The organism is Natronorubrum halobium, assembly GCF_051351675.1.
Taxonomy (GTDB): domain Archaea; phylum Halobacteriota; class Halobacteria; order Halobacteriales; family Natrialbaceae; genus Natronorubrum.
In genome coordinates, this window is the sequence record NZ_CP195595.1 from 4,501,057 (window position 1) to 4,556,504 (window position 55,448).

Consider the following 55,448-nt stretch of genomic DNA (forward strand, 5'->3'; position numbering starts at 1 on the left):
GATGGCCGTGATCGCCGGTGCGTGCTCGAGGATGCCCGCGAGGAACGAGTGAGCGGTGTCGCTCAGGTCGAACTCGTCGTCACCGTCGTGGAACGCGTTCTCGCCGTCCTCGGTGAACAGCGAGAGGTGCGTGTGCATCCCCGAGCCGTTGATCTTCGGGATCGGCTTGGGCATGAACGTCGCGTGCTGGTCGTGCTGTGCGGCGATGGCACGAACGACGGTGCGGAACGTGGCGACGTTGTCGGCCGTCGTCAGCGCGTCGTCGTACTCGAAGTTGATCTCGTGTTGTCCCTGTGCGACCTCGTGGTGGCTGGCTTCGATCTCGAAGCCCATGCTCTCGAGGCCGTAGATGATGTCGCGGCGGACGTCGCTCGCGAGGTCTTTCGGGGCGAGGTCGAAGTAGCCGCCCTGGTCGCCGGTTTTGGTCGTCGCGCGACCCTCTTCGTCCTCCTCGAAGAGGAAAAACTCCGGTTCCGGCGCGGCGTTGACCTCGTAGCCCATCTCGTCGGCGCGGTCGAGCGCGTTCTTGAGAACGCGTCGCGGGTCGCCCTCGAAGGGTTCGCCCGTCGACGTGTTGTAAACGTCACAGATCATTCGGGCTGCGGCACTCTCGTCCTTCTGGCGCCACGGCAGGATTGCGAACGTCTCCGGATCGGGAACCAGACGCATGTCCGATTCCTGAATGCGCACGAAGCCCTCGATCGAAGAGCCATCGAAGTAGATACCGTCGCTAAAGGCTTTCTCGGCCTGTCGAGCCGGAACAGAAACGTTTTTTACAGTTCCAAGAATATCGGTAAATTGGAGTCGAAGGAAGTCAACGTCGTTCTCCTCGATTTCGTCAAGTACGGCCCGTTCGGCCTCAGTAATGTTTCCGCTTGTCATCTTTCTCGTCGTGGTATCCAAGTAACTCTGCTACTAAAACCCTGCTGTTCCAAGCAAATCTTCGGTCCTCCCTCTGAAACTGCATATTCGTAAAGTTCTAAAGGCTTCAGTGAGAGGGTGGACGTGATGACGTACGAAAATCTCGATGCAAAACTAGTGAATGCACTCCTCGGCGATGGCCGGGCGAGCCTCCGGAGTCTCGCCGAGGAGCTCGACGTCTCCGTCACTACCGTTTCGAATCACCTCTCCGATCTCGAGGACGAAGGAGTAATCGAGGGCTACACACCCCGGGTGGATTACGATGCGGTCGGCTACGACGTCACGGCCGTCATCCAGTTGCAGGTCGAAGGGAACGCGCTGCCGGACGTCACCGACACGCTGCGCGACCACCGCCAGATGATCAGCGTCTACGAGGTCACCGGCGACTACGACGTGATCGCCATCGGGAAGTTCGAAGACACCGACGGCATGAACGACCAGATCAAGTCCCTGCTCACCGATCCGGATATCAAGGCCTCGAACACGAGCGTCGTCCTGAACTCGGTCAGCGAGAACGCACAGTTCGAACTCGACGTCAGGGAGTCCTGAGCGGATTGGTTAGCTGCCGGAACGCCGTATTCTGCGCGTCAGCATCATCATTTCGACCGACTTGAGTGCCACAGTTTGGCTCCGATCAGTAGTCCCCGTCGACCAGCGCTTCGGCAGCCGTTTCGCGATCCCCGGCCTGTACGTTCCACAGCGTCGCATATCGTCCGTCCATCTCCAGCAGATCCTCGTGTGTCCCCCGCTCGACGATCCGGCCGTCCTCGAGGACGAGAATCGTATCGGCGTCTTTGACCGTCGAGAGCCGGTGTGCGATCGCCAGCGTGGTTCGGTCCTCGGTGAGCCGATCGATCGAGCGCTGGATCTGCAGTTCCGTCTTCGTGTCGACGGCGCTGGTCGCCTCGTCCAGGATGAGAATTTCGGGGTCCGCGAGCACCGCTCGAGCGAGCGCGATCCGCTGGCGCTGGCCGCCCGAGAGTTTGACGCCCCGCTCGCCGACGCGAGTGTCGTACCCGTCCGGAAGCTCACTGGTGAACTCGTGGGCCTGCGCGGCCTCGGCGGCGTCGCGAATGGCCGCGTCGTCGGCATCGAAGTGACCGTAGCGGACGTTCTCGGCGATGGTGCCGTCGAAGAGGAACGTGTCCTGGCTGACGTAGCCGACGGCCGATCGGAGGTCCGCGAGTGCGACGTCTCGGACGTCGTGGCCGTCGATCCGCACGGCGCCATCCTGAGCGTCGTAGAGTCGAAGCAGTAGTTTCAGCACCGTCGACTTGCCCGCCCCGGTCGGGCCGACGAACGCGACCGTGTCGCCCGGTGCGGCCTCGAACGAGACGTCTTCGATGACGGCCTCCTCGAACGCCGTCTCCGCCGCCTCCGCGGTGCGACGGCCCGGCGTGTCGGCGTAGCTGAACGAGACGTCCTCGTAGGTGACGCGACCGTCGACCGACTCGAGAGCGACGGGGTCGTCGGGATCGTCGATGTGGACGGGGATGTCCATCAGGCCGAAAACGCGCTCGCTCGAGGCCTTGGCGTTCTCGTACTGGTCGACGATGTTCGAAACCTCCGCGAGCGGGTCGACGATTCGCTGGGTGAGCATCAGGAAGACGACGAAGTCGCCGACCGAGAGGGTGCCGGTGAGCGGTCCCGGCGCGGCGTCGGTCGTGAGCCAGAGGCCGCCGACGAGGAAGGTCGCGGCGAAGGCGATCCCGGCGAGCAGTTCCATCCCCGGCCGGTAGAGGTAGCTCAGTTTCAGGACGTCCATCGTCCGGTCGAAGAGGTTTCGCGAGGAGTCCCGAACGCGCTCGGTTTCGTAGGTCTCGCTCGAGGTCGACTTGGTCAGGCCCATCCCCGCGATGGCGTTCTCGAGGCGGGTGTTCATCCGTCCCACGGCGGAGCGCTGGCGGACGTAGCGGGGTTCGACGACCCGCATGAACCAGACGGTGAACGCGACCATCGCCGGCACCGCAAAGAGCGTCACGAACGCCAGTTGCCAGTTGAGGTAGAACAGCACGGCCGCGATGCCGCCGACCATCACCAGCAGGCGCGCGGAGTTCATCAGCGCGTTGTCGAGGAACATCTCGAGGTTCTGCGTGTCGTTGTTGAGGACGGCCATGACCTCGCCGGTCTGTTTCTCGTCGAAGAAGGCCGTGTCCAGCCGTTGCATCTTCCGGAAGCAGTCGACCCGCACCGCGTGCATCACGCCGTGAGCGAACAGGTTGGCGGTGACGCCGTAGATCCAGGTGAAGACGGCGACGACGAGGAACGAGACGGCGATCGCCGCGATCGTGAACCAGAACTGTTCGAGACCCCCCGTCGGCAGCCACGCGTCGGGGATCGCCGGCAGTTCGAACGCTCCCGCATCGAGGAAGATCGCGTCGATCGCAACACCGAGCAACAGCGGCGGCACGAGACTCGCCATCCGGGCGACGAAGTTCGCGACCATCCCCGCCGAAAACCAGCCTAACCGGCCGGGTGCGTACTCGCGGAAGAGCCTCGAGAGCGGGCGGTCGACATCCTCGCGGTAGACGTCGAAGGGAGTCTCGTCGTCGTGGGAACTCACTGCTGGGTGGGTTTCGGTTCGAAACGGAAATCTGCCTCGGTTTCGGCGAGCGGAGTACGAGCCGCTCCGCGCCTGCTGGCCGACGCGTTCAGGATTCGACTCCCGGCGAGAAGCAATCGACGCTCGACTATCGGCCCGCAGTTGCGTCGACGACCTCGGCCGGGACCGTCGTGTCGACGGGGTCGTCGAACGCGACGAACTCGACGTCGAAGGTGATCTCGCCGTCGCCGCTCATGTCGTCATCGAACTGCAGTCCGTCGACGTCGTAGGTCGCGGACATGTAGTCGATGCGCGCGGTCGAGAGATCGATTCCGAGTTCGACGGTGACCCGCTCGAGGGCTTCTTCCATCTCGTCCGACTCCTCGTCCTGCTCGCCCGGCGTCACGTCATCGTCGTCGAGGAGCGCCTCAAGCCGGTCGAAATCCTCGATCATCGCCTCGTAGACGACCGTCCCGTTGCTCACCTCGACGGGGTCGTCCTCGACTGCCGCCAGCGGGAACGCGTAGTCGACGGCGACGTCGTCGAACGTCGTGGATTCCGTCTCGTACTCGTACTCGGTGTCGGATCGGTCCCGCTCTCTCGTGTAGCGCGTCCCGTCCTCGTACCACTCCTCTTCGAGCGTGTTGAACTCGAACCCGAGGTACTCCGTGTCGGTCTCGCGGTCGAGGGAGGCCGTCTCGGCCGTCAGATCGTACCGTCCTGTCGCCGTTCCGTCCATCAGTAACTCGGCGTCCTGTCCGTACTCCGATTGCGTCGTCAGATCCATCGCCGTCCGCTCGCGGGTCTCGTACGTCTCGAGGTCTGCCATCGCCTCGGCGACAGCCGACAGCGGACTCTCGAGGACGGTCACGGATGTCTCGGCCTCGCCGACCGACACCTCGTACTCGCCGGACTCCTCGAACGCGTGCTCGAAGGTGACGGACTCCGTCTCGTCGGGCTCGAGACTCACGTTCTCCGTCGCGATCGTCTCGCCGTCTACCACGAAATCGACGGAGTGCGCACCCGCCTCGCCACCGTCGTTGGAGACGGTCGCCGTCGCCTCGTAGGACGTGTTTACGAGCGTTTCGTCGGCACTGTCGTCGACCGCCACGGAGAACTCGGCCGTCTCTTCGGACGCCGCACACCCCCCGAGTAGCACGATCGTCACGACCAGCGCAACCCCGATCCAGATCCGTTTCATACTCGAGAGTCATATCGCTGTCTAAAGAATGTTCGTGTTACTGACTGGTTGGAGAATCGGCGTTCCCGCGAGTGAGTTCGGTAGCCTCGAACGGAACCGCTTCGCACGACACCTACCGAATGTACAGAATCATCGCACCGAGCGCGAGGAGCAGGAGCCCCCACCAGAGCGAATCGCCGGGCATGAGCTTCAGGATGAGCGTGACGATGCCGGAGGAGAACAGCGACCAGCCGATAGTCGTTTGATAGGTCATGGAAGTCGTACGAGAGCGAGCACAAAAGATCACCGGCTTGCCAGAAATTAGGAGTGAGTCCGACGCCGAATCTGTGGAATTTTCCACAGAGCGCAACGGTACCTGAGTGACGTTCAATAGCTTCTATCGGCGAACGAGCGATTCGGAGAACCCGAGGGGTGCGCGGTTCGGAGCGAACGAAGTGAACGAGAACCGCGAAATTGCGAACGGGAACGGAGTGACCGTGAGTGACGCCGTTCACCGAGCGAAGCGCGGTTCGGAGCCCGAAGGGCGAGAACCGCGGAACGCGAACGGGCGGAACCCGTGAGCGCTCCGCGCTCGGGCCGACGAGCGACCGGGGCGCGGCGCGTAGCGCCGCGGAAAGACGAACGGCGGTAGCCGTGAGTCAGGGAGCGAGGAGTGCTTTTATACTAAATTTTGCCGAGGGCCGGCGTCGCCGGCCCGTAGAGCAAAATTTAGTTCTACATCATGCCGCCCATACCGCCGCCCATGCCGCCCATGCCGCCGGCACCGCCGGGGGCGCCTTCCTCGTCGCCGCCCTTGTCGGTCGACAGGTCGCCGGCGGAGATGATGTCGTCGATCTTGAGCACGAGGTTAGCCGCTTCGGAGGCGGAGGTGACGGCCTGCTCCTTGGCGTGAGCCGGTTCGACGACCCCTGCCTCGAAGGTGTCCTCGACGTCGCCCGAGAAGACGTTCAGTCCGGCCGTGACGTCGCCCTCGTCGTGGGCTGCACGCAGGTCGACGAGCGTGTCGATGGAGTCGAGGCCGGCGTTCTCGGCGAGCACGCGCGGGACGAGCTCGAGCGAGTCGGCGAAGGCCTCGACGGCGAGCTGTTCGCGGCCGGAGACGCTGTCGGCGTAGTCGCGCAGACGCGAGGCGAGTTCGACTTCGGTCGCACCGCCGCCGGCCAGCACGCGGCCGTCGGAGACGGTCTGTGCGACGACGTCGAGTGCGTCGTTGACGCCGCGCTCGAGTTCGTCGACGACGTGGTCGGTCGAGCCGCGCAGCAGGAGGGTGACGCCGTGTGCGTCGTCGCCCTCGACGTAGAACAGTTCGTCCTCGTCGTCGCGGGTGACGTCACCGAAGCCGAGGTCGTCCTCGGTTACGCTCTCGAGGTCGGAGACGACGTTCGCGTTGACGACTTCCGAGAGGAACTCGAGGTCGGACTTCTTGGCGCGGCGGACGGCCAGAATGTCCTCCTTGGCGAGGTAGTGCTGGGCGAGGTCGTCGATGCCCTTCTGGCAGAAGACGACGTCGGCGCCGGTGTCGACGATGCGCTGGACCTTGTCCTTGAGCTGTTTCTCCTCGCGGTCGAGGAACTTCTGGAGCTGGTCCGGGTCGGTGACGGAGACTTCGGTGTCGACGTCGGTCTCCTCGACCTCGATGGCCTCGTTCAGCAGCAGGATGTCGGCGTCCGTCGCCTCGGTAGGCATGTTGTCGTGGACGGGGTCCTTGTCGATGATGCCACCGACGAGGAGGTCGGATTCGCCGACGGCGCGGCCGGTCTGCGTCTCGATGTTGAGGAACTCGAGGTCGACGACCCTGTCGCCGTCCTCGGTTTCGACGGTGACCTGACGGACGGCGTCGACGATAAGCTGCGCGAGGTGTTCCTTGTTGACCTCGGTGCCCTTACCGGTCATCGAGGTTTCGGCGGTCTTCCGGAGGAGTTCCTCGTCCGTCGTGTCGATCTCGGTCGCGATGTCGTCGATCTCGTCGCGAGCCTGCTCCGCGGCCATGTGGAAGCCCTTGATGATCGCCGTCGGGTGGATGTCCTGCTCGAGGAGGTCCTCGGCGTTTTTCAACAACTCGCCGGCGATCGCGACGGCCGTCGTGGTGCCGTCGCCAGCCTCGTCCTCCTGGGTCTCGGCGACTTCGATGATCATCTCGGCCGTCGGGTTGTCGATGTCCATCTCCTGGAGGATGGTGACGCCGTCGTTGGTGATCGTTACCGATCCCATCGAATCGACGAGCATCTTGTCCATCCCTTTCGGGCCGAGTGTCGAGCGGACGGCCTCGGCGACTGCACGGGCCGCGCTGATGTTGTAATCCTGCGCGTCCTTGTCCTTGACGCGCTGGGAATCCTCGCTCATCACGATCATCGGCTGTCCCTGCTGCATTCGCTGGCTCATAGTCAGCTGATTCATTGTTTGTCCTTCTATATAAACTCTTCGCTTTACAGTATCCGTGATGATTAGCCATCGCCGAAAATACATCGAGAAAACCGCCGGAGGGGAAGGAATTATCCAGCAATACTTGGTGCATGGTAACAACCGTCTTGTCGGAACAGACGGCGGCCGTATCCGACACATTTAAACGATATTGTGTTGCGGTCGCGGCTCGAGTACGGTTGCAGCCGTTTCGAGAACCTCCAGTTACGACTCCACCGATTCGATCAGCGACGGTTCGTCGGTCGACGGGTCGTTGACCGCACGCGAGACCGGATACGCGCGCAGTTCGTCGGCGGGAGAGGGCTCGAGGAGCGATTTCGGATCGTCGGCCGTCAGCCACTCGCGTTCGCTCTCCGGGTCGAGAATGACCGCCATTCGGTGATGGAGGTCCGAGACGAGGTCGTTCGGCTCCGTCGTGACGATCGTGAACGTCTCGAGCGGTCCGTCCTCACCGTCCTCGTCAGCGACGCCGCCGCCGAAGGCGTCGAGGCCGGCCTGGCTCGTCTCGTCGTCGGGTTCCCAGCGCTCCCAGAGACCCGCCAGCGCGAAGACGCGGTCGTCCTCGAAGGCGACCCGGTACGGCTGCTTTCCTTCGTCCGTCTCGACCCACTCGTAGAAGCCGTCCGCGGGGACGATGCACCGGCGTTGTTCGTACGCCGCCCGGAAACTCGGCTTCTCGTCGATCGTCTCCGCACGCGCGTTGATGAGTCCGTTGCTATCGTCGTCGGCCCACGACGGCACCAGCCCCCACTCGAGGCGCTGGATCGTCTCGGACGCATCGTTCGTGATCACCGGAAGCTGCTGGCCCGGCGCCATATTGTACCGTGGCGTGAACTCCTCGCTCGAGTCCGCGAATCGGGCGTCGAATCGGTCCTCGAGTGCCGCCCGCTCGACCATCAGTGTGTAGCGACCGCACATACTCGGCTAGTCGACTGCCGCGGATATATGGTTGCTCGTTGGGTCCTCGCTCGAGTACTCGAGCGGTATAGAGGGCATACCCGGTACGGACGTCACGGTAGGCGGCGTGTTACCATAGTCGGTCCCGTCGGATCTCTCGACGAGAGCACGATGACCGATCAATACGAAATGCTGGTGTGCGAAAACGGCCTGTTAGAAATTCGCAACCCGGACGATGAAGATCGGTGGATCACGACCGATTCGCCGACAGAGATCAGGCGGTAGCCGATTCGACTCCGTGATACTGCGTGATCGCTCTTTGTCAGTAGATACATTCCCACGTGTCGGTCACTACGTTCACTAGTGATTTGATTTAGAGCTTCCTCGCAAAGCACCAGAACAGGGATATCAACTGCTCCATCGACCAGATGGTGCTTGTCAGTGACCTCGACCTCGATCCCGAACCGGGAGTAGCGTATCGTGCTAGCTCGGTGTCCTCGATCCTGACTTGAGGGCGTATTGACTGACACCCCTCCGCCGTGACGGCTGTTGGCCACGACGGAGATACTGTTCGGCAACGTTCTTGGCTGCGTTGTAATCCGCGTGATTTTGGTTTCCACAGGCCTGACACTCGAATTCGTGTTTCGTACGATTCGAATCTGCTGTGAATCCACATTTGGCGCAACGTCTCGACGTGTTCCGTGGGTTCACCGTGTCCACGAATATGTTCTCGATGTCGGCTTTATATTCGACGTAGCTCTTCAACGTCCGGAACGCCCACTCTGAATGCCAATCAGCCTCGGGCAACTGTGTCCGAATCTCTTCGAGGTCCTCGAGAATGATGCCATCACAATCGTACTCCAGTGCTTCCTCAACGATTCCGTTTACAACTGTATGGAGTACGTGACGTACGTGCCGGCGCTCACATCCGCTTCGCTCTTCGAGCGTTCGATGAGCGGATTGCGTTCCCGTTCGCTGTAAGCCGTTGCGTGTTTTCTCGAATTCGCGGCGGGCATGATTGAGTTTACTCGCGCTGAAAAACTGAGCGGTACTGGTAACGGCGATCTGGTTCACACCAAGATCGACACCAAGAACCGTCCCGTTCGTGGTCGTCGATCCAGTATCGTCCGCTTTCGGTTTGCGGAATCCGAGATGGAGGTACCAGTCACCTTCACGGTAGTGGAGTGTACTCTCCGTGTAGTCCCACTCCTCACTGTCCAGGAATTCGTACTGGTACCCCTCATCCGCTTCTGGAAGGCACAGATCGGCATGGACTCGAGAGTGGTCGCCGAGCGTGGTCAGGGAGACCGTTTCGCGCTCGGAGAATACGTTCATCGAACGCGTGTCGTACGTAATCGACCGTGACGTGAATCGTGGTTTGCTCGCTTTTTTCCCGTTCTGGAGTCTCTCCATACAGGATTTGATAGCCCGTGCAGTTTCGTGGCAGGCAAGTACTGCGTGTTGGCTGCCGAGTGCAGTTTCGTCGCGGATCTGCTCGTATGCGAGCTTTTGTACAGCAGATTTCGTTTGACACGATTGCCACGCGAGATCCGCTGCGAGATTACAACCGTCGCGCCACTCATCGAGAGTCTCGAGCAGTATTCATTCGTCTTCTCGGGTGAGCCCTGTTAATCGCGTGATCGCGGTGCGACGATAGTACGCATCGTTCGACGACACTGTAGTTAACTCTTTGACACTCGAGCATAATTATTATTTTGATTTCCAACCACCAATAAGAATAATATAAAACATTCCGAAGAAGCAAAATCAAGAATTTCGGCCGCTTACCGTGTTGAAACGCCAGGACTGGGATTTGAACCCAGAATCCCAAAGGGAACACGCTTTCCAGGCGTGCGCCTTACCGTTCGGCCATCCTGGCTCGAGTCAACGTTACGTGGTCCGTCGTTTAACTCTTACTTTTACCGTCGCCGCCGTGTGACTCGGTTTCACCCGTCACGCGACGGGCGGACCACGCGGCGATTCGATACTCGAGCAGATACGCACTAACTGCCGTTCCGGCCCCGACGACCACTGCCACGAGTGCAGCCTGGGTGATCGACACGAGCGACTCGACGAACAGCGCGTAACCCTGCACGAGCACCAGGAAGGCCATGAAGCCGACGGCACCCCAGAGCAGGGCAGACGTCACCCGCGGGTCGAGTCCGAACACGCCTCGAGTCACCTCACTCGAGGCTCGCCACGGCTTCGATTTCGACGCCGACGCCCTTGGGCAGGGCGGCGACCTCGACGGCGCTGCGGGCCGGTGGCTCGTCGTCGAAGTAGTTGGCGTAGGTCTCGTTCATCGCCTCGAAGTCGTCGATGTCGTCGAGGAAGACGGTGACCTTGAGCACGTCCGCCGACGTCGCACCGGCTTCGTCGAGGACGCCGTCGAGGTTGTAGAGGGCCTGTTCGGTCTGGACGTCGATGGGTTCGTCCGCGAGCAACTCCCCCTCGGTCGTCAGCGGAATCTGGCCGGCGGTGAACAACAGCGAGCCGTTGCTGGTCGCCTGGCTGTACGCTCCGACCGCGGCGGGCGCGTCGTCGGTCTCGATGATGCGTTTCACGGTAGCTACCTCACCTCGAGGCCGCTTAAAAACGGGGGAACCCCGGGCGAATAGCTATGTCGCTGCTGTGCGTACCAGTACCATGGTTCTGAAAACCGCCGAGTCACCGCTCGACGACGTCGAGTTCCTTGCGCGGTCGGAACACCGCGTCGTCGCGCTCGACGCACTGGCCGAGCAGCCGCAGCGCCGGGCCGACCTTCAGGCACTGACCGACGCGTCGTCGTCTACGATCGGACGGACGCTCCGCGCGTTCGACGAACGCAACTGGATCGGCAGGGACGGCGATCGATACGAGGCGACACAGCTGGGGGCGTTCGTCGCCCGAGGAATGCGAGAGTTGATCGAACGGATCGAAGTCGAACAGCAGCTACGCGACGTCTGGCAGTGGTTCCCCGGCGAAGCGGACGGGTTCTCCATCGAAATGGTTTCCGACGCGACCGTAACGGTCGCCGAGGCCGATGATCCCTACTGTCCGGTGAATCGGTTCGCGTCGCTGCTCCGGGAGACGGACCGGTTCCGGTTCGTCGGCTTCGACATCGCTTTGCTCGAGCCGTGTAAGGACGAGCTTCGTCGGCGAATCGTCGACGGCATGTACACGGAGATCATCGATCCGCCGAGCGTCGCCAGGTATATCATCTCGACCTACCCCGAGCACTGCTCCGATCCCCTCGAGAGCGGCAATCTCACGGTCCGTTTACACGACGACCTGCCGCCGTACGGCGTCAGTCTCTTCGACGACCGCGTCGCCGTCAGCTGTTACGATCAAGACAGCGGTACGGTTCGGGCCCTGATCGATACCGACGCGCCGAAGGCGGTCGAGTGGGCGGATCTGACCTACGAGTCCTACCGACGCGAAGCACGTCCGTTCGCGCTCGAGTCACGCGTTCTCGAGTCGAGCGAGTAACTCCCCGCCCGTCGTGGGTACCTTCCGTACCCCTCGTGGATGCGAGGGGACGCGATCGACTCCGTCCGTTCGTCGCGTCGGCCGCGCCGTCTGAGCGGGCGATGGACGCGGGTGACGTGACGATCTACGCAGCGGCGGCCTCCGCTTGCAGCCAATGACCGCAGGTCGTCGGCTGCATCGGAGTCATCGGCTGCGCGAAAATCGCTAGGTGCCTACATGACGTCCGGACTCGTAGCGTCTCTCGGAAGGTGAGAGAAACCATGGCTACCGACCAGCGAGCGGACGACGGTACGACGGCCTTGCAAGTAGCGTGCGACACGGAAGTTTCGGGATGCGTCTTCCTCATGCGTACCGAAGCGGACGACAAGGAGCGCCTGCTGGAGATCACGCGCGAACACGTCAGAGAACAGCACGGTAAGGAATACAGCCTCGACGAAATCGAAGAGCAACACGTGAACGAAGTCGAGGTGTAACGCGATATCAAGCGAGAAACAATCTGTAAAGACAATGAGCGTAGATCAAACAACAGTTGAGCAACGCGGGACCGGCCACGAACACGGATACGGAGTGCGGACCGGATCGCTCCTGATGGCGCTCGCGGGTATCGCCTTCGTCGGCTACGGGGTGGTCTTCCTCGCCAGAACGTTCTTCGGCACCGGTTTCGAACTCGGCGTCGCGACCCTGAACGGGGTCACTCCGGCGGACCTCGATGCGGTCGATCCCGCCGTCATGCACTACATCAACCACCTCCACGTCGCCACCGCGGCGTTTATCATCGCCACCGGGATCGCCATCACGGCGCTGGCGTGGTATGGCGTGCGAGGTGGACAGCTTTGGGCGTGGGCGACGGCGGTCGTCGCCGCCGTGGTCGGGCTGGGAATCGCCCTTCCGATGCACTACGCGGACCTCTTCGCCCACGACTGGGTGACGCACCTCGGCCCCATCTACCTCGCGACGATCGTGTTCGTCGCGGGAGCCGTCCTCGCGTACCGCGGTCTCCGATCCGAACCCCCGGCGGCGGATCCCGATCGAAACGCCGAGGCCTAACGGTCCCGGCCCGGTTTTTCAGAGATCACGAGTGTGCAGGACGAGCGGCGGCGTACACGCCCGTCCGACTTCGAGAACGCCGCCCCGTTTTTCGCGAGTCGAAGCCCGTCGCGTTGGCCACCCCGACGGTCGACGCCGGTAGCTCCCTCGGCTGTCGAGACGAGGAGACTACCGAGATGCGCTACCGAAGGGGGCTCCGCGTGCAACTGGCGCCCGCTAGGCATCGCTTGCACCGGGGTCAGCAGCTGCAACGGAGCCGGCGGTTGCACAGAAACCACTAGATGCCTACATGATCTGACGTCCCGTAGATGACCCTCGGGGACTCACCCATGAAACACGAACACCAACAGAAGCCGCACAGTACGGATGGCTACCCCGCGCTCCGATCAGCGTTCACGGAGAGAGGGACCGAATCATGACCACAACGAACGGCGTAGACGTCGAGCAGTTGGGACAGGCGATCGAAGCGATCACCGACGAACCGGCGGTTGGCCGGTTCGCGTTCCGAGCGACGACCGACTGGACCGACGCCCTGCAGTGTGTGACGACCATCGACGACTTCGATCAGGCCGGGGAGCAAATCACCACCCGGACGTTCGAGATCGAGGGCGACGAACCCGAGCAGATCCTGGGCGAGCGCACCGCGCCGAACGCGGTGGAGTTGCTGCTCGCCGCGCTCGGATCGTGCCTGAGCGTCGGGTACGCGGCCCACGCCGCCGCCATGGGTATCGAACTCGAGGAACTCCGGTTCGAACTGGAGGGCGATATCGATCTCCGAGGGTTCCTCGGAATCGCCGACGACGTCCGCGCCGGGTACAACGCCGTGACCTGTACGGCGTACGTCGAGACGGACGCTTCTGCGGACGAACTCGCCGAGCTACGGGACCGCGTCGAGACCACCTCGCCCGTGATGGACGTGATCGCCAACGCCGTCCCGCTCGAGACCGACGTCGTGACCGAATCGCGGGGTGTCCGCGCATGACGACGACGCTCGACGTCGACAAACTCGAGCGCGAAGTGAAGGCCGTCTACCGGGACGTCGCCGAAACCCCGGACGACGAGTTCCACTTCGAGATGGGGCGTCCGCTGGCCGAACGCCTCGGCTACCCCGCAGACGACCTCGATCGGGTCCCGAAAGCCGCGATCGACTCCTTCGCGGGAGTGGGCTATCACTTCGACCTCGCCGACCTTCGAGAGGGAGACGACGTGCTCGATCTGGGCAGCGGCTCGGGGATGGACGCGTTCGTCGCGGCGCTCCACGTCGGCGAAATCGGGAGCGTCACGGGCCTGGACATGACCGACGAGCAACTGGCGAACGCGCGTCGACTCCGCGACGAGGCGGGCGTCGAGACCGTCTCATTCGAGAAGGGGTACATCGAGGACCTGCCGTTCGACGACGGCGCGTTCGACGCCGTGGTCTCGAACGGCGTGATCAACCTCTCTGCGGAGAAAGATCGCGTCTTCGACGAGGTGAGCCGCGTGCTCCGGCCGGACGGTCGACTGGCGCTTTCGGACATCATCAGCGAGGCTCGGATGCCCGAGGGCATCAAGACCGACGCGGATCTCTGGGCGGCGTGCATCGGCGGTGCCGAACAGGTCGACGACTACGCGACGATGATCGAAACGCCCGGCTTCGAGATCGTCGAATTTCGGGACAACGCACAGTACGAGTTTACCTCGGACCAGGCACAGGGTGCGTGCCAAAAGTACGGCGTGAAGAGCGTCTCGCTCAGCGCCCGCAGAGAGAAGCGATGACGGCGAAGACGCGACCACGAGCACCTTCGCCTACGTGATCTTCCTGGGCATTCCGGACGGCGAACCGGCGATGAAGTGGGGCACGCCCGTCGAGTGCTGACGGCCCGCTCCGGCTAGTAGGACGCTCGCGTTGCTCGAGTGCGAGCACCCCGCTCCCCCAGCGGAGTCGAGAGCGACGACTCAGGCCAGAATGTCGACTTCGTAGCCCGCGTCGCGCAGATCCGAGAGGAACGCGTCGACGTGGTCGGGGCCGCGCATCTCGAGTTCGATCTCGACTTCGGTGTCGCTCATCTCGACCTCGCGGGAGGTCCGGTCGTGGTGGATGGCGTAGATGTTCGCCCGGTGGGCGGTGAAGATATCGAGCAGATCCTCGAGCGCGCCGGGGCGATCCTTCAACACGGTCCGAATCTTCAGATAGCGGCCAGTCTCGACGAGGCCGCGGACGACGACGTTGGTCAGCGTGTTGAGATCGATATTCCCGCCACAGAGTGCGGGAACGATGACCTCGTCCTCGTCGTAGTCGAACGCCTCGAAGAGAACGGCCGCCAGCGGCACTGCACCCGCGCCTTCGACGAGGGTCTTCGAGCGCTCGAGCAGGTAGACCAGCGCGACCGCGATCTCGGGATCCGAGACGGTGACGACCTCGTCGACGTACTGCTGAATGTGCGGGAAGGTCCGTTCGCCGACGCTGCGGGTCGCGATACCGTCCGCGATGGTGTCGACGCCGTCGAGCGAGATCCGCTCGCCCTTCTCGAGGGAGGCGGCGGCGCTCGAGGCGCCCTCGGCCTGCACGCCGATCACGCGCGTGTCGGGTTTCTGTTCCTTGATCGCGGTCGCGATGCCGCTGATGAGGCCGCCGCCGCCGATGGGGACGACGACGGTCTCGACCTCGGGGCAGTCCTCCAAGATCTCGAGGCCGATGGTGCCCTGGCCGGCCATGATGTCCTCGTCGTCGAAGGCGTGAACGTAGGTTCTGTCCTCCTCGCGTTCGATCTCGTGGGCGCGTTCGGCGGCTTCGTTGTAGTCCCGGCCCGAGAGGACGACCTTCGCGCCGTAGTTCTTCGTCGCCTTGACCTTCGAGATCGGCGCGTGCTCGGGCATGACGATCTTCGAGTCGACGCCCGATCGCGTCGCAGCGAGCGCGACTCCTTGCGCGTGGTTACCCGCGCTCGCGGTGACGACGCCGGCGTCCTTCTGCGCCTCGGAAAGGGTCGCGATCCGGTTCGTCGCCCCACGGATCTTGAACGCGCCCGTCCGCTGGAAGTTCTCCAGTTTCAGCCGGATATCCGCGCCGGTCATCGACGAATAGGTGTGTGAGTGCTCGAGCGGGGTGTGTCTGGAGGTTTCGCGGACCCGCTCGTGTGCCTCGAGAATATCGGAAAGTTCGAGCATACGCTCGACTACTCGGCGCGTATTGTAAGACTGTCGGGGATCGGTCGGCCGGTCGAACCAGCCTCCGCGTCGATCCCGACACGAATGTGTTGCCGAACTGGCAACACGACAGGGAATACAGGGAATGCACGGCGTGTGACGTGCGACTAAAGAACAGAACGCAGACCATATAAAGCTCATGGCTCCGCGGTGAAAGTGAAATCGCCAGACGGGACAAAGAAAACGACGGTGTCAGACGGTCGGCAGACGACCGTCATTCGTGACTTCGTACCACGGTATTTTCTCGCAGAATATACGATCGAACGGCGTCGCCGAACGACCCTTCGTCGGCCCACGCACCGTCGGCCGCCACGCCGAGTTGCGCCGGGTTACCGACGTAAACCGCTGCCGACCCACCGTCCGCTTTCGGCACCGAAACCCGAACGTACAGCCCTCGGTCGACGCCCTCGTACCGATCGAGTCGCTCGAGTGCCGGTTCGTCGACTGCGAGCAGTTCGCCCTCGACGCGCGCTCCCGGGAGGAGCGTCGGATACCGGCCGTCGACCCGCTGGAACCCCTCGAGCATCGCCGGACCGACGAACTCGTACGCGCCGGGACCGTCGCCGAGGAGCGCCGCCACCTGCTCCGGGTCGGTCAGTGTTCCGTAGACGAAGACCTGCACGATCGGACGTACGGGCGCTTCCGCCTTGGACGTACTGCCCGCCCTCACAGACTCGTCGGTCGCGTTCAGCCGACGTTCGGCTCTCTCCTACCCGCACTACTCGAACCAGCGGCGGACTCCTGTCGGAAGGCGAGGACCGGAATCCCGCCGGCTCACACCTCCTGTGCGATCGGATGCGCGCTTACAGTTACGGTATCAGATAATACTCTTCAGCTGACCACACAAAGCACTTATACAATTGATCGAAAGCGGCTGCTATGAACCGCGAGTCCGTGCTGGCTATCGCCGCACTCGTGGTCGTTATCGGAGCGCTCTCGACGCTCGCCCTCGCCGGCGCAGTGTCCGATCCCGACGACTCCGAGGCGGCCGCCGACGTGGAGACCGAGGGTGACGTATCGCTGGCGGAGATCACGATCAGCACCGAGGAGGTAACCGGCGGAACCGCCACGCTCGCCGTCGACACCCACCTCGCACACCGCGGCGATCCCGTCGAGAACGTCACCGTCGTCCACCGGGTGACCGACACGAACAGCGGACTCGTCGAGAACACGACCGAACGCGAGGTCGAGACGCTGGGCGAGGAATCCGACGCCGAAGCGGAGACCGTCGTCACGGATTCGGTCGCGGTCCCGCGGGAGAGTAGCTACGAGATCGAGACCCTCATCTATCGAGACGGCGCGCGAACCGAATCGACCAGTCACTCGATCCAGGGCGTCGACGCGCTGACGCCCGCCTACGCCGATACCGACGTCGAGTTCCACCGCTTCGGCGGGAGCGGGAGCCTCGCGGACGTCCCCGCGATCGAGTACGCCATCGAGTCGTCGACCGACGACCGGGCCTCGCTGGAGGTCGCGAGCTACCTCACTAACACGGGCGACGATCCCGAACCCGACCTCGAACTCGAGGTGAAGGCCCGACAGGCCGGCTCGGAGATCGTCGCCGACTCCGCGACCGTCGACCTGTCGACGGTCGACGCCGGCGAGACCGCGTCGCCGACGGTCGAACTCGAGGTCGCACAGGAGTACGACTACTACCTCGACGCGGTGCTCTGGCGGGACGGCACCATCGTCGAGACCGACCGCGCGGTCGCCAACCTCGGACCGGGATCGCTGTCCGTCGACGAGGCCGACGGCGAAGACGGACTCGAGGTGAGCGACTTCACCGGCGGTTCCGGCCTCTCCTCGGACGCCGCCGCCGACGCGGACGAATCGACTCACGACCGAAACGACGACCGCGACGAGGACGGAACGCCCGGCTTCGGGGGAGCCGTCGCCGCCGCTGCACTGCTCGCGACTATCGCACTCGCACGGAGATACCGATGACTGACACACCGACGAAGACAGACACCCCAGTCGAGACGGAGGCCGAACAGTTGACCGACCCGGACCGGCAGACGGACACTGCCGAACCGAGGCCCGATACGGAACCGCGTACCGACACTGGACTCGAGCCGGACTCGGAGCGGATCAAGCGATACCTCGCCTGGGGCGCGCTCGGCGTCTGTTCGCTGCTGGCCGTCTTCGCACTGGTCCAGTTCTACGGCAGCGCCACCGACGCGATCGATCTCTGGGTCGATCCGAAGTACCAGCCGCTGATGCGCGCGGCGTTTAACCTCGCCGTCCTGCTCACCTCGCTGATCGGCGTCTCGCTGCTGGTCGGAGAACTATCCGAGTAACGGTCCCGAAGCGAATCTCGAGCGGTGGCGGTTCTCGCGGACAGTGATCTGGCTGTACCCGTCGCTATCCGTGGTACGTCGCGTCCAAAACGTTAGTTCGGCGTCCGTGACGCGTCGTTACCGGTCTTCGAGCGGAACGAACTCCTGATTCTCCGGTCCGGTGTACCGCGAGAGCGGGCGAATGAGCCGGTTGTTCTCCTGGTACTCGAGGACGTGGCCGACCCAGCCGCCGACGCGGCTCATCGCGAAGATGGGGGTGTACATGTCGATCGGGATGCCGAGCTGATAGTAGACCGAGCCGGAGTAGAAGTCGACGTTCGGGGCGATGCCCTTCTCGGCGAGCCCCTGCTCCTCGGAGAGGTACTGCTCGATCGTCGTCGTGTAGTTGTACCACTTGTCGTCGCCTTCGTCGGCGAGTTCCTCGCTGCGCTCCTGGAGGATCTTCGCCCGCGGGTCCTTGACGTTGTAGACGCGGTGGCCGAAGCCGGGGATGCGTCGCCCCTCTTCGTTCGCTTGCTCGACCCACTCGCGGTGGTCGAGGTCGCTCTCGTCGATCTCGAAGAGTACCTCCATGACGTCCTGATTCGCGCCGCCGTGCAGTGGGCCGGAGAGGGCACTGACACCGCCGGTGACGGCGCTGTAAATGTCCGCCATCGTCGAGCCGATCACCATCGACGTGAACGTCGAGGCGTTCAGGCCGTGATCCGCGTGCAGGATCAGCGCCTGGTCGAACGTTTCGGCGTGGATGTCGCTCGGCTCCTCGCCGGTCAGCATGTACAGGAAGTTCGCGGCGAGCCCCAGATCGGGGTGGGGGTCGAGCGGCTCCTCGTCGAGCCGGTAGCGCTCGAACGCTGCGAGCGCGGTCGGAATCTTGGCCGTGATGCGCCGCCCCTTGCGGAGCGTCGCCTCGAGGTCCTCGGGCTCGGCGTCGCCTTCGGGCTCGGACGCAGAGAACATCGAGACCGCAGTCCGGAGTGCGGCCATCGGCTGCTCGTCGGTTGCCGCGAGACGTTCCATGGTGTCGAGTACGTCCTCGGAGACGGTGCGTTCCTCGTTGATCGACGCGGTGAACTCCTCGAGTTCGTCCGCGTTCGGAAGCTCGCCGTGCCAGAGGAGGTAGACGACTTCCTCGTAGCTCGCGCCCCGGGCGAGATCTTCGATCGGATACCCTCGATAGATCAGTCGACCTTCGTCACCGTCGATCGAGCTGAGTCCGGACTCTGCAACAAGGACTCCCTCCAGCCCTTTCTTGAGATCGTCAGCCATAGTCGAACTTCCGTACCCCATTGGAAAAGTATTGTCGTTTGTTCGGTGTCGCTGATCGACACTCCGGATGTTCGAATTTTGCCGATTGTACGACTGCAGACGAACGCTCGTTTCGCGATAAACGAACAGATAGTCAGTCGATAGCTCGCCGATTACCGTAATCGTCTTTCATGGAGGTTACGCGAGTATCGAGATCGGTGCGATCGCGAACGGGTGAAGAAACGGTTGGAACGAACGGACGAAAGAATCGTCGGTGACGGAACCGGTGCGACGAACCCGATCAGGGCTACTCGCCGCGACCGGTACCGGAAACCGTTCCGGTCGGCTCCGACCGTCCGAGCGTCGTCTGAAGGCCATAGAGGACGAGGATGAGGGCGAGCGCTCCGAGTTGCAGCATCTGTTCGGGGTGAACCATCGCGACGATCCCGGCCAGAGCGAACACGGCCCTGAGGCCCATCGTCGGGCCGCGGCCGAAGGTGAACTGGTAGTTGATCCCGTGGATGATCGCGATCGATGCCAGAAGCGCGATACCACCGGCCATCAGTGCGGCCGTGGTGAACTCTCCCGAGACCATCTCCGGATGGTAGACGAACGCGAACGGGAGAACGAACAGCGGCGCGGAGATCTTGATCGCTTCGAGACAGGTCCGCCAGAAGTCGCCGCCGGCGATCCCCGTTGCGACCGCGACACACGTCGCGATCGGCGGCGTCAGTCCCGCCAGAATCGCCGCGTAGAAGACGAAGAAGTGTGCGGCGAGTTCCGGGATGAAGAACTGGCTGATGAGCGTCGGCGCGATCAACAACGCGACGACGGTGTAGGATGCCGTCGTCGGCATCCCGAGGCCGAGTATGATGCAGATGATCATCGCGAGGACGAACGCGATGATGGGGACGCCCCCGGAGAGATCCATCAGCGTGAGCGAGATCGCCGTCGGCACGCCGGTCGCCATCAGAATGTCGACGACCCCGTTGATCGCCGCCAGGATGATCGCGATCGGTGCGACCACGATGACGCCCTGACGGAAGCCCTCGAGCGTCTGTTTGAGCGTGTGGGCCAGCGCCGCACCGAGATCCTCACCCTCGAGTTGCGCGTCGACGAGCGGAATCAGGATTCCGAGCGCGATCATGGAGGCGGCCGTCTGCAGTGCCGCCGTCATCACCGTCACCTGAACGATACCGAGCTGGTAGATCAGTATGAGCAGCGGCACGCCGTACTTGATCGACTCGAGAACCAGATCCTTCTGATCCAATTTATCGTCGAATATCCCGCCCATGGAGGGGTCTTCGATCTGCGGGGCGGCCACGTAGTGGACCGCGATGAAGATCGAGACTACGAGGATCACTGCGGGGATGAGGCCGGCCAGAATAACGTCTCCGTACGTGACGCCGTTGATCAGTGAGGCCATGATGAAGGCACCGGCGCCCATGACCGGCGGCAACACCTGACCCGACGTCGATGCGACCGATTCGATCCCGCCGGCGGTCTCGGGCTTGATGCCGCTCTTTTTCATGAGCGGGATCGTGAACGAGCCGGTCATCCCGGCGTTCGCGGTCTGGCTCCCGTTGACCGACCCGATGACGGCGCTCGCGAGGACCGCCGTCTGTGCGATGCCGGAGTCGATGTACTTCGCGGATCGAACGGCGATCCGGAGAATCAGATCGAACGCGCCGTACGCCTTCAACAGTCCAGCGTACAGCAGGAAGAGGGCGATCCAGGCCGCGACGAGCTGGGTCAAGAAGCCGTAGAACCCGTCGCCGCTGATGGCGAGGATTCGGAGCGTTCGCTCGAAGGTGAGCCCGCCGTGGCTGAGCGTTCCCGAGAGGTACGGTCCGGCGAATCCGTACCCGATACCGCCGAGCACGACGATCAGGAAGGTCATCCCGAACGATCGCCACGTGAGGTAGATCATCATCAGCGAAATCGCGAGCGCGAGTGCGATCTCGTAGTTGTGGGCGTGGCCGGCCCGGTCGATAATCACGTCCTGGTGGAACACGAACAGGTACACCGTCGCAACCGTGATGATCACGCCCGAAGCGGACAGCAGCGCCGTCTCGAGCCAATTGTTCTCCTCGATCGTGTCCGGGAGTTCGATCAGCAGGTACAACACGAGAATGCCGCCGAGGAAGAGAATACCGTACCGCTCCCGGGACATCATTTGCGTTTGGGAGTACCAGAAAACCAGCAACCAGAACGGGATCGAGCCGAGGATCACTGCCCACTCGAACTTGCCTCGGAGCCCCTCGGCGACCGACAGGGGCCCGCTGGTGTCGAGGATGTCCTCTTCTTCGGGGTCCGGAACATCCAACTCGTCGCCGTCTCTGGTATCGTCAGTGCTCTTGTCGTCGTCGTTTTTTACCATTTGTCAGGATTTACGAAAGGGAAATCGGTCTATTCGGCCCGGTTACTACTCGGAAGCCTCGCCGCGCTCCCAGGCGTCGTCCCAGACGTCGTTCTCTTCGAAGAACTCGGCGACCCCCTCGTGGATTTCCAGGTCCTCCATGACCGTCTCCGTCATCAGTTCGGGCGTGAACTCGAGCGTCGTGGAGTCCGACTCGCGGAGGGTGTCGTGGTGTTCGTTCGAAAGGCGGGCGATCTCTTTGGTCGCTTCGGCGGGAATATCGGGGCCGAACGCCCACTGCGCCGCGAGCGACCAGGAGGTGACCGTATCGGTAACATCGGTCACGTCCTGCTCGTAGCCGTAGGGCTCGAACTCCTCGAGCAGCGCGCCGGGGTGGTCTTCGATGGCCTGCCTGAAGTCGTCGTCGACCTCGAGCAGATAGAGTCCGTCGCCACTTCGGACGTCGACTTCCTGGCACCAGCCGGAGAGTTCGACGCCGTTCGCGCCGTACAGACAGAGCGCGTCGACGTTCCCTTCCTCGACCTGGCCGGGAATGTCGCCGGTGTCCGCGTTGTTGATCTCGTTCGGTTCCCAGACGCCGGCGTCCTTGAGGACTTCCTCCGTCAGCAGGCGGGTCCCGAAGCCGGGCTGAATCGGGTAGATCGTGTAACCGCCGTCCTGCAAGTCCGCAGTCGACTCGAGGCCGCTGCCCTCGAGGCCGACCATGTGAATCTGGAGCGACGTGAACATGAATCCCTGATGGGGGAGCGAATCGACGGGGTTCTCCTCGAACGGCCCTTCGTCGTTCATCGCCTTCGAGATCGAGTTGTTGTCGACCCCCATCGCGGGGATGTTGTCGTCATCGAACTCGCGAAGGTTCGCCGTCCACCCGTCCGTTACCTGGACGGAGATATCGACGACATCGCTGTGTTCGTTTGCGGCGCGAGCGAGCGCCTGTCCCGCTGCTTGTGTTGAACTTCCGGAGGACGTTCCGCCGATCGTCACGGAAATCGTGTCGTCGTCCCCACCGAGACAGCCCGCCAGTCCGATAACGCCGGCCGTCGTTGCACCCTTCAGAACGTCTCGCCGACTGTGATCTCTATTGGCACACATCTACGCCACTAATTTTGATTAACAATATAAAAATCTGTTGTTTAGCATTAAAAGATCATGGTGAATTTGGATTACATATGACGTATTTCGTGCTGATTGACCGTACCCGAGGTCGTGTCAAATTCGCCTAAGTATTATTCTACCGTACACAACGTGGTTTAGAGTTGAATCCAACAATGGTGAGAAGAATATGACAAGTAAGTTGCCACTACAGTAGCAAAATCGTGATTCGGCACCCTTTTTTAAGCCGTTTTCCAAGACTCATCAGATAATGAATCGGTCGTACTGGCGGACGGTGTTACTCGTCACGATGTGGCAGGTGTCCGCGAGCATCTGCTACTATTCGGTCTTCGCTGCGACGCCGTTCTTTCGGGACGCGTTCGAACTCTCCCGGTTCTGGGTCGGCGTCGTCGTCACGATGCTCACGCTCGGCTACGCCGTCTTCTTGCTCCCGCTCGGTGCGCTGGTGGATCGGTTCGGCGAACGGTTGACGCTCACGCTCGGACTGGTCGGGCTCGCGGCCGGGACCGCACTGGTCGCGGGCGCACCCACGTTCGGCCTGCTACTGGTGGCGGTCTTCGTCCTGGGATCGTTGTACGGGACCGCGATGCCGGGGACGAACAAGGCCGTCTTCGACAACATCGCACCCGGCAAGCAGAACCTCGCGATGGGGATCAAGCAGGTCGGCGTGACGGGCGGGAGCGGAATCAGCGCGCTGCTGGTGACAGGCCTCGCCGGGGTACTGTTCTGGCAGGCCGGATTCCTCATCGCGGTCGCCTTCGCGCTCCTCGTCGCGGCGACGTTCTACGTGACCTATTCGGGGGCGAGTGCCGGGGAGACGGCCGAGTATCCCGATTTCCGAGCGCTCCTCTCGAATCGGCCGTACGTCCTGCTGACGGTCGCCGGCCTCTTCCTCGGGGCCGCGTTGTTCACCACTACCGGATACACGGTGTTGTACGTCGAGGAGTCGGTCGGCGCGTCGGTCGCCTACAGCGGCGTCGTTCTGGCACTCGTGCAACTGTTCGGCAGCGTCGGCCGCGTCACGACGGGCTGGTTGAGCGACGCGCTGCCCGGCGATCCGCAGGTCAGAATCGGCAGCATCCTCATCGTCCAGACCCTCGCCGGCGCGGCCATGTTCGTCGTCGTCGCCTCGACGACGACCGCCCTCGGCGCGACGATCGCGTTCTCCGCGCTCGGCTTCTTCGTCCTCGGCTACACCGGAATCTACTATTCGGTCATGGCTACGCTCGTCCGCGCCGAGGAAATGGGGGGTGCGACTGCGGGTGGGCAACTCGCGCTGACGAGCGGCGCCCTCCTCGCCCCGCCCGCGTTCGGATACCTCGCGGATACCGTCGGCTACCGCGCGTCGTGGCTCCTGCTCGCCGGACTCGTCCTCCTGGCAGCCGGGTTGCTCGTCGTCGTCGTCCGGACCCCGGCGTCGGTCGCGAACCCGGCGGCTACCGACGCGTGACGTTCAGTGCGTCCCGCCGCAGAACTCGACCGCTACCGTCTCCTCCCGTCACTACTCTCGCTACTGACGCTCACGAGCCGTCGATGCGTCTCGAGCCCGTCTACTCGAGTCGCTCGACGAGTTCGACGACGTAGCCGTCCGGATCCTCGACGAACGCGACCCGACGATCGATCTCGTCCATCGTCGTCGGCTCCTCGCGAACCGGCGGATCTTCGCGCTCGACCAACCGGTCGAACGTCTCGTCGGTGCTGTCGACGCCGACGGCCACGTGTGCCATCGTTCCCGAATCGATCTCCGGCCCGCCGTCCGGATCGTACTTGAACTGGAACTCCCCGTGCTCGCCGCCGATGTAGACGTTTTGCACCCCGTCGTCCGCGGTGAACGCCCAGTTCTCGGCCAGTCCGAGCCCGTCGACGTAGTACTCCCGCGTCCGGTCGATATCCGATACCCAGATGGCCGTGTGAATAACGTCCATACCGTCGACTGGGGACGGCATCGGTCAAAGTGATACCGAATGCTCGAACGAGCGGTGAACGCTCGCCGCGAGGCGACGCGGTCCCGCCGGAGCGAAGCCACACGTGTTAAATCGGTCGGGCGAATCGACTCGAAAATATGGCGCAATCGGATCGTCGGATTGTTCTGTTCACCGCGGCGGCACACGGGCTCGTCCACACCTACGAGCTGTCGATTCCGATCCTGATGACGGTCTGGCTCGCGGAGTTTTCGACGACCGCCGCGACGCTCGGACTGATCGTCACGGTCGGGTACGGACTGTTCGGCGTCGGTGCACTCCCGGGCGGTATCCTCGTCGATCGCTACGGATCGAAACCGCTCATCCTCGCGTGTCTCGCGGGAATGGCCGGTTCGTTCGTCCTCGTCGGGCTGGCCGGATCGATCCTCGTGCTGGCGCTCGCGATCGGGTGCTGGGGCGTCACGGCGAGCGTGTACCACCCGGCCGGGCTGGCGTTGCTCTCGACTCGCGTCGAGCGAACGGGAATCGCGTTCGGGTATCACGGGATCGGCGGGAACATCGGGATCGCGCTCGGACCGCTCGCGACCGTACTGCTGTTGCTCTGGTACGACTGGCGACTCGTCTCGATGGCACTCGCCGTTCCGGCGCTCGTCGTCTTTCTGCTCGGCCTGTTCGTCGATACGTCGCCGTCGGATGCGAACGTGGAGACGCCGGCGACGACCGACGGCGGCGACGAACGCGCAGGCGATACGAAAGGACGGGTGTCGCTCGCGACCGTCCTCGAGGACACCCGTCTGCTCGCGACGGTCGGGTTCGGACTCGTCATCGTCGTGGTGATGACGAGCGGGCTCTACTACCGGGCGTTTCTGACCTTCCTGCCGGATCTGTTGAGCGACTTCCTCGAGCCGCTCGTCACCGTCGAACTGGTCGATCCGGACAGTCCGTACGCCGACGAGTTCGACCTCGCGCGCTACTTCTACGTCGGCATCCTCGTCTTCGGCGTCTTCGGGCAGTACCTCGGCGGCCATCTCGCGGACCGGATGACGATCGAACGGGCGCTGAGCTACGTCCTCGGAACGCTCTCCGCTCTCGCGCTCCTGTTCGTCCCCGCCACCGCGACGACCGGGACGTTCGTGGCCGTCTCGCTCCTGCTCGGGGTCGTCCTCTTTACGATTCAGCCGCTCCAACAGGCCGCCGTGGCGAAACACTCGCCGCCGGGAACGCGCGGCCTCTCCTTCGGCTACACGTTCCTCACGATATTCGGTATCGGCGCGCTGGGTGCCGGGCTCGCCGGCGGGGTCCTCACGTACGCCTCCGCCCAGGTCCTGTTCGTCGTCCTCGCCGCGATCGCCGCGACCGGTGCGACGGTCGCGCTCGTCCTCCGCCGCGTCGACCGCCGCTGAACGCGACGGGAACGCCTCGGTCGCTCGAAGGACTCGTCGATGCCGCCAACTCGCCGACTCGCCCCCACGTATATTGGACTGCGAGATGAAGTGTGTGTATGTTCGACGTACTCCTGCCGGTCGATGAGAACGGCGATCGAGCGAACGAACAGGTAGACGCGGTGCTCTCACTGCCCGGTGAGGCGGACGAACTGTCGGTAACGGTCCTCCACGTCATCGAAGAGATCGACACGATGCCCGACGAGGCCGGGACGACGTTTATCGACGACGTGAACGAGTCGTTGCCCGAAATTCGGGATCTCCCCGATTCGGTCGACGATGTCGAGCGACGGCTCGAGACGGCAGGCATCGAGGCGACGCGTGAGGTCATGGTCGGTCAGCCCGCCGAGGGGATCCTGCAGGTCGCAGCGGAGAACGATATCGACGCGATCGTGCTCGGGACCCGAAAGCGGTCACCCGTCGGCAAGGCGGTGTTCGGAAGCGTGACCCAGTCGGTGATCCTCGAAACCGACCGTCCCGTGATCGTCGCGAACTAGTCGGTCGCCGGCGTCCGGATTCCGTTCCGTTCCGGTCCGGTCCGTTTCGTTCTGCTCGGTACGCGTATCGGTCACGACACGCCAGCGATCACGCCTCGAGGAGCGCGTCGAGTAACTTCGTCTGTGCGGCCGCCAGGTGCTCGGTGAACGTCGAGCGAGCGATGCCGAGTTCCTCGGCGACGTCGGTCGCGTTTGCACCCTTCGGATACTCGAAGTAGCCCAGTTCGTGGGCCGTCTCGATGATCTCTCGCTGGCGCGTCGTGAGCAGGTCTCGGTCGACGATCACCCGGTCCGCCGACTCGTCCTCGTGGTCCTGCGTGAGCTCCTCGACGAGGACGCCGTCGAACCGATCGCGCAGGCCGTCGACGATGTCGGCGATCTCCTCGAGTTCGAGTGTTCGGAACGTCAACAGGAGCGAGCCGTTCTGGGCCCGGACCGACGAGATCGGTGTGCCGGTGCGTTCGACGACCTCGCAGGCGCAGTCGGCAGCCGACTCGCGCTCGAATCGATAGATCTCCTCTCGGTCGTTGGCCTGCACGGGCGTCAACTCGGCCTGCGTACTCGCGTCGACCGTCTCCGCGGACGAGTCGGCGGCGACGCCGAACTCCTCGACGACCGTGCCGTCCGTCGCGGCTCGAGAGCGCGTCACGGTGGTGATCGGATCGTCGGTGGTCGCCGAGACGTCCGCGATCGGACAGTCCGACGGCTCGTGGACGACGACCGTCGCTCGGAATCCAGTCATGCGAACGAGTTACACCCCGCACGTAATAACCCGACACCGGAATTCCCGCCCGGTGAAAACAGCTCCCGGACGGGCTACCCGACCGGCGGTCGATACCGAATTTCGACCCGGATCAGCACCACTCCTCGATGGACTCGAGTCGGATTCGGCGGCTCCGGCTCGCGGTCCGCGCCGTAGCTCTCGAGTCGAAGCGTCCGCAGAACCGACCGACGGCTCGTTTAGGCCCGCTGGCCCAGCTTTTCGCGGCTGATTCGGACGCCGGTCGGCGTGATGATCATCTGATCGTCGCCTTTCCGGACGATGTCGCCGTCGACCTCTTGGGCGACTTGGCGGAGTTCGTCGACGATGTGTTCGACGGTGCTGTCGTTGGTCCGCAGGCGCGTGATGTCTGCGATAACGATGTCGCCGTCGTAGACGGCGTCTTTGATGTCGATGGCGTCGGCCTGTCCGCTGACCTCGGCGATGTGTACTTCCATCGCTGCGTCGGCCGAGTCCGCCGATACGTCGTCGAGATCCAGTTCGACGTAATCCTCGGCAGTTCGGGAACCGCCCCCGCCGAGAATTTTGCTCATAAGTCCCATTGGCGTAACCCACCGCCGCCGTCAGTATAGTTCTTACGTCAGACGCGGTCTCGAGCGGACAGCAAAACCGCACGTTTCGGCTCGAACTGTCCGTCGACGGCGGGTTCGGGGACGGAGGCGGGAGCAACCCGACGGACGGGAGATTTTTCGGTCGTACCGACGAACCGTCGACCGATGACCTTCAGCATCTGCGTCCGCGAGGCGTACGAGACCGACGACGGCGACTCTCACCAGCGGTTCGGCATCGCCGTCACGACGCGTCTGCCCGGCGTCGGCACCCTGTGTCCGTTCGTCAGCGAACGCGGAGCCGTCGCGACCCAGAGCCTGGTCAACGTCGAACTCGGCGAACGCGGACTCGAGTACGTCGAAGACGGCCTCGCCGTCGACAACGTCGTCAGAACGCGCGCGTTCTGACGGCCCATCAGACGCAGTCTGATGAACGCGCTCGAGGCGCTGCTCGACGCCGACGACGGAGCTCCACACCGACAGCTTCACGGCGTGGACGCCGACGAGACCTTCGTCTTCTCCGGCGAGGAGTGCGTCGGCTGGTTCGGCCACGAAGAGCGCGACCGCTTCACCGTCGCCGGGAACATGCTGACCGGCGAGGACGTGCTCGAGGCGACCGCGGCGAACTACGAGACCAACGCCGTCCACGAGACGACGGATCGGTCGACCGGGCCCGGCGCCGTCGTGGCGGACGTCGAAACCGACCCCCTCGCGAAGCTATTGATCGACGCGCTCGCCGCGGGCGACCTCGAGGGCGGTGACAAACGTGACGACCTGGCGATCCAGAGCGCCGCTGTGGTCGTCGAGACCACCGAATCCCACGAGTGGGAGCCGCCGTACAACGATCTGCGAGTCGACGCGACCGAGACGCCGATCGCCGATCTGCGCGAGACCTACGACCTCGCGATGACCGGCTACGAGGAGACGCTCGAACGCTACGGCGACGTCTTCGAGGCGGATTCGCTCGAGGCGGTCGAGGAGTAGGACGGCTCGAACGTCGTGTCCGCGGGTGTCGAGTCCCGTACGGTGCGGCCGGAGCAGTTTCTGGCGCGCCGATCAGCATATTCGTTAGGAATTAAAAGCGCCCGTTTTCGATTCGATCTCTTTGCTTGTTCTACTGTCATACGTCTCTAACCTGACCAAGTGTTTACAAGCCAGCTATGCGATATCCAAGTGGATGGACGGCGTTCTCTGGTACCTGCTCGCGAGTTCTCGCGGCGGTCCGACTCGAGTACGGATCGTCCGAACGCTCGACGAGCGGCCGCGGAACGCCAACGAACTCGCGACCGAACTCGACATGGATTACACGACGATTCGCCACCACCTCGACGTGCTGCTGGACAACAACGTCGTCAGAACGGCCGGCGGTGACTACGGCACCGTGTACCTGTTCACCGACCGAGCGACGGCGAACTGGGACACCGTCGAGGAGATACTCGAGACGGTCGATCCGGAGGGACCGTAATGTGGGAGAGAGTTTGGATAGCACCTATAACGATGACGACGCAATAGAGATCTGATGGAGGTCTGGCTCCACGCGGCGAGGGTGGCGGCGGGAGTGAACGTAGTGCTCCTGCTGTCCCTCGGGTCGATCTGGCTTCGAAATTACCGTCAGCACGGCGCTCGTCACACGCTCGGTCTTCTCGTGTTCGGAACGTTCCTCCTCGTTCAGAACCTCCTCTGGCTGTATTTCTACGTCGTACACCCGGACTTTATCGGCTGGTTCGTAAACTCCGGTACGGACGTGCAGGCCGGCGTGACGATGTTGTGTGGTCTCGAACTCGTAGCGCTCTTGTTTTTAGCTCGGATCACGTGGCTCTGACGGAGCCCATGGACTTTGGACGAATTTTGGACGAACTTCGGAAAATGATCTTGTACTGAAACGACGACCGATCAGGTATGCGCCTGAAACGACGCACACTACTCGGGGCGACGGCTGGAGCGATCACTCTGACGGGATGTCTCGGATCCGTCAACTCGAACGACGAACCGGCATCCAATCCTGACGACGAGTCCGGTAACGAAACGGACAACGATGGTGAATCTGGTGACCCGGCAGGGTCGACAGTGCAGGTCTACTGCCACTGCGACCGTGACGCCGTCCTCGTTGGCCCGTCCGGCCAGACGCTATACCTGTTCGAACAGGACGAACGGGGTGAGGGGGAGAGCGCGTGTTACGACGACTGCGCCGAGAATTGGCCGCCACTAACGATCGAGGACGAACCGACTATGGGCGACGACGTTGCAGCCGACGTGACGACGTTCGAGCGGGAGGACGGCTCGCGGCAGGTCGCGGCGAACGGCTGGCCGTTGTACTACTTCGTCGGAGACGAGGAACTGGGCGACGTCGAGGGGCAGGGTATCAACGACGTCTGGTGGGTACTCGATCCCGACGGGGATCCGGTCACGGACCTCGAGACGCACAGCCACGACATCGAAGCGCTCGAGAATCCGGTCGAGAGTGCCGACGTCGCAATGGCCTCCGACGACGAACACCACTTCGAGCCCCACCTCGTCTGGATCGAACCCGGCGGTACCGTTACGTGGACGCTCGAGAGCGGGAACCACACGACGACCGCCTACCACGCAGACGCGGAGAAACCCCAGCGAATTCCCGACGAAGCGGAGAGTTGGGACAGCGGCATCCTGCGAGAGGAGGGACGAACGTTCGAACGAACCTTCGACGTCGAGGGCGTGTACGACTACTTCTGTCACCCCCACGAGGGAATGGGAATGGTGGGAAGCGTGATCGTCGGCGAGCCGGATCCGCACGAACAGCCCGCACTCGAACCTCCCCAAGAAGATCTGCCCGAAGGGGCTCGAGAGGTGCTCGAACAGTTGAATCGCGCGGCAAACGAGACACTCGGGCATACGCACGAGTAATACCCACTGGCGGAACCCTCATCGATCAGTAGGCCCGGCTACTGAACGGCTGTTTCAGTGCGAATGCGGTACAGTATTCTTACGAGAGCGATTCGACGATCGCTCGAGCGTCCACTACCCGCTAAATTCGTACAGATCGTCGCCGACGTGGTGCAGCGAGTCGACGACCTTGCCCTCGCTCCCGACCATGTCCGAACCCTCGACGCGGGCGCGACCGACGGCGAGGACCTTCCCGTGGGATTCCTCGGCGATAACGACGAGATTGCCGGGTTCGATGTCGTCGGTCGCCTCCGTGATTCCCGGCCGCATCACGTCCGCGCCGTCGCTGACGAACGAGATCGCCCCGGCGTCGACCGTCACCAGTTGCTTGTCGGGCTCGTAGGCGTTGGCCCCTCTCACCGTCAGAAACGGCTCGTCGTCGAAGTAGGCGACTCGCGGCTCGCCGTCGATGAGGACGACCTCCCAGTCGGTCTCCTCGAACTCGACGCGCTCGTAGGCGTCACCGTCGGGCGAGACGCCGAGTTGGTCCTCGAGCGTGTTCTCTACGTCCGAGACGGCGTCACTCCGGAGGTGATGTCGAGACTTGACCTGCATACCCGTGCTATCGCCCGTACGCATTTAACGTATTAGATTCGGCGCGGTGTGGCCAGTCGCGCCGAGGACGGCCGGAGTAACCGCTCACGGACGCCGTCTCCCGCCGGACTCGATCGACCCGTGGCCAAAATCGGACGGCGTTGTCAGGCACGATATCCGAACGAGCCGACGTCAAATCCGCCGAACCGTGCCACTGCACTGCGAGCGAGCCGGGGCAGGGTGTTCACTGCCTCGAGTGGAGCACAGCGTATGGTGCGGACACTCGGCGGGGAAGACACGGACCGGATGGAGGCGTTGAGCGACGGCGTGTTCGCGATCGTGCTCACGCTGCTCGTGTTGCAGTTCGAGGTACCGGACGTCTCCGCCTCGGAGCTCCCGTCAGCGGTGGCCGACCAGGAGACGCTGCTCGTCAGTTACCTCCTGAGTTTCGTCGTCGTCGGGCTCTACTGGATCATCCACCACAACCTCTTTCGGTACATCGTGGCCCACGATCGGATCCTGCTGTGGCTGAACCTCCTGTTCCTGCTCTCGATCTCGTTTCTCCCCTACCCGACGGAGATGATGGGCGTCTACGGGTCCCGGTTCGCCTGGACGCTGTACGCGATCAACTTCGTCCTCGTCGGCGTGCTCATGACCGCCGTCTGGGCCTACGCCGCTCGAACGGACGTTACCGACGACGAGATCGGCGATGGAGCCGCGCGGCTGATCACGATTCGGGGACTGATCTCACCGGCAGCCTTCGTCCTCTCGATCGCCGTCGCCGCCGTGAGCCTCCCGGTGGCGTACGTCGTCCCGCTGTTGATCGCGCCGGCCCAGATGGTCTGGGTCCGGTACTATGAGGGGGTGACCGACGGCTCGAACGAGGGACAGGAGAATCCGTAGAGGACGATCATCCGGAGTAAGAACCGCGCATCCGGAGAGAGCGACGCGCTACCGCGCCACAGTCGTCGATCGGACAAAACACTATCCCCCCGCGGCTGGTAGGTTGCTGAAGCGAAATCGATGGCTATCGAGTACGTCTTCATCAGCGACCGCCACACGGGCGGCGACTCTCGTGCAGTCAATCCGGATCACGCAGCCGAAACGCACGGCGAATCCGGGTCGTCGTGACGAACGCGAGCCCGGCTCGCTTGCACTCCTCCTGCTGGGAACCGATTCGCGGCGAACGCTCCGTTCCGCTGACCGATTAGCCATCCGGACAGTCGTCTCGGCGGAGACGTGTGAGAATTGCTAAGTATTAGCACAGTGTTGTCGAACACATGTGGCCCTCCCGGACCCACACTGAGACGGTTACGTGTCTCGCCTGTGGCGATCAGGTGCCTCGGTCGAAGGCCCGCGAATACGACAAACACGGCGATCGCTGGGACCGCGCGGACAAATCGTTCGAACACCTCTGCAAGTCCTGTCACGACGACCTCTGTCACTACCCGCGGGGTGAACTCGAGGACTTACTGGTCGAACTCGAGGCGGGCGAACCGACACGGGAGCGCTTTCTCTCGGACTATCTCGAGACCGTCGAGGAGCGATACGGGACGCTCGAGGAGGAGTTCTGACGCGAGCGTCGGTCTTCCGGCGCGGCCACCCCGAGCGAGCCGTCGGCCTCCGTCCCTCTCGTGAGCGACCGATCGACGCTCTCGCGGGCAGTCTCGTTAGCTACTCTCGCGAGTCGGTTCCCGGTCCGCCGTGGCCGTCCCGGACGTGCCGTCGGTGTCGAACTCGAATCGAGCACCGCCGTCCTCGCTCTCGGTGATCCGAAGCGTCCAGCCGTGGCCGTCGGCGATCTGATCGACGATCGCGAGCCCGAATCCGGTTCCGGACGGCGACGACGTCTCCCCGTACTCGAGGACGCGTTCGCGCTCGTCGGCCGGAATGCCCGGCCCGTCGTCTTCGACGAAGAACCCGTCGGAAGTGGTGCCGATTCGTACGTGTACGGTCTCGCTACCGTGCTCGACGGCATCTTCAGAACCGGCAGGTTCTGAACGGTTCGTCGAGCCGCGCTCGACGGCATCCTGCTGAGCGCGCGACGCAGGGCTCGTGGAGCCGTGCTCCACGCTGTCGTCGGCCTGTGGCCGACTGCTCGTGGAACCGTGTTCCACGCTGTTCCGAAACAGGTTCTCGAGCAGTCGTACCAGCCGGTCCTCGTCGGCGACGATCGGTCGATCGCTCGCGACCGACCGCGTCGCCTCGGTAGTGTCGACGTTCGTCCACGCGCGGTCGACGACTCGGACGAGGTCTATCGGCTCGGTGTCATCGATCGGTTGTCCCTCTCGAGCCAGACGTAACACGTCCTCGATGATCGCCTCCATCCGGCCGTGGGCGAGCGCGATGTCTTCGTGATACGCGCAGTCGACGTCGTCGCCGGCCAGTTCGAGGTACCCCCGTGCGACGTTCAGCGGGTTTCGCAGGTCGTGGCTGACGACGTCCGCGAACTGCTCGAGCTGCTCGTTCGTGCGACGGATCTCGCGTTCGCGTCGCTTGCGTTCGGTGATATCACGCGTGTTCAAGACGACGCCTTCGACGAACGGATCGTCGAGCAGGTTGCTGCCGATCGTCTCGACGTCCCGCCACTCGCCGTCGGCGGTTCGGAGGCGATACTCCGCCCGATCGATCGCGATCGCTGCATCGAGTCCGCCGTGAAACTGCTCGACGATCTGCTCCCGATCGTCCGGATGAACCAACTCGAACGCCGACCGTCCCACCAGTTCCGACGGCTCGAATCCCAGCACGGTCGTACTCGAGGGACTCTGGTAGCGGATTATCCCGCCGTCGTCGACCATCGTGATGAGGTCGGACGCGTTTTCAATGAGGGACTGATACCGCTGTTCGACGGCGTGCTGTTGGGTCACGTCGCGAAGGAGAAGCAGCCGAATCTCGTCGGCGGTCGAGGGACGCTGGACTTGCACGTCGAAGAATCGGCGGCCGTCGTCGCCGTCGACGACGATTTCGGTCTGCCCCGTCGACGCCCCGGTGCGGACGATCGGAGCGATTTCGGGGAGGACCGCGGTCACGTCCCGGCCGACGATGGAGCTGTGTTCGTCACCGGAGATGATCCGCCGAGCGGCCGCGTTACTGTCCCGGATGCGACCGGCTTCGTCGATGACGAGGAAGCCGTCTCGCATGTCCTCGACGACGGCAGTGCGGGCGACGGGAGCGATATCCAGCAGGTGATGGCGATAGATCGCGACGGCGAACACGACTCCGGAGACGGTGAACGCGACGGGCGTCAGATCGAGGTTCCCCATCGGACCCAGACCGAGCGCCCACACGATATTGGGGACGAACGGAACGAGGACCGCGATCAGGACGGCGATGGACTGCAGGCGGTAGACGCGTTGTGATTCGTACACCGTCTTGAGCAAGAATCCCGCGGCGACGACGACGAGCCCGTACATGAACAGGAGGGTGACGATCGCCGCCGGCCCCAGCGTTCGATCCAGAACGACGAACCCGTCGACGACGGCGGTGTCGAGTGGTCGTTCGTACAGGTTTCGGTACTGAGTCGCGTGCAGGACGAATCCCACGGCGGGGACGAACGTCACCGCGAGGAGAGTCCGCCGGGTGAGCCACCGTTCGTTATCCGAGTACGCGACGGCGAAGGCGAACAGCGATACCACCACCAGAATAGAGCCGACGAAGGCGATGCTCAACCAGAACCGTTTCGTCGGCAGGTCGACGCTCAGTATCTGCAACGTGTACGCGCCCGACCAGAGCGCACAGCCGGCGTTCAATCCGACGAACGCCCGGACGCTCGGTTCGTCCATCACGTCCGACCGAGCCACCACGGTGTAGACGGCTAACGCACCGGAGATCGCCATCGCCAGGAGGAGAATGCCGAGATACGGGACGAGATGAGCGGAATACTGCCAGGACATGTCGTCGAATTCGTCCCCGTCTTTCGCCCGGATCGCCATACCCGTTCTGGCTGACTCGGAGACAGAACCGGTCGGCTATCAGGGCGACTCACGGACAGAGCCAAACGTCCGTCACCGTGGCTTCGCCGATCGCAGGGCTCGAGGACCACCCGCCCGTTCGGCGTCCACGATCGGCGGTCGAGCCGGTATCTGCGGTCCGTTTCCATCCCGACACGACTTTCACCCTTTCGTCCGTACCCCTCCGTATGAGTGACGACGCACAGGCCGAAGCCGGCACGGCCGAAGGGCAGGGCCCCGTCGAGATCAGCGAAGAGCTGGCACGCCACCTCGAGAACAAACGCGAGGAACTCTTCGAGAAACTCGAGATCCGCGACGAGTTTCCCTCGGCGGTGCTCGAGGAGGCCGAAGAGCGAACCGTCGACGTGCAGGCCGAGATCGCCGACGAGGTCGACGAGCGGAAGGACCTCCGGGACCTGACGACGTGGACGACGGATCCGATCGACGCCCAGGACTTCGACGACGCCATCTCGATCGAGGAGCGCGAGGACGAGTACGTCCTCTGGGTCCACATCGCCGACGTGACCCACTACGTCAACCCCGAGACGGCGATGTGGGACGAGGCCGTCGAGCGCGGGAACACGGTCTACCTGCCGGGCTACACGATCCACATGCTGCCACCCGTCCTCGCGGAGACCGTCTGCTCACTGGTTCCCAACGAGGACCGACTGGCCCACACCGTCGAGATGCACCTCGACAAGGAGACCCTGAGCTACGACGACATCGAGATCTACAAGTCCGTCATCGAGTCCGACGAACGACTGACCTACTCGCAGGCCGAAAACCGACTCGAGGACCCCGACGCCCCGCTCCACGAGGAGAACAAACTGGTCCACGAGGTCGCCGATCGGATGCACGAGATCCGCAAGGAAGACGGCTCGCTCGTCCTGAATCCCTCCCGCGACCGCGCCCACACCATCATCGAGGAGTGCATGCTGAAGGCCAACAAGGCCGTCACGCACGAACTCATGTGGAACCGCGGCGTCGAGGCGATGTACCGCGTCCACCCGCAGCCCAGCCCCGACGAGTGGTCGAAGGCCCTGCAGGAGATTCAGGACTTAGACGGCGTCTCGATCCCCGGCAGTACCTGGGACGACCCGCGGAAGGCCGTCAACGCGACGCTCGAGGACGCGCCGGGTCGCCAGCTCGACAAGATCCAGTGGGCGGTGATGAAGGTGATGCCGCGCGCGAAGTACATGAACGATCCCTTCGGCGGTCACCACGCGCTGAACTTCGAGATCTACGGGCACTTCACCAGCCCGATCCGTCGCCTCTCGGACCTGATCAACCACTGGATCGTCTACCAGAACGACGTGCCGGAGAACCTGATCGAACTCTGCGACCGCGCCAGCGACAAGCAGAAAGACGCCGAACAGGCCGAACGCGAGTACAAGACCTTCCTCCAGGAGGTCGGTCTCGATCCGACGGCGGTCAACAACCGCGGTATCGAAGTTGTGGAAGACGAGGAAGAAGCCGAAAAGACGCTATAGACGCCTCAGTATTGTTGTTTTGGCGTTCCGTTCTCATCGTAACGTTTGCTGCTGGTATACGTAATTCACGCACCACTTCGGAACTTCGTTACAGCCCTTCGTGCTCGAGGAATCCGAGAACGGCCTCGCTGAACTGCTCGTCGGGGACCGTCGTCAGGTGGTCGGCGTCCGAGACGACGACCGATTCGCCGCGAGGGAAGCCCGCCGCGAGTTCCTCGGAATCGCCGACGAGATCGTCGTGTTCGCCCGCGACGATCAGGACCGGGTGCTCGATCTCGGCGACCCGCTCCCAGTCGGCGGGTGGCGTCCGGGTTCGAGCGCAGGCCGCCAACGCCGCGAGGTCGTTGTCGCTCGTCTCCGCGAAGATCCGGAACCGTTTGCCGAGAGGGTCCGAGACGTCGGCCGAGTCGTCCGCCTCGAGCGCGTCGGCGATCACGTCCCCCGCGTCGCTCTCGGACAGCGTCGCCGACCCGATTCCGGCGAGGACGGCCGCGTTGAATCGCTCGGGGTACGTGTACAGCGCCTCGAGACCGATTCGACCGCCCATCGAGTACCCCAGCAGGTCGGCCCGTTCGATCTCGAGGTGGTCGAGCAGGGCGACGACGTCCGCCGCCATGGTCGCCGTCTCGTAGGCCGCGGGCTCGTGGGGTTTTCCGCTCTCTCCGTGGCCCCGGCAGTCGAGTGCGATCACGCGACGGTTCGCCCCGAGCAGCGTGTCGTACCAGTCCCGGTCGCGCCAGTTGTTGGTTCGGCTCGAGGCGAAGCCGTGGATCAACACGACCGGGGGTCGGTCGGTGTCCGGCGTCCCGTCGGGAGCGAGGTCGTCGTACGCAATTCGAACGCCATCGACGTCGAAAGAGCCGTCCGACATGATACCGACGTGACACGCGAACCCGTAACGTTTCGGTATCGGCGATGTTCCGATGGGAGCCGAGTTCGTCCGGATTATCGGCCGTCGTCGCCGAGTCGTTTCTCGTAGACGTACTCCTCGAGCCCCGCCGCCAGACCCGTCTCGCGGGTGCCGACGTGTTCGAACCCGGCGGACTCGTAGAACGAGATGCCGATATCGTTGTCCGCGAGCACGGAGAGGCGAATCCGGTCGAACGACGACTCGAGGTCGGCCTCGAGTCGTTCGAGGAGTCTGGTGCCCGCGCCGGACCCCCAGCGCTCGGGGCGGACGTAGAGCCGTGCCAGAAAGGCGACGTCGGAGTCCTCCGGCCACGGGACGGCGTGGGCAAAGCCCAGACAGTCGCGCTCGAAGTCGGAGTCGGTCTCCGACTCGCACTCCGTCGGCGTCGGTTCGACGACGAAGAACGCGGCGTCGTCGCGGTCGGTCGCGTCGCTGATCGACGACTCGAGGTCTCCGACCGCGTACCAGTCGTCGACGACGTCGTCGACCCGCTTCGAGCCGATGATCTCGTCGTAGGCGGCGTGCCAGCTCTCGCGCGCCGTCTCGTGGACGGCCCAGACGTCGTCGGTCGTCGCCTGGCGGACGACTCGAGTCACGCGTACTGCTATCACACCAGGAGGGAAAAGTACGCGGCCAGCCGGTGATTGGTTATACGGGTTCTGATACGTATTTCGAGTGTCTCTCGAAATCGTGATGCTGAATAGTTGAGGACGTATAGAATGGGCGATCAGTTTTTCCGCAAGTAGGTCTGTATACTGAAACATTCGTCGGCGTTCCGAACGTAAATCGCGGCCAGTGATAGCCATCGGTCGTACCGAAAAACGGAACGCAGGTCGTGAAGCGTGACAGAGACCCGGAACGAGACGACTCAGTCGGACGGGTATCGCGATCGCTCGATCGGATGAGCCTCGCGAATCACTCGATCTCGATGTGGTGACCGTCGTCCTCGTGGTCGCCCTCGACCGGGAGGTGGACCTCGAGGACGCCGTTGTGGTAGCTCGCGGTGATCTCGTCTGCGATGATCGTCTCGGGGATGGGGACCTGTCGGCCGACCCGTCGCGAACGGACGGATCGGTAGGCGTCGGAGCCGTCTTCGACGTCGGTGTGAGCCCGAATCGACAGCACGCCGCCGTCGAAGGTCAGGTCGATATCGGCCTTCTCGAAGCCCGGGAGGTCCATCACGTAGACGTAGCCGTCGTCGTCCTCCTCGAGCGTGGCCGCGGCGTCGGTGCCGAAAGCGGAGCCTGCGCTCCACTCGCCGCCGACTACGGGCCGGTCAGCGGACTCGAGTGCAGGCCGATCGGCGGCGTCGAGACCGGGGCCAAACCCGGACGTCTGGAACTCGTTCATCCAGGCCGATCGGAGCTGGTCGAAGCTGCGGTCCATCTCGCGGAACATGCGGTTCATATCGTCGAAGGATCTCATGGGTGATCGACACCGTATAGGACACGTTTAATAATAAGGATTGCTGGACAGTGGATAGCACGCGTCTACCGCATACATTCCGAATAGTAGCACTCGCGTTCGATCCCCAGTCGATCACCCGGTAGGAAACGGGACGGGTCGAGAGCAGGTGCGCCAGACTGATTTCGATTCTTCCACATGCCAACCTATTCCCGTCTGAGAGTCGTTATGCGAGCGTATGAACGAACGCGTTCTCGTTCCGCTCAACGACTCCGAACCGGCGCGAAACGCCCTTCGAGAAGCGCTGGAGATGTTCGGTTCGTCAGAGATCACCATCCTCCACGTCATCGAACTGGATACCCTCAGCCACGGCGTTTCGGGACCGGCCGCGGAAGAGCTCGACGAAACGCGCAAGGAGGAGGCGAGAGAGCTGTTCGAGGAGGCGCAGACGACGGCCGACGAGTACGGCGTCTCGCTCGAGACGACCGTCGAGAGAGGTGATCCGGCGGACGCGACCGTGAAAACTGCGGAAGCGATAGACGCAGATCACATCGTCATGGGGAGCCACGCGCGTTCGGGACTCTCTCGCGTCTTGGTCGGCAGCGTCGCCGAGGAGGTGATCCGGACCTCGCCCGTCTCGGTGACGATCTCCAGACCGAGATCCGATCACGGCGAGTGATTCGGGATCGTCAGGAGGGTACTCGCCGGTTCGTAAGGGCCAGTGGACTACCGCGCCGTGAGCGCTGGTCGGCCGCCGTCGCGGGAGCGTCAGTGAGCCACCGTCTCGTCCGGATCAACGTCGGTGTCGGGACCGACGTATTTCAGCGCGAAGGAGATGGTCGCACAGATCGCACTGAGCGCGACGAACATACTGAAGCCCCACGCGTAGCCGACCTCGCCGAAGACGTCGACGAAGACGCCCAGGAACGGCAACACGATGAGGGTTCCGGCGCCGCCGATACCGCCGATCCAGCCGGAGGCTCCGCCGACGGCGTCCGGAACGTACTTCGGAACGAGTTCGAAGATCGCCGCGTTCACGACGCCCATTCCGGTTCCGAGGACCATCATGCCGACGAGCGCCGGAACGATCGTTTGCGAGACCGTCGCGATCGCGGCGCCGACGACCATGACGGTGAAGCTCACGGCCGCGACGTTTTCGCCGCCGAAGCGGTCGCTGATGCTCCCGCCCGGGATTCTAATGAGCGAGCCGTAGACGACGAAGATCCCCGCTAGGAGACCGGCCATCGAGAGACTCAGACCGTGAAACAAGTTCCAGTACGTCGGATACCATGTGGACAGCGCCGTAAAGCCGCCGCCGTAGGAGACGGTGTAGAGGAACACGAGTACCCAGGTCCAACGGTTCAGCGAGGACTCTTTCAGCGATTCTTTCGTCCCGCCGGAGGGGAAGACCTCCTGACCGATCTCCGCCGCGATGCGTTTTGCCTCCTCCTTCTCGACGCCCTTCTGGACGAGCTGGAAGTAGTACGGGTTGACGCCGAAGACCGCGTACAGGGCCGCGATGGCCGCGACCAACGCGAGCCAGACCGAGTAGGCCAACGTCAGTCCCCAGATGCCGATCAGCACCGGGATGGCGAAGTTCATCACGCCCGGACCGATGTTCCCGGCGCCGGCGAACGCACCCATCGCGAACCCCTGTTTGTCCTCCGGGAACCAGTACGACGTCTGTGCAATCCCGACGGAGAACGTCGCGCCCCCGGATCCCGCCAGAATCCCGAACACGAGCAGCGGGATGTAGAGATGGGCGCCGAAGTTCTCAGGATAGTAGACGACGAGGGTACCGACGAGTCCCGCGATTCCGACCAGCGTCAGCGCAAAGAGGATGAGCAGCGGTTTCTTGCCGCCGACTTCGTCGACCCACGCGCCGAAGGGTACCCTGAGCAACACTTTGCTGATGTGGGGCGACGACAGGAGCAATCCCAGAAGCGCACCCGAGATTCCGAGCGTCTCACGGAAGGTCGGTCCCGCGACGCCGTAGAAGACGATGGTCGTCAGCCCCGCGAAGAACGCGAACGTCGCCATCACGAGTCCCTGCCGTGGACTTCCCGACAGATCGTACGCCGCTCTCGGTCGATCGTTGTCTCCCATCGATCCGATCCAGGCCCTCCGACGACAATACGTCGGTGCCTGAGAAAGCACGCATATCGTGAATACCTACTCTCGAGATAATTTACACGGCCTCGAAGGAGACGAGCGGGTCTGACATACGCTCGGGCCTCTCGACGGTCGTCTGAGAAAACGCAGTTCGCGAGAAGATAGTTGCTCCTCGAGACGATTCGACGTTTGGGGATGTTCGATGCTCACCGGTACTCGACCTCCGGCGGGCACCGATGAACTCCCGCTGAACGGACGAACCGGCCGATCGACAACGATCCGGAGAGCGCGAACGGGACGCCCGGTGCGCTACAGCGCCATATCTCGAGAGCCGTCGTCGCCGACACACTGCTGGCGGTCCTCGAGTTCGGCGCAGGCCTCCCGGAGGAGTCCGTCGAGAATCTCCGGCGTCGTCGGGTGGTAAGCCCGGTTGGGAACCTCGCGGACGTCGAGTCCCATCTCGACGACGACCTGCATCGTCTTGGCCATGACGTCGGCGTGGAGGTGTACGCCCTGGTAGCCGAGGACGGCACCGGTCTCGGCGCTGACGACCAGCGTCGCCCGCCCCTCGGCGTGATTCTTGGTCTTGAAGACGCCGTCGGACGACGCCTCGCGGGTGACGACGAAGGTATCCATCCCCGATTCCGCGGCCGTCGCGGGCGTGTGGCCGACTCGAGCGACCGGGTAGACGCCCAGTCCCGAGAAGATCACGTGGTGGGGAACGCTGGCGTAGGGCTCGAGGTCCTCGCCGCGATGGTGGTGGACGATGTTCTCGGCGGCCGCGAATCCCTGTTCCTTGGCGACGTGGAGGATCGGTTCGCGGCCGTTCGCGTCGCCGACGACGAAGACGCGCTCGTCGTCGGTCGCCTGCATCGTCGACTCGGTCCAGCCGTCTTCCGGCGCGAGTCGCGTCCGCTCGAGACCCAGTCCGTCGAGGTTCGGCCGTCGACCGGTGAAGCAGTAGAGGTGATCGGCCTCGAGCGTCCGTTCCGCACCGTCCCGGTGTGCTTCACCGGCCCGTTGCTCCTCACCGCTCCGTTCGGCGGCCGTGCGAACCCCGCCCTGCTCGGCAGCCGTGGGAACGCCGTCCTGCACGACATCCATGCGAACGCCGCCGTCCGCGGTCCGCTCGAGACGCTTTTCGTCGGTGTTCGTCAACACCTCGATCCCGAACTGGTCGCGGTAGATGTCGAGGATCGTCTCGCCGTACTCGGACTCCATCTCGTCGAGCGGGTAGTCGTCGTGTTCGACGACGGTGAGGTCGACGCCGCCGACTTCGCTGAGGTAGGGGACGAGTTCGAGCCCGATGTAGCCGAAGCCCATCACGATCCCCGAGTCGGGAAACGTGGTCGAATCGAGGACGTCGGCGCTCGAGGACCACTCGACGTCGTCGATTCCCGGTAGCTCGGGAACGTTGAGCGTGGACCCGGTCGCGATCACGACGTAGTCGGGATCGATCCGACGACCGTCGACCGCGAGCACTCCGTCGTCGACGAACCGTGCGGTGTCGTGGACGAACGCCACTCCCTCGCGTTCGGCCAGTTCGTGGACGTGACCCGTCCGGTGGTCGGCGAAGTCCGAGACGTGTTCGTCCTTCCGAGCCACGACGGCTTCAGGGTCGACCTCGGGGACGCCCTCGAGTCGGTCGTCGTGGCGGGCCTGATACCGGTGCTGGCCGGCCGAGAGGACCTCCTTCGAGGGCATACACCCCTCGAGAATACAGAGTCCGCCACCCGGTTCGCCGTCGTCGATCAGCGTCAGTTCGAGCGGGTCCTCGAGTTCGTCACGACGGTCCAGCAGTTCGTCCGCGACGGCGACACCGGCGCTGCCGTAGGCGCCGGCGATCGCAACGTGTACCATACGTCTGCTACAGCATCGACACAAAAAGGCGTTCTGCGCCGTGGAATCTGTTGCAAAACGGCGCTGTTGATATCGTAGTTAGTGGTCGGTTTGGTATCCTTCGCGGGAAGTACAGAGGAAAGACCGAACAGAAGACGGGAACTCGAAAACACACACACTCACGATAACAGCAGGAGTATCCGAGATACGAACGCTACGGAGGCAACGCCGGCAAAAACGTACAGTTAGGTTGGAGCAGACTCAGTCCTCTTCGGTTGTCTGGTGTAGCCCGAACGCGTACTCCAAACCGAACATGACGAGAGCCATCGTGAGCGCCTGAACGAGGATAAATTCCCCACCCAACAGTAGACCGACTACGAGAACGCCGACACCTGCCGACACCCCTAAGCAGACTGCATACGCTCCCTGAGAGCGGTCCATCAGCCACTCATCAGTACGATTGTAGAGACGTTTCATAGTATTCGTATTCAAACTAGACAGTTCCTCCAGATAAAATTATTACGGGTAGGGCTACATATCGAATCGCCCGATCCTCTTTGCAGGTCGTTCCGGCCAGAATGCCGTGTTCAGTATGCAGCTATCGCGTGCGGCTGCTCTACGGCAAACCACGGCTACCAGCGGATTTCAACAGCGCCGTGAAACGGCGAATCGAGAACCGATAGACGGGGGCATTACTGGGAGACTCGAGCCGCGACGGCGGTGAGCATGGCGACGAGCGCCGCGCCGACGCCGAAGCCGGGCACGCTGTCACCGGCAACTGTGTCGTCGTCCGCATCGGACCCGTCCGTGTCCGCAGCGTCGTCCGCATCGTCACCGTCGTCTGCGGTGTCACCACCGTCGTCCGCATCGTCCGTATCGGAGTCGTCCGCGGCCTCGCCGCTGCCGTCGATCGTCGCCGTCCGTTCCGAGAAGTGGTTGATCGCGATGTACACCGTCGCTTCGGCCGACGCCTCGGCGTGCTGGGCGACCATGTACCGGGACTCGTCGCCGCCGAGTGCGCTCTCGAGTTCGCTCTCCGAACTCGCTTCGGTCGCCGCCTCGCCGTCGACGCGGACCTCGAGGTCGTCAGCGGCACCCACCGCGTCTTCGGAGACGGTCGTCATCACGATCGTTCCCTCGTGGACGGTGCGGTCGACGGTCACCTCGACCTGGTTCCGGCTCTCCTGAGAGACCTCGACGGCGGTCTCCTCGCCGTAGGTGACGGCGTCACTCACGGTCTCGCCGTCGCGCTCTTCGGCGTAGACCTCGACGGCAGCCGAGCCGTCGGCGATCAGGGATTCCTCGTACTCGGCGGACTCGTCGCGGTCGCCGTCCGCGTAGGACCGGTAGGCCAGCGTCGCACCGGCTTCGAGTTCGGCCGCGACGTCGCCGTCGTCGGTGACGGTCACCTCGCCGTCGCCGACGACGAGGAAGACGCCCTCGTGTGCGTCGGTGTCGACGCGAACCGCGTCGCCCTCCGCCGACGCCGTCGCATCGCCGGCGAGTTCGGCCCGCACGAACTGGCCGTCGTCACCCGTCTCCACGACGAGCGTGACGCGTTCGGTGTCGTGAGCCGACAGCGTCGCGCCGCTTTCGGCCTCGACCTGCGCGCTCGTCTCCGATTGGGCGGCCATCGAGAGACCCGCACCCTCGAGAGCCGTCATCGTCTCGACGTCGACGTCGGCGCCGAGGCCGGCACCGGCGTCGGCCTCGTTCTGGGACTGGACGGCGACCGAGGAGAACGTCTCGTCGCCGCCGACTTGGTAGTCGGTGATGGCATCACCCTCCACGTCGAACGCGACGTGCGTACCCGCATACGCCTCGCTCTCGGCCTGACTGTTCACGCTCGGTTCCGCATCGGCTGTCGACGTCGGTACACCAGCACTGGCCCCCATCGCCATTCCGACGGCGCTCGTGACCACGAGCAGTGCAACGACCACTGCAGCACCTCGATTCATACTGTCGGGACTTTCAGAATGTCGTATAAAAGAGATTCTGGCAAAGCCGTCAAATGGTCAGTAGTGTGACTCGAGTGAGACCGAACGCGTCGGGATTGCCGGGAGTTAGCGTGACAGCGACGTCCCGCCGTCTTTGACGACCGCGTCGACCTCCGCTTTGGAGAGGAGCGCCACGTCGCCGGGAATCGTCCGCTTGATCGCCGCCGTCGCCGCGGCGTACTCGAGGGCCGTGGGAACGTCCTCGCCGTGAAGCCGGCGGGCGATAAACGCGCCGGTGAAGGCGTCGCCGGTGCCGATCGGGGAGACGGTGTCGGTCTCGTAGGCCTCCTGATCGTGGACGACGCTGTCGTGCCAGCCGATCGCCCCCTCCGAGCCGCGGGTGACGATGACGGTGGTGAAGTCGTACTGCGAGCCGAGTTTGTGCGCGAGCTGTCGCGGATCGCCTTCGAAGCCGAGGACGGTCCGGGCATCGCGGGCGGCGATGACGAGGACGTCGATTCCCGGAAACAGTCGCGTCAGCGTCTCGCGAGCCTCGTCGGGCGACCAGAGCTTGTTCCGGTAGTTGAAGTCGAAGGCGGTCGTCGTCCCGCCCTGTCGGGCCGCCTTGAGCATGTTCGCCGTCGTCTCGCGCAGCGTCGAGGAGAGCGCGGGCGTGATACCCGTCGTAAAGAAGACGCGAGCATCCTGAATCCGTTCGATGTCGAACTCTCGAGCCTCCGCCGTCGAGATCGCGGTGTTCTCGCGGTCGTAGATCACGTTCGTCCCGCGAGGATCCCCCGCCTGTTCGAGATAGTACGTCCCCTGCCGGCCGCGGTGGCTCCAGACGACGTCGGTCTCGATCCCGTGCTGACGGATCTCCCCGACGACGCGCCGCCCCAGCGGCGTCTCCGGGACCTTCGACAGCCAGGTCGCCGTCGCGCCCAGTCGATCCGCCGCGATCGCGACGTTGCTTTCCGCACCGCCCGCGTGAACCTCGAACTCGTCGGCGTTCTCGAGTCGCTCGTTGTCCGGCGGCGACAGCCGGAGCATCGTCTCGCCGAAGGTAACGATATCGCTCACGGCTCGGCCCCCCAGACCGGACCGCGTCTGTGTTCGTCGGCCATGCGGAGACCAACGGACGGCGCTGTCATAAGTTGTGGCGTTCTGTTGGACACCTGTTACGCCGACGGCGGGAGACGCCGGCCGGCCTATAGATCGACCGGCGATTCGACCGAGACGAGCGCCGGTTCGGCGGTATCTGCACGTTCGTCGTCGGTGCGCGCGATGTCGACCGTCGCACCGAACTCGGCGAGCAACTCGCAACTCGAGGCGACGTGTTCGGTCACCGCGGGAACCCGGACGCGGCCGCCCTCGAGTGCGAGGTAGACGAGCAACTGGTCGGCCAAGTGGGGGTCGACCGGTGCCGTCCGGGGACCCGACTCCTCGAGAAACCGATTCAGGGCATCTGCGGCGTCCTCGCCGACTCGCTCGGCCGGCTTCCCCCGCTCGCCGAGCGCGGCGAAGCCGGCGACGCCCGTCCCGTGGTCGAGTCGGAGCACGATCGCCGTCCCGGGAGACGGACTCGCAACCGTCGTCTCCCGACGCTCGAGGATCTCGAGTCCGAACTCGTCGAGCGCCAGTCGCTCGAGCGCCCCCTCGGCCTGCCGGAACGCCACGTCGCGATCCGCGAGCGACGCCGACTCGGTCGAGTAGAGCCGGACGCCCTCGAGCGTCCCGCGGTCGGTGAGATCGATCGGGCCGAGGGCCGAGGGGGCGAGGTGCAGCGTCACCCGCCCGCCGCCGTCGGGCAGGTAGCCGCGGCGGTCGACCTCGGAGGCCGCAGTCAGGCCGAGTCGGCGCAGCAGCGGGAGTTTGACGTGTCGCGAGTAGTCCAGCGGCGGCGAGAACGGCACGTCGGTCCCGCCCGTGACCGTCACCGAGAGCTGAGACTCGAGCACCGTCGCGAGCGGCAACAGGCTATCGAACAGCAGTGTCGTGCTCCCCGCCGTGCCGATATCGACGTCGTACTCGCCGCCCGGGAGGCGCCCCGGTCCCTGGCCGTGCCAGTCGGTGGCTCCCGCGGTCGACTCGAGAGCGGGGTCGAACTCGATGGTCTCCGCGCCGAGTTCGGCCCCCGAAACGTCGGCGTCGCAGAGTTCGGCCATCGTCCCGAGGACGGCCAGATGCTGGTGGCGGAGTCCGGGCGTCGATCGGTCGCCGCGGACGTTGTCGATGCGAACGGGTTCGTTCGCGAGCACCGACAGCGTGAGCGCGGTCCGGACGAACTGCCCGCCCGCGTTCGCGCCGTCGAGTTCGCGTACAGTGGGCATGAGTGGGGGTTCGGCCTCGAGTTCCCTACCGGTGGCGATGGCAGCCGACCTCCCGCCGAGTCGGCGTTCCCAGCGCGTCGCGTTCCGAGCGGAATCGCGACGCTCGCCGGTGCGATTGCGCTCTGCTGTACGGTCCGGCTCTATCGCCGCGAACGCGCGTAAACCGCCGTTCAACGAGCCGTGAAACCGACCGCAGGAGTCGTTGTCGTCTGTTGCAGGCTGGCAGGTTAGGACGGGTGAAAGCCAACGAGCGTCTATGAACCAACTCGGCGACCGACTCGTCATCCTCCTTATCGCAGCCACCGGATTCGCCGTATTGATCGCCGGCTGGGCGGGTGGGCTGGTCGAAGCGGAAGCGCCGATCGGATGGGAGATCGCGCTGATAGGCGGGCTCTTTCTCCTGTTGATCCTCGTTCTGGTCGGGTTCTGGACGGAGTTCAGCCTGATCGACCGGAAGCGAGAACGGGATCAGGAGCAGGACCGACCGAACTGATCGAATCGAACGCTGACGGTCGCTCGAGGCCTACCCCACCGGCCGATCGAGACCGACGCTGACGGTGCTCGAACACGTCTCACCCCTGGTGCCCCGGATAATCCCGTTCGAACCGCTCTTCGATCTCGCGCTCGTCGAACTGGACGATCACCGGCCGCCCGTGCGGGCAGGCGTACGGATTCTCGCAGTCATCAAGCGCCGCGAGCAGGTCAACTACCGACCCCTCCGTCAGCGACGTGTTCCCCGTGATCGACGGATAGCACGCCAGATCGCCCAGGAACTCGTCGGCCAGCGCGTCGACCGTCTCCGCGCCCGACTCGCGGTCGCCCTCGAGGAACGACGCTAACACGTCCCGGACGCGTTCGGGCTCGAGCGTCTCCTCGAATACCGCCGGAACGGTCGTCACGGCGACCGTTCGGTCGTCGGTCCGATCGGCGTAGAACCCCAGCCGCGAAAGGGCCTCGCGGTAGCTCTCGAACGCCTCGGCCTCGACGGCGGTCAACTCGAGTTCGACCGGCGACGCAAGCGCCTGCGCGGCGGGGTCGTCAGCGAACGCCCGGAGCAGCCGTTCGTAATTGACCCGCTCGTCGGCGGCGTGCTGGTCGATCAGGGCGAGCCCGTCGTCCGTCTCGCAGACGAGATAGGTGTCGTCGAGCTGGCCGAGGACCCGCAGCGACGGCAGCGAGTCGAACGCGGTCTCGTCGCCGGTCGCCGGCTCGCCCGTGAGCGTGCGCTGTTCGGTCGCGGCGGCGAACTTGCGCTCCGGGTCGGGGTCCGGACTCGAGGTTCGGGTTGCCGTAGACGTCTCGGCGGCCGCGGCGTCGGCCGAATCAGCCGTCGTGTCGGACGCGCGTTCCGCCGAGTCGGGTGCCGAGGGAGCGCTGTCAGCATCGGTCATCGACGAGCGGGCCGTCGATTCGGGACTCGAGTCGCCGGCGGGAGACGACGCACTCGAGGGGGACGTCGATCCGACGGCCGCGGAGTTGCCAGCGGACGATGGCTCGGACGTCGCTGCCTGCTCGGCTGTCGATCCGGACGACGCGGCGTTCGTCGCACCGTCGGCGGCCACGCCATCAGCGGACGAACTGTCACCAGCCACATCGTCACTCGTTGGGTCGGGCTCACCGCCGGTGTTCTCTGGCGTAGCGCTCTTGGACGCCGTCCGCTCCGTCGTGCCGGTCGAGCCGGGCTCGAGTCTGGCCTCCTCAGGAGCGGAGCGCCCTCGAGGTGCGCTCGAGCGGAGCAGCCCGTGCTCGAGCAGGGCCGACTCCACGGCGGCGTCGACCTGCCGGCGGACCGCATCGTCGTCGTCGAAGCGCACCTCCCGCTTTCGGGGGTGGACGTTGACGTCGACGGCGTCGCCGGGCACCTCGAGAAAGAGCGTGACGAACGGGTACCGGTCGCCGCCGAGTTGGGTTCCGTAAGCCCCCATGATCCCCTCGCGGATGGCGTCGGCGGTGACCGCGCGGCCGTTGACGTAGGTGGCGAGGTACTCCCGACTCGAGCGGTTGGTTTCGGGGTGGGAGACGAGTCCGGAGACGCGCTCGAGCGGGCCGGGCGGAAGTTCGTCGATAGCGACGTCGATGGAGATCATCGCGGCCGCGACTTCGCGACCGTAGACGGCCAGCACGGCCGCCTGCAGGTCGCCCTGGCCCGTCGTCGCGAACACCTCGCGGCCGTCGTGGGTCAGGGAGACGGCCACGTCCGGGTTCGCCAGCGCGTAGCGCGTGACGACGCGATTGACGTGCGCGAACTCCGTCGCCGTCGTCTTGAGGAATTTTCGTCGGGCCGGGGTGTTGTAGAAGAGGTCGTCGACCTCGACGATGGTCCCGTCGGGACAGCCAGTGGGCTCGACGCTCGTCACCTCGCCGCCCTCGTAGACGAGTTTCGTCCCCGCACCGTCGGCGTCGGCTCCGTCTCGCGGGTGACGATTCGGTCGCGCCCGCGAGACGGAGCCGATGGTGTGCAACGCTTCGCCCCGGAACCCCAGGGTTGCGACGCCCGACTCGAGGTCCTCGAGCCCCTCGATCTTGCTGGTCGTGTGTTCGCGAACGGCCGCGCGGACGTCTGCCTCGGTCATCCCGCGGCCGTCGTCGGTAACCCGAATCAGTTCGGTGCCGCCCTCTTCGACGGTGACGTCGACGGTGTCGGCGTCGGCGTCGAGGCTGTTCTCGAGGAGTTCCTTGACCGCGCTGGCCGGTCGCTCGACGACCTCGCCGGCGGCGATGCGGGCGACGGTGTCCTCGTCTAACTGGCGGATGTCGGTGTCCTGTGATGGGGTGTCAGTCATGGCTCGTTCTCCGAGTGAACGGCGGCGTCGTGGGACGGTCGGGAACGCGGGGTTGTAACCGACCGTGTTCGATTCCGCGCGTTCGGTTCATGGCGTTCGCTCTCACTCGAGCGTGGTTAAACTGTGGGTTGGTGGGGAGCGCGATCGCTCGTCTCGAGCGCCTGCAGAACGCCCTCGAGATCGTCGATCCGCGACCGATCACAGCGGATGGCGGGTCGCCGGCGCCGCTCCAAGACGAGGTGGTCGTCGGTCAGCCGGACGTCGGTAATCCGCTCACTCGGGACGAGTCGTCTGTACGAGGGGACGATCCGCGGTTCGAAGACGAGTCCCGTCTCGTAGGCGCGGATCTCGCCGCGAACGTAGTTCACGTCGGGTATCGAGAGCACCGTCCGTTTCGAGCCGTCGGAGTTCGGGATCGAGAGCGTCGGTGCCCAGCCGAACGCGATGAGGCCGGTTCCGAGGAGGCTCAACTGAAACGATCCCCGACCGAACCCGTTCTCGGCGGACAGTATCGCGACGAGCAGGAAACAGCCGACGCCGTAGCCGATCGCGGTGACGTCCGTTCCGGACTGATACCACGTCCACGTCGCGGCCGATCGGTTTTCACGTTCGATTTCGGCCCCGACGGCGGTGTCGTGGGCGACCAGCGCGAGCAGCCTGGCGGGGAGACCGATCCCGAGGACTGCGACGGCGACGAGCGGGAGCAGCCACCCCCTCGGAACGATTGCGGTCGTGGTGAGAACACCGAAGCCACCGGCGACGACCAGCGCCGGCAGACAGAGCGCGACGATGCGCCAGCGCCAGGTGCCGAGTCGGATCGCAAACGCGGGACCGTGACGGGCGGCGATCGCACCGCAGAGCAGCCCGCCCGTGAACACGGTCGGAATCAGCCCGAGGATCGCGTCGCTCGAGGCACCCGCAGCGACCGCGAGGAGGGCGACGAGGCCGGCCGTAGCGGTGGCGACGTACAACCCGACGGCGGCGGGCCAATCGATACCGGGGTCCACAGTGGCAGCCATCGGACGACGATTGGTGGCCGACCGATATATTAGTTCCCTGATTCGAGTACGCCGTCGACGCTCTCACCGATCGCCTCCCGACCGTCGTCCGGGACCTCGACGAGCGGCGGGCGAACGGCATCGGTGGGGATCACGTCGCAGTACTCGAGTGCGGTCTTCGTCGCCGGGGCGAAGCCGTAGTTCGCACACGAGTCGAACAGCGGGACGATGGCGTCCTGGAGGTTCTCGCCCTGCTCGTCATCGTACGTCTCGTACAGTTCGGCGTACTGCTCGGGGACGACGTTCGAGAGCGCGTTCACCCCGCCGTCTGCCCCCATCCGCAGTGCGGGGACGAGCAGCGCGTCGTAGCCCTGCAGCACGAGGAACTCGTCGGGAGTGTTCCGGAGGATCGAGAGGAAGTACTCGAGGTCGCCGCTCGAGTCCTTCAGGCCGATCACGTTGTCGTGGGTCGCGACGGCCGCGAGCGTCTCGGGTTCCAGTCGCTTGCCGGTACAGACCGGGATGTTGTAGAGGAGCAGCGGGAGCGGGGAGCGTTCGGCGACCCGCTCGAGGAACCGCTGGTTACCCTCGGGAGCGTTCGCCGTGTGGAAGTACGGCGGCGTGAGGACCGCCGCGTCGGCACCGATCTCGGCCGCCGTTTCCGTATGGGAGACCGCGTCGGCGACGCTCGTCGCGGCCGCGCCCGCGAGCACCGGCACCTCGCCGTCGACGTGCTCGACTGCGAGCTCGTGGACGCGGTCGCGTTCTTCTGTGGTGAGGCTGGCGAACTCGCCCGTCGTTCCGCAGGGGAAGAGCGCGTCGATACCGCCCGCGAGGAGGTGGTCGACGAGGTCGTCGAAGGCTGATTCGTCGATACCGCTCGAGTCGTCCTCGAACGGCGTGACGAGGGGACAGGTGATACCTTGCAGTGCCTGCTGGAGAGTCATACTCGGGTCATTTCGCGGTGGCTGCAAAAACGTACCTGCTCTCGACGGCGATCGGTGCCGGTACGGTGCGCGGCGGAGCTACCCGGTCGCGCGGCGGTGCACCGGTGTCCAGCGCTACCGCGGCTCCACGCCCAACTCGCGGTCGCGACTGCGATCCGTCCGGAGGAATTCGTCCGGATCGAAGGGGCGCGCTTCGCGCCGGTACTCCTCGTAGACCTCGTTCGCCCACTCGCGCGCTTCCGGAGCGGACGTGTCGATCACCGCCTCGAGTTGTGCCGATTCGGGATCGTGCCCGCAGATGCCGATGCGGTCGTCCATGATGTTGAGACCGCACCGGTCGTCGTCCGGCAACGCGTCGTGGAGCAGTATCGTGCAGTTCTCGCGCGCGAGGGCCTCGGCGGTCAGCTCCGGATTCCACGCCACGATCGTTCGGAGAATCCGGGGCGCGTAGATGTACTCGACGTCCATCCCGTCGATGGCGCGCCGACAGAAGACGTCGAGATTCCCGGACTTGTACAGCGTCGTCCCGAAGCCGCGGATCGCGTCGGTGGATTCGAGCAACTGCGTGACGCGCTCGATGGGCTGGTAGGGGTAGCCCGGTCCCGGAGACGCGACCTCCGCGTCCGCGAACAGGTCGACGGTGAACCCCTCCATCTCCCGCGGAAGCCACTGCCAGACGGAACGCAGCGTTCGAGCCGTCGCCATCCCCGTCCACAACTCGACGAAGCGCTCGGTGACGAACTCGCCCAACAGCGTCAGTTCGTAGCGTCCGTCGTCGCGAACGATCCAGCCGCGATCCTCGAGGTCGCGGATAATTCGCCCGACCGTCGGATTCGACGCGCCGGTTACGTCGCACAGATCACGGCGATCGAAGGCGTCTTCGGACAGTGCCTCGAGCACCGCGACTCGGTGCTCCGACCGCGCCAAAAACTCGATGTCGAGTATCGCATCGTCCATTGGTACCGATACGCACAGGAGCATAATACGTTTCGCGAGAAAATCGATGATAGACCGGAACGAAAGACTGCCCTCAACAGTAGTAAATCCAGAACTCGTGACCGTCTGCGCAGCGGGCCGTGCTGTACTCGCCGAAGGCCGCAGCGTACGGCCGCACGCGGTACTCGGCCTCGGTGTCCGAAAGCGAGACGCTCGTCGGTCGGTCACAGTGCGGGCAGGCGATCTCGACTTCTTCGGTCTGATCCGTCGAGGACGCGACCTCGTTACGCATCGCCACTCATCTTGTCCAGCATGTGGTCGAGGACCGCCGCGTGTTCGTCCTGCGGGCTGAAGAGGATAATCTCCGAATCCGCCTCGGCGCTGACGGTGTGTCCGGGTGGCCAGTAGAAGAGATCTCCGGCCGCGTCGGTCTCTTCCGATTCGTCCGCGTACCGAACGGTGAGCGTTCCCTCGAGAACGTACCCCCAGTGGGGGCACTGGCACGTGTCGTCTTCTAGACCTTCGAGGAGCGGCGTAATGTCCGTCCCGCTGGCCAGTGTAAAGTACTCGCCGCTGATTTCGCCGTATCCGCGGGCCGTACCGAAGCCCATCTGCTGGCGAGCGATCGCGTCCGGCGTGTCGATTTTGGTTGGGATGTCTTCTTTTGCTTGCTGCATTGCGTTCACCCGATCTGACCCGGAGATCGCCCGACAACCCGAGTGGACCGGGACCGTGGCCGATTCCAGATACCGGTCGATTCGGCGACTGTATCCTGCCGACTGTTCGTCGCTGTCGATCTCCGTCGATCAGTACTGGATCGGACGCGCCTATCGAAGGAGTAGTTACTCGGTGGAATATTTCAGCGGGTGAAACGGAGACGCGCCTCCGTGAGAGCGACGATCTCCGGCTACGAAACGGCGATCCGCCCCGGACTGCTGTGAACCGAACGCTCGCGTTACTCGAGCCCCAGATCCTGCGACATCGAGTTCCCGGCCCGCGGGACACCCTTCACGGTCACGGTCTCGCCGTTCATGAACGAGGCGGCGGGACTCGAGAGGAACTGGGCGACGTCGGCGATCTCCTCGGCGTGGCCGATGCGCCGATCGGTCTTCTCGCGGGCCGGCATCGATTCGCTATCGATACCGAGCGTTTCGGCGACGCCGGGCGTCTGGATCAGGCCGGGCGCGATACAGTTGACGCGGATGCCGTCGTCGGCCCACTCGACGGCGAGCGTCTCGGTCAGTCGGATGATGGCCGCCTTCGACGCCCCGTAGTGGCTCTCGCCGGGCGCGGCGTGCTGGCCGTTGACGCTCGAGAGGTTGATGATGACCCCGCCGTCGCCTTCGCGCATGACCTCGCCGGCGAGTTGCGTGCAGTGGACGGTGCTGTTGAGGTTGAGGTCGACGATGGTCTGCCAGCCGTTGGCCGAGATGTCCTCGAAGTTCGCGACGAACTCGCCGCCGGCGTTGTTGACCAGCACGTCGATATCGCCGAACTCGTCGACGGTTTCGTCGACGAGGTTCCGGACCTGCTCGCGTTCGCGGACGTTACACTCGACGGCGAGCGCCTCGCCAGTGCTCGCGGCGTCGCCGCTCGCAGTATCCGAGGCGTCCTCAGAAGTGCTTTGCACTTCTGATGGGCTGCGAGAATCGCTTTGCGATTCTCGAACGCTTTGCGCCTCGCTCTCGGCCTCGTTGATCCCCTCGGCCACTGGCCCGACGCGGTCCATCGATCGCGAGCAGATCGACACGTTCGCACCGCTGGCTGCGAGCGTCTCCGCGATTGCCTGTCCGATTCCCTGACTCGCGCCCGTGACGATCGCGGTATTCCCTGCGACGTCGAAATCCGGTTCGTGCATCGTGCTAACTCGTGCCCCATCGAGGCATAGATGTACCGATCTGCCGCGGCCGCGTCGGGCGATCACACCGTCCCCCGTCGGTCGTCGGACCCGGACGAACGTCGCGGCCGAAACGGGGGGTCGCTTTCCTACGGCGATTGCCGGCGGCGGCCTTTTCGGGTTCGCTCTCGTCGTGTCAGTATGGGCGTGCGACGGATCTACGCCGTCGCTCGAGACGTCGTGGACGTGGTCCGGGCCAACAACGTCACGTTCATGGCGGGCAGCATCGCCCACGCCGCGTTCCTCTCGATTCTGCCGCTGTTGCTCTTCCTGTTCATCGTCGTCGGCGCCGTCGGCAACGAGTACCTGACCGAACAGGTCGTCGCGATGGCCCGCGACCACCTCAGCCCCGCCGGCGAGGGACTGGTGTTCGAAGCGCTGACGAACGCCTCCGATCGCGCGGGCGCCTCGCTCATCGGCGTCGCCTCGCTGCTCTGGGGCATGTTGCGCATCTTCCGGGGCCTCAACACCGCGTTCGACGAACTCTACGGGGGCGACCGCAGCTCCATCCTCGAGAAGCTCGTCGACGGCGCCGTCGTATTCGTCGTCAT

Annotated in this window: 55 protein-coding genes, 1 tRNA gene and 1 pseudogene (2 of these 57 only partly in view); 21 read left to right on the forward strand and 36 right to left on the reverse strand. The window is 64.2% G+C overall.

What is annotated here, in order from left to right:
• A protein-coding gene (glnA, locus tag ACSFC7_RS22520) for a type I glutamate--ammonia ligase (RefSeq protein WP_436345100.1) crosses the window boundary here: on the reverse strand, positions 1–882 show its 5' portion. The gene continues 474 nt to the left of window position 1, outside the view; 882 of the gene's 1,356 nt are visible here — the first part of the coding sequence; it begins with the start codon at positions 880–882; the stop codon falls past the left edge of the window.
• A gap of 126 nt (positions 883–1,008) precedes the next feature.
• Here glnA and lrp point away from each other — a divergent pair, with 126 nt between their 5' ends.
• On the forward strand, positions 1,009–1,470 hold the full coding sequence (gene lrp / locus ACSFC7_RS22525) for an HTH-type transcriptional regulator Lrp (RefSeq protein ID WP_436345102.1): 462 nt from the start codon (positions 1,009–1,011) through the stop codon (positions 1,468–1,470).
• A gap of 85 nt (positions 1,471–1,555) precedes the next feature.
• On the opposite strand, the gene ACSFC7_RS22530 is transcribed toward lrp, so the two are convergent.
• The 9 genes from ACSFC7_RS22530 to ACSFC7_RS22570 form a co-directional block, all read right to left on the reverse strand.
• On the reverse strand, positions 1,556–3,484 hold the full coding sequence (locus ACSFC7_RS22530; RefSeq protein ID WP_436345104.1) for an ABC transporter ATP-binding protein: 1,929 nt from the start codon (positions 3,482–3,484) through the stop codon (positions 1,556–1,558).
• A gap of 127 nt (positions 3,485–3,611) precedes the next feature.
• Entirely contained in the window at positions 3,612–4,664 is a 1,053-nt protein-coding gene (locus ACSFC7_RS22535; protein WP_436345106.1) for a CARDB domain-containing protein, read from the reverse strand.
• A 112-nt stretch (positions 4,665–4,776) separates the two neighbouring features.
• Positions 4,777–4,917: a hypothetical protein gene (locus ACSFC7_RS22540; RefSeq protein ID WP_175529210.1), complete on the reverse strand. Its 141-nt coding sequence runs from the start codon at positions 4,915–4,917 to the stop codon at positions 4,777–4,779.
• Positions 4,918–5,378: 461 nt separating this feature from the next.
• On the reverse strand, positions 5,379–7,046 hold the full coding sequence (gene thsB / locus ACSFC7_RS22545; protein ID WP_436345108.1) for a thermosome subunit beta: 1,668 nt from the start codon (positions 7,044–7,046) through the stop codon (positions 5,379–5,381).
• A gap of 243 nt (positions 7,047–7,289) precedes the next feature.
• Entirely contained in the window at positions 7,290–8,003 is a 714-nt protein-coding gene (locus ACSFC7_RS22550; RefSeq protein ID WP_436345110.1) for an SOS response-associated peptidase, read from the reverse strand.
• A gap of 462 nt (positions 8,004–8,465) precedes the next feature.
• Positions 8,466–9,584 carry an RNA-guided endonuclease InsQ/TnpB family protein gene (locus tag ACSFC7_RS22555; protein WP_436348021.1) on the reverse strand — a complete coding sequence of 373 codons (1,119 nt, stop codon included), beginning with the start codon at positions 9,582–9,584 and terminating at the stop codon, positions 8,466–8,468.
• A gap of 196 nt (positions 9,585–9,780) precedes the next feature.
• A tRNA-Ser gene (locus tag ACSFC7_RS22560) sits at positions 9,781–9,861 on the reverse strand.
• 27 nt (positions 9,862–9,888) lie between these two features.
• The gene (locus ACSFC7_RS22565) at positions 9,889–10,095 is read right to left on the reverse strand and encodes a hypothetical protein (protein ID WP_436348023.1); all 207 of its coding nucleotides are present in this window, start codon (positions 10,093–10,095) and stop codon (positions 9,889–9,891) included.
• Positions 10,096–10,165: 70 nt separating this feature from the next.
• Entirely contained in the window at positions 10,166–10,546 is a 381-nt protein-coding gene (locus ACSFC7_RS22570) for a Rid family detoxifying hydrolase (RefSeq protein ID WP_436345112.1), read from the reverse strand.
• 82 nt (positions 10,547–10,628) lie between these two features.
• Between ACSFC7_RS22570 and ACSFC7_RS22575 the strand changes: the two genes are divergently transcribed.
• The 5 genes from ACSFC7_RS22575 (at position 10,629) to ACSFC7_RS22595 (ending at position 14,252) form a co-directional block, all read left to right on the forward strand.
• Complete coding sequence (locus ACSFC7_RS22575; RefSeq protein WP_436345114.1) at positions 10,629–11,450, forward strand: helix-turn-helix transcriptional regulator; 822 nt, start codon at positions 10,629–10,631, stop codon at positions 11,448–11,450.
• A gap of 260 nt (positions 11,451–11,710) precedes the next feature.
• A complete protein-coding gene (locus tag ACSFC7_RS22580) occupies positions 11,711–11,923 on the forward strand; it encodes a DUF1059 domain-containing protein (RefSeq protein ID WP_436345116.1) in 213 nt (70 codons plus the stop codon).
• Between the two features lie 34 nt (positions 11,924–11,957).
• The gene (locus ACSFC7_RS22585) at positions 11,958–12,497 is read left to right on the forward strand and encodes a hypothetical protein (RefSeq protein WP_436345118.1); all 540 of its coding nucleotides are present in this window, start codon (positions 11,958–11,960) and stop codon (positions 12,495–12,497) included.
• Positions 12,498–12,912: 415 nt separating this feature from the next.
• Positions 12,913–13,479 carry an OsmC family protein gene (locus ACSFC7_RS22590; protein WP_436345120.1) on the forward strand — a complete coding sequence of 189 codons (567 nt, stop codon included), beginning with the start codon at positions 12,913–12,915 and terminating at the stop codon, positions 13,477–13,479.
• Entirely contained in the window at positions 13,476–14,252 is a 777-nt protein-coding gene (locus ACSFC7_RS22595; protein ID WP_436345122.1) for a methyltransferase domain-containing protein, read from the forward strand. Before ACSFC7_RS22590 ends, ACSFC7_RS22595 begins: the two co-directional genes overlap by 4 nt.
• 180 nt (positions 14,253–14,432) lie before the next feature.
• Here ACSFC7_RS22595 and ilvA read toward each other — a convergent pair whose 3' ends face one another.
• Entirely contained in the window at positions 14,433–15,644 is a 1,212-nt protein-coding gene (gene ilvA / locus ACSFC7_RS22600; protein WP_436345124.1) for a threonine ammonia-lyase, read from the reverse strand.
• Between the two features lie 253 nt (positions 15,645–15,897).
• Positions 15,898–16,305, reverse strand: a complete 408-nt coding sequence (locus ACSFC7_RS22605) for a gamma-glutamylcyclotransferase family protein (RefSeq protein WP_436345126.1) — start codon at positions 16,303–16,305, stop codon at positions 15,898–15,900.
• A gap of 257 nt (positions 16,306–16,562) precedes the next feature.
• On the opposite strand from ACSFC7_RS22605, the gene ACSFC7_RS22610 reads away from it, so the two are divergent.
• Together ACSFC7_RS22610 and ACSFC7_RS22615 are read left to right on the forward strand one after the other, a co-directional pair.
• Positions 16,563–17,627, forward strand: coding sequence for a DUF7490 domain-containing protein (locus ACSFC7_RS22610; RefSeq protein WP_436345128.1), 1,065 nt, complete (start codon positions 16,563–16,565; stop codon positions 17,625–17,627).
• Positions 17,624–17,980 (forward strand): hypothetical protein, encoded by a 357-nt coding sequence (locus ACSFC7_RS22615; protein WP_436345130.1) that lies wholly within the window; start codon positions 17,624–17,626, stop codon positions 17,978–17,980. The genes ACSFC7_RS22610 and ACSFC7_RS22615 overlap by 4 nt, the downstream gene beginning before the upstream one ends.
• Before the next feature lie 117 nt (positions 17,981–18,097).
• On the opposite strand, the gene citZ is transcribed toward ACSFC7_RS22615, so the two are convergent.
• The 3 genes from citZ to ACSFC7_RS22630 all read right to left on the reverse strand — a co-directional run bounded on the left by citZ (position 18,098) and on the right by ACSFC7_RS22630 (position 22,661).
• Positions 18,098–19,246 (reverse strand): citrate synthase, encoded by a 1,149-nt coding sequence (gene citZ, locus ACSFC7_RS22620; protein ID WP_436345131.1) that lies wholly within the window; start codon positions 19,244–19,246, stop codon positions 18,098–18,100.
• Between the two features lie 286 nt (positions 19,247–19,532).
• Positions 19,533–21,605, reverse strand: a complete 2,073-nt coding sequence (locus ACSFC7_RS22625; protein ID WP_436345132.1) for a TRAP transporter permease — start codon at positions 21,603–21,605, stop codon at positions 19,533–19,535.
• A 45-nt stretch (positions 21,606–21,650) separates the two neighbouring features.
• On the reverse strand, positions 21,651–22,661 hold the full coding sequence (locus tag ACSFC7_RS22630) for a TAXI family TRAP transporter solute-binding subunit (RefSeq protein ID WP_436348024.1): 1,011 nt from the start codon (positions 22,659–22,661) through the stop codon (positions 21,651–21,653).
• 307 nt (positions 22,662–22,968) lie between these two features.
• Here ACSFC7_RS22630 and ACSFC7_RS22635 point away from each other — a divergent pair, with 307 nt between their 5' ends.
• A complete protein-coding gene (locus ACSFC7_RS22635; RefSeq protein ID WP_436345133.1) occupies positions 22,969–24,168 on the forward strand; it encodes an MFS transporter in 1,200 nt (399 codons plus the stop codon).
• Positions 24,169–24,268: 100 nt separating this feature from the next.
• Here ACSFC7_RS22635 and ACSFC7_RS22640 read toward each other — a convergent pair whose 3' ends face one another.
• Entirely contained in the window at positions 24,269–24,643 is a 375-nt protein-coding gene (locus ACSFC7_RS22640; RefSeq protein ID WP_436345135.1) for a VOC family protein, read from the reverse strand.
• A gap of 137 nt (positions 24,644–24,780) precedes the next feature.
• On the opposite strand from ACSFC7_RS22640, the gene ACSFC7_RS22645 reads away from it, so the two are divergent.
• Both ACSFC7_RS22645 and ACSFC7_RS22650 read left to right on the forward strand, forming a co-directional pair.
• Positions 24,781–26,043, forward strand: coding sequence for an MFS transporter (locus ACSFC7_RS22645; protein ID WP_436345137.1), 1,263 nt, complete (start codon positions 24,781–24,783; stop codon positions 26,041–26,043).
• A 98-nt stretch (positions 26,044–26,141) separates the two neighbouring features.
• Complete coding sequence (locus ACSFC7_RS22650; RefSeq protein WP_436345139.1) at positions 26,142–26,579, forward strand: universal stress protein; 438 nt, start codon at positions 26,142–26,144, stop codon at positions 26,577–26,579.
• Positions 26,580–26,667: 88 nt separating this feature from the next.
• On the opposite strand, the gene ACSFC7_RS22655 is transcribed toward ACSFC7_RS22650, so the two are convergent.
• Positions 26,668–27,321, reverse strand: a complete 654-nt coding sequence (locus ACSFC7_RS22655) for a helix-turn-helix domain-containing protein (protein ID WP_436345141.1) — start codon at positions 27,319–27,321, stop codon at positions 26,668–26,670.
• Positions 27,322–27,539: 218 nt separating this feature from the next.
• Positions 27,540–27,902: a cell division protein SepF gene (locus ACSFC7_RS22660; RefSeq protein ID WP_436345143.1), complete on the reverse strand. Its 363-nt coding sequence runs from the start codon at positions 27,900–27,902 to the stop codon at positions 27,540–27,542.
• 174 nt (positions 27,903–28,076) lie between these two features.
• Between ACSFC7_RS22660 and ACSFC7_RS22665 the strand changes: the two are divergent.
• The 4 genes and pseudogenes from ACSFC7_RS22665 (at position 28,077) to ACSFC7_RS22680 (ending at position 30,791) form a co-directional block, all read left to right on the forward strand.
• Positions 28,077–28,892 (forward strand): annotated as a pseudogene (locus ACSFC7_RS22665) (DUF1028 domain-containing protein).
• 193 nt (positions 28,893–29,085) lie between these two features.
• The gene (locus ACSFC7_RS22670) at positions 29,086–29,373 is read left to right on the forward strand and encodes a winged helix-turn-helix domain-containing protein (protein WP_436345144.1); all 288 of its coding nucleotides are present in this window, start codon (positions 29,086–29,088) and stop codon (positions 29,371–29,373) included.
• Positions 29,374–29,427: 54 nt separating this feature from the next.
• Positions 29,428–29,730, forward strand: a complete 303-nt coding sequence (locus ACSFC7_RS22675) for a hypothetical protein (RefSeq protein WP_436345145.1) — start codon at positions 29,428–29,430, stop codon at positions 29,728–29,730.
• A 77-nt stretch (positions 29,731–29,807) separates the two neighbouring features.
• Entirely contained in the window at positions 29,808–30,791 is a 984-nt protein-coding gene (locus ACSFC7_RS22680; protein ID WP_436345147.1) for a plastocyanin/azurin family copper-binding protein, read from the forward strand.
• Positions 30,792–30,905: 114 nt separating this feature from the next.
• On the opposite strand, the gene ACSFC7_RS22685 is transcribed toward ACSFC7_RS22680, so the two are convergent.
• Entirely contained in the window at positions 30,906–31,385 is a 480-nt protein-coding gene (locus ACSFC7_RS22685) for an RNA-binding protein (RefSeq protein WP_436345149.1), read from the reverse strand.
• A 249-nt stretch (positions 31,386–31,634) separates the two neighbouring features.
• Here ACSFC7_RS22685 and ACSFC7_RS22690 point away from each other — a divergent pair, with 249 nt between their 5' ends.
• The gene (locus ACSFC7_RS22690; RefSeq protein WP_436345150.1) at positions 31,635–32,267 is read left to right on the forward strand and encodes a TMEM175 family protein; all 633 of its coding nucleotides are present in this window, start codon (positions 31,635–31,637) and stop codon (positions 32,265–32,267) included.
• A gap of 377 nt (positions 32,268–32,644) precedes the next feature.
• The gene (locus ACSFC7_RS22695; protein ID WP_436345152.1) at positions 32,645–32,938 is read left to right on the forward strand and encodes a DUF7562 family protein; all 294 of its coding nucleotides are present in this window, start codon (positions 32,645–32,647) and stop codon (positions 32,936–32,938) included.
• 96 nt (positions 32,939–33,034) lie between these two features.
• Here the strand turns inward: ACSFC7_RS22695 and ACSFC7_RS22700 are convergent, their stop codons facing one another.
• Positions 33,035–35,296, reverse strand: coding sequence for a histidine kinase N-terminal 7TM domain-containing protein (locus ACSFC7_RS22700; protein WP_436345154.1), 2,262 nt, complete (start codon positions 35,294–35,296; stop codon positions 33,035–33,037).
• 206 nt (positions 35,297–35,502) lie between these two features.
• On the opposite strand from ACSFC7_RS22700, the gene ACSFC7_RS22705 reads away from it, so the two are divergent.
• Positions 35,503–36,804, forward strand: coding sequence for an RNB domain-containing ribonuclease (locus ACSFC7_RS22705; RefSeq protein ID WP_436345156.1), 1,302 nt, complete (start codon positions 35,503–35,505; stop codon positions 36,802–36,804).
• Positions 36,805–36,892: 88 nt separating this feature from the next.
• Here the strand turns inward: ACSFC7_RS22705 and ACSFC7_RS22710 are convergent, their stop codons facing one another.
• The 3 genes from ACSFC7_RS22710 to ACSFC7_RS22720 form a co-directional block, all read right to left on the reverse strand.
• Positions 36,893–37,675, reverse strand: a complete 783-nt coding sequence (locus ACSFC7_RS22710; RefSeq protein WP_436345158.1) for an alpha/beta fold hydrolase — start codon at positions 37,673–37,675, stop codon at positions 36,893–36,895.
• Between the two features lie 74 nt (positions 37,676–37,749).
• Positions 37,750–38,310, reverse strand: a complete 561-nt coding sequence (locus tag ACSFC7_RS22715; protein ID WP_436345160.1) for a GNAT family N-acetyltransferase — start codon at positions 38,308–38,310, stop codon at positions 37,750–37,752.
• 319 nt (positions 38,311–38,629) lie between these two features.
• Entirely contained in the window at positions 38,630–39,139 is a 510-nt protein-coding gene (locus tag ACSFC7_RS22720) for an Hsp20/alpha crystallin family protein (protein WP_436345161.1), read from the reverse strand.
• Between the two features lie 217 nt (positions 39,140–39,356).
• Between ACSFC7_RS22720 and ACSFC7_RS22725 the strand changes: the two genes are divergently transcribed.
• Positions 39,357–39,797 (forward strand): universal stress protein, encoded by a 441-nt coding sequence (locus ACSFC7_RS22725; protein WP_436345163.1) that lies wholly within the window; start codon positions 39,357–39,359, stop codon positions 39,795–39,797.
• Positions 39,798–39,886: 89 nt separating this feature from the next.
• Here ACSFC7_RS22725 and ACSFC7_RS22730 read toward each other — a convergent pair whose 3' ends face one another.
• The 6 genes from ACSFC7_RS22730 to rtcA all read right to left on the reverse strand — a co-directional run bounded on the left by ACSFC7_RS22730 (position 39,887) and on the right by rtcA (position 47,336).
• Complete coding sequence (locus ACSFC7_RS22730) at positions 39,887–41,224, reverse strand: MFS transporter (RefSeq protein WP_436345165.1); 1,338 nt, start codon at positions 41,222–41,224, stop codon at positions 39,887–39,889.
• A gap of 315 nt (positions 41,225–41,539) precedes the next feature.
• Positions 41,540–43,090 carry an FAD-dependent oxidoreductase gene (locus tag ACSFC7_RS22735; RefSeq protein ID WP_436345167.1) on the reverse strand — a complete coding sequence of 517 codons (1,551 nt, stop codon included), beginning with the start codon at positions 43,088–43,090 and terminating at the stop codon, positions 41,540–41,542.
• A gap of 240 nt (positions 43,091–43,330) precedes the next feature.
• Positions 43,331–43,546 carry a hypothetical protein gene (locus ACSFC7_RS22740; RefSeq protein ID WP_436345169.1) on the reverse strand — a complete coding sequence of 72 codons (216 nt, stop codon included), beginning with the start codon at positions 43,544–43,546 and terminating at the stop codon, positions 43,331–43,333.
• A 215-nt stretch (positions 43,547–43,761) separates the two neighbouring features.
• The gene (locus ACSFC7_RS22745; RefSeq protein WP_436345171.1) at positions 43,762–45,027 is read right to left on the reverse strand and encodes a hypothetical protein; all 1,266 of its coding nucleotides are present in this window, start codon (positions 45,025–45,027) and stop codon (positions 43,762–43,764) included.
• Positions 45,028–45,132: 105 nt separating this feature from the next.
• Positions 45,133–46,086: a bifunctional 2-dehydro-3-deoxygluconokinase/2-dehydro-3-deoxygalactonokinase gene (kdgK1, locus tag ACSFC7_RS22750; protein WP_436345173.1), complete on the reverse strand. Its 954-nt coding sequence runs from the start codon at positions 46,084–46,086 to the stop codon at positions 45,133–45,135.
• Between the two features lie 128 nt (positions 46,087–46,214).
• Positions 46,215–47,336: an RNA 3'-terminal phosphate cyclase gene (gene rtcA, locus ACSFC7_RS22755; RefSeq protein ID WP_436345175.1), complete on the reverse strand. Its 1,122-nt coding sequence runs from the start codon at positions 47,334–47,336 to the stop codon at positions 46,215–46,217.
• Positions 47,337–47,592: 256 nt separating this feature from the next.
• Between rtcA and ACSFC7_RS22760 the strand changes: the two genes are divergently transcribed.
• A complete protein-coding gene (locus ACSFC7_RS22760) occupies positions 47,593–47,829 on the forward strand; it encodes a hypothetical protein (RefSeq protein WP_436345177.1) in 237 nt (78 codons plus the stop codon).
• 79 nt (positions 47,830–47,908) lie between these two features.
• Here ACSFC7_RS22760 and mutL read toward each other — a convergent pair whose 3' ends face one another.
• The 7 genes from mutL to ACSFC7_RS22795 form a co-directional block, all read right to left on the reverse strand.
• On the reverse strand, positions 47,909–50,119 hold the full coding sequence (gene mutL, locus ACSFC7_RS22765) for a DNA mismatch repair endonuclease MutL (RefSeq protein WP_436345178.1): 2,211 nt from the start codon (positions 50,117–50,119) through the stop codon (positions 47,909–47,911).
• Between the two features lie 116 nt (positions 50,120–50,235).
• Positions 50,236–51,138 carry a hypothetical protein gene (locus tag ACSFC7_RS22770; RefSeq protein WP_436345180.1) on the reverse strand — a complete coding sequence of 301 codons (903 nt, stop codon included), beginning with the start codon at positions 51,136–51,138 and terminating at the stop codon, positions 50,236–50,238.
• Positions 51,139–51,167: 29 nt separating this feature from the next.
• The gene (locus ACSFC7_RS22775) at positions 51,168–52,064 is read right to left on the reverse strand and encodes a dihydrodipicolinate synthase family protein (protein WP_436345182.1); all 897 of its coding nucleotides are present in this window, start codon (positions 52,062–52,064) and stop codon (positions 51,168–51,170) included.
• Positions 52,065–52,178: 114 nt separating this feature from the next.
• A complete protein-coding gene (locus tag ACSFC7_RS22780) occupies positions 52,179–53,021 on the reverse strand; it encodes a helix-turn-helix transcriptional regulator (protein ID WP_436345184.1) in 843 nt (280 codons plus the stop codon).
• A 73-nt stretch (positions 53,022–53,094) separates the two neighbouring features.
• Positions 53,095–53,292, reverse strand: coding sequence for a hypothetical protein (locus ACSFC7_RS22785; protein WP_436345186.1), 198 nt, complete (start codon positions 53,290–53,292; stop codon positions 53,095–53,097).
• Positions 53,285–53,677: a cupin domain-containing protein gene (locus ACSFC7_RS22790; protein WP_436345188.1), complete on the reverse strand. Its 393-nt coding sequence runs from the start codon at positions 53,675–53,677 to the stop codon at positions 53,285–53,287. Before ACSFC7_RS22790 ends, ACSFC7_RS22785 begins: the two co-directional genes overlap by 8 nt.
• Before the next feature lie 278 nt (positions 53,678–53,955).
• On the reverse strand, positions 53,956–54,858 hold the full coding sequence (locus tag ACSFC7_RS22795) for an SDR family NAD(P)-dependent oxidoreductase (RefSeq protein ID WP_436345190.1): 903 nt from the start codon (positions 54,856–54,858) through the stop codon (positions 53,956–53,958).
• A gap of 180 nt (positions 54,859–55,038) precedes the next feature.
• Here ACSFC7_RS22795 and ACSFC7_RS22800 point away from each other — a divergent pair, with 180 nt between their 5' ends.
• Positions 55,039–55,448, forward strand: the beginning of a protein-coding gene (locus ACSFC7_RS22800; RefSeq protein WP_436345192.1) for a YihY/virulence factor BrkB family protein. Its footprint extends 415 nt past the window's final position; 410 of the gene's 825 nt are visible here — the first part of the coding sequence; the start codon lies at positions 55,039–55,041; its stop codon lies off the right edge, out of view.

Coding starts and splice junctions, on each gene's coding strand:
- lrp (WP_436345102.1), top strand. CDS start 1,009: ATGACGTACGAAAATCTCGATGCAAAACTAGTGAATGCACTCCTCGGC.
- ACSFC7_RS22535 (WP_436345106.1), bottom strand. CDS start 4,664: ATGAAACGGATCTGGATCGGGGTTGCGCTGGTCGTGACGATCGTGCTA.
- ACSFC7_RS22540 (WP_175529210.1), bottom strand. CDS start 4,917: ATGACCTATCAAACGACTATCGGCTGGTCGCTGTTCTCCTCCGGCATC.
- thsB (WP_436345108.1), bottom strand. CDS start 7,046: ATGAGCCAGCGAATGCAGCAGGGACAGCCGATGATCGTGATGAGCGAG.
- ACSFC7_RS22550 (WP_436345110.1), bottom strand. CDS start 8,003: ATGTGCGGTCGCTACACACTGATGGTCGAGCGGGCGGCACTCGAGGAC.
- ACSFC7_RS22565 (WP_436348023.1), bottom strand. CDS start 10,095: ATGGCCTTCCTGGTGCTCGTGCAGGGTTACGCGCTGTTCGTCGAGTCG.
- ACSFC7_RS22575 (WP_436345114.1), top strand. CDS start 10,629: ATGGTTCTGAAAACCGCCGAGTCACCGCTCGACGACGTCGAGTTCCTT.
- ACSFC7_RS22580 (WP_436345116.1), top strand. CDS start 11,711: ATGGCTACCGACCAGCGAGCGGACGACGGTACGACGGCCTTGCAAGTA.
- ACSFC7_RS22585 (WP_436345118.1), top strand. CDS start 11,958: ATGAGCGTAGATCAAACAACAGTTGAGCAACGCGGGACCGGCCACGAA.
- ACSFC7_RS22590 (WP_436345120.1), top strand. CDS start 12,913: ATGACCACAACGAACGGCGTAGACGTCGAGCAGTTGGGACAGGCGATC.
- ACSFC7_RS22595 (WP_436345122.1), top strand. CDS start 13,476: ATGACGACGACGCTCGACGTCGACAAACTCGAGCGCGAAGTGAAGGCC.
- ilvA (WP_436345124.1), bottom strand. CDS start 15,644: ATGCTCGAACTTTCCGATATTCTCGAGGCACACGAGCGGGTCCGCGAA.
- ACSFC7_RS22610 (WP_436345128.1), top strand. CDS start 16,563: ATGAACCGCGAGTCCGTGCTGGCTATCGCCGCACTCGTGGTCGTTATC.
- ACSFC7_RS22615 (WP_436345130.1), top strand. CDS start 17,624: ATGACTGACACACCGACGAAGACAGACACCCCAGTCGAGACGGAGGCC.
- citZ (WP_436345131.1), bottom strand. CDS start 19,246: ATGGCTGACGATCTCAAGAAAGGGCTGGAGGGAGTCCTTGTTGCAGAG.
- ACSFC7_RS22625 (WP_436345132.1), bottom strand. CDS start 21,605: ATGGTAAAAAACGACGACGACAAGAGCACTGACGATACCAGAGACGGC.
- ACSFC7_RS22635 (WP_436345133.1), top strand. CDS start 22,969: ATGAATCGGTCGTACTGGCGGACGGTGTTACTCGTCACGATGTGGCAG.
- ACSFC7_RS22640 (WP_436345135.1), bottom strand. CDS start 24,643: ATGGACGTTATTCACACGGCCATCTGGGTATCGGATATCGACCGGACG.
- ACSFC7_RS22645 (WP_436345137.1), top strand. CDS start 24,781: ATGGCGCAATCGGATCGTCGGATTGTTCTGTTCACCGCGGCGGCACAC.
- ACSFC7_RS22650 (WP_436345139.1), top strand. CDS start 26,142: ATGTTCGACGTACTCCTGCCGGTCGATGAGAACGGCGATCGAGCGAAC.
- ACSFC7_RS22655 (WP_436345141.1), bottom strand. CDS start 27,321: ATGACTGGATTCCGAGCGACGGTCGTCGTCCACGAGCCGTCGGACTGT.
- ACSFC7_RS22660 (WP_436345143.1), bottom strand. CDS start 27,902: ATGGGACTTATGAGCAAAATTCTCGGCGGGGGCGGTTCCCGAACTGCC.
- ACSFC7_RS22670 (WP_436345144.1), top strand. CDS start 29,086: ATGGACGGCGTTCTCTGGTACCTGCTCGCGAGTTCTCGCGGCGGTCCG.
- ACSFC7_RS22675 (WP_436345145.1), top strand. CDS start 29,428: ATGGAGGTCTGGCTCCACGCGGCGAGGGTGGCGGCGGGAGTGAACGTA.
- ACSFC7_RS22680 (WP_436345147.1), top strand. CDS start 29,808: ATGCGCCTGAAACGACGCACACTACTCGGGGCGACGGCTGGAGCGATC.
- ACSFC7_RS22685 (WP_436345149.1), bottom strand. CDS start 31,385: ATGCAGGTCAAGTCTCGACATCACCTCCGGAGTGACGCCGTCTCGGAC.
- ACSFC7_RS22690 (WP_436345150.1), top strand. CDS start 31,635: ATGGTGCGGACACTCGGCGGGGAAGACACGGACCGGATGGAGGCGTTG.
- ACSFC7_RS22695 (WP_436345152.1), top strand. CDS start 32,645: ATGTGGCCCTCCCGGACCCACACTGAGACGGTTACGTGTCTCGCCTGT.
- ACSFC7_RS22700 (WP_436345154.1), bottom strand. CDS start 35,296: ATGGCGATCCGGGCGAAAGACGGGGACGAATTCGACGACATGTCCTGG.
- ACSFC7_RS22705 (WP_436345156.1), top strand. CDS start 35,503: ATGAGTGACGACGCACAGGCCGAAGCCGGCACGGCCGAAGGGCAGGGC.
- ACSFC7_RS22710 (WP_436345158.1), bottom strand. CDS start 37,675: ATGTCGGACGGCTCTTTCGACGTCGATGGCGTTCGAATTGCGTACGAC.
- ACSFC7_RS22720 (WP_436345161.1), bottom strand. CDS start 39,139: ATGAGATCCTTCGACGATATGAACCGCATGTTCCGCGAGATGGACCGC.
- ACSFC7_RS22725 (WP_436345163.1), top strand. CDS start 39,357: ATGAACGAACGCGTTCTCGTTCCGCTCAACGACTCCGAACCGGCGCGA.
- ACSFC7_RS22730 (WP_436345165.1), bottom strand. CDS start 41,224: ATGGGAGACAACGATCGACCGAGAGCGGCGTACGATCTGTCGGGAAGT.
- ACSFC7_RS22735 (WP_436345167.1), bottom strand. CDS start 43,090: ATGGTACACGTTGCGATCGCCGGCGCCTACGGCAGCGCCGGTGTCGCC.
- ACSFC7_RS22740 (WP_436345169.1), bottom strand. CDS start 43,546: ATGAAACGTCTCTACAATCGTACTGATGAGTGGCTGATGGACCGCTCT.
- ACSFC7_RS22745 (WP_436345171.1), bottom strand. CDS start 45,027: ATGAATCGAGGTGCTGCAGTGGTCGTTGCACTGCTCGTGGTCACGAGC.
- rtcA (WP_436345175.1), bottom strand. CDS start 47,336: ATGCCCACTGTACGCGAACTCGACGGCGCGAACGCGGGCGGGCAGTTC.
- ACSFC7_RS22760 (WP_436345177.1), top strand. CDS start 47,593: ATGAACCAACTCGGCGACCGACTCGTCATCCTCCTTATCGCAGCCACC.
- mutL (WP_436345178.1), bottom strand. CDS start 50,119: ATGACTGACACCCCATCACAGGACACCGACATCCGCCAGTTAGACGAG.
- ACSFC7_RS22770 (WP_436345180.1), bottom strand. CDS start 51,138: ATGGCTGCCACTGTGGACCCCGGTATCGATTGGCCCGCCGCCGTCGGG.
- ACSFC7_RS22775 (WP_436345182.1), bottom strand. CDS start 52,064: ATGACTCTCCAGCAGGCACTGCAAGGTATCACCTGTCCCCTCGTCACG.
- ACSFC7_RS22780 (WP_436345184.1), bottom strand. CDS start 53,021: ATGGACGATGCGATACTCGACATCGAGTTTTTGGCGCGGTCGGAGCAC.
- ACSFC7_RS22785 (WP_436345186.1), bottom strand. CDS start 53,292: ATGCGTAACGAGGTCGCGTCCTCGACGGATCAGACCGAAGAAGTCGAG.
- ACSFC7_RS22790 (WP_436345188.1), bottom strand. CDS start 53,677: ATGCAGCAAGCAAAAGAAGACATCCCAACCAAAATCGACACGCCGGAC.
- ACSFC7_RS22795 (WP_436345190.1), bottom strand. CDS start 54,858: ATGCACGAACCGGATTTCGACGTCGCAGGGAATACCGCGATCGTCACG.